Annotated in this window: 53 protein-coding genes, 1 tRNA gene and 3 pseudogenes (1 of these 57 only partly in view); 33 read left to right on the plus strand and 24 right to left on the minus strand. The window is 56.7% G+C overall.

The annotated features are described in order from the left end of the window. From xdhA to ACR0DO_RS04585, 9 genes are all read left to right on the plus strand, one after another. Nucleotides 1-212: the final stretch of a xanthine dehydrogenase small subunit gene (gene xdhA, locus ACR0DO_RS04545; RefSeq protein ID WP_480556910.1), read on the plus strand. It extends 1147 nt beyond the left edge of the window; 212 of the gene's 1359 nt are visible here — the last part of the coding sequence; its start codon lies beyond the left edge, outside the window; it ends in the stop codon at nucleotides 210-212. After that, nucleotides 209-2611 carry a xanthine dehydrogenase molybdopterin binding subunit gene (gene xdhB / locus ACR0DO_RS04550; RefSeq protein WP_480556911.1) on the plus strand — a complete coding sequence of 801 codons (2403 nt, stop codon included), beginning with the start codon at nucleotides 209-211 and terminating at the stop codon, nucleotides 2609-2611. Before xdhA ends, xdhB begins: the two co-directional genes overlap by 4 nt. Further along, nucleotides 2611-3546 (plus strand): xanthine dehydrogenase accessory protein XdhC, encoded by a 936-nt coding sequence (xdhC, locus tag ACR0DO_RS04555; protein WP_480556912.1) that lies wholly within the window; start codon nucleotides 2611-2613, stop codon nucleotides 3544-3546. Before xdhB ends, xdhC begins: the two co-directional genes overlap by 1 nt. After that, nucleotides 3543-5060 (plus strand): ABC transporter ATP-binding protein, encoded by a 1518-nt coding sequence (locus tag ACR0DO_RS04560; protein WP_480556913.1) that lies wholly within the window; start codon nucleotides 3543-3545, stop codon nucleotides 5058-5060. Before xdhC ends, ACR0DO_RS04560 begins: the two co-directional genes overlap by 4 nt. Nucleotides 5061-5123: 63 nt before the next feature. Beyond that, complete coding sequence (locus ACR0DO_RS04565; RefSeq protein ID WP_480556914.1) at nucleotides 5124-6206, plus strand: ABC transporter permease; 1083 nt, start codon at nucleotides 5124-5126, stop codon at nucleotides 6204-6206. Further along, the gene (locus ACR0DO_RS04570) at nucleotides 6207-7127 is read left to right on the plus strand and encodes an ABC transporter permease (RefSeq protein WP_170325991.1); all 921 of its coding nucleotides are present in this window, start codon (nucleotides 6207-6209) and stop codon (nucleotides 7125-7127) included. A gap of 31 nt (nucleotides 7128-7158) precedes the next feature. Continuing rightward, nucleotides 7159-8232 (plus strand): BMP family ABC transporter substrate-binding protein, encoded by a 1074-nt coding sequence (locus tag ACR0DO_RS04575; RefSeq protein ID WP_480556915.1) that lies wholly within the window; start codon nucleotides 7159-7161, stop codon nucleotides 8230-8232. Between the two features lie 176 nt (nucleotides 8233-8408). Further along, nucleotides 8409-8552, plus strand: coding sequence for a hypothetical protein (locus ACR0DO_RS04580; protein ID WP_170440660.1), 144 nt, complete (start codon nucleotides 8409-8411; stop codon nucleotides 8550-8552). A gap of 47 nt (nucleotides 8553-8599) precedes the next feature. Then, the gene (locus tag ACR0DO_RS04585; RefSeq protein WP_480556916.1) at nucleotides 8600-9262 is read left to right on the plus strand and encodes a helix-turn-helix domain-containing protein; all 663 of its coding nucleotides are present in this window, start codon (nucleotides 8600-8602) and stop codon (nucleotides 9260-9262) included. 260 nt (nucleotides 9263-9522) lie between these two features. On the opposite strand, the gene ACR0DO_RS04590 is transcribed toward ACR0DO_RS04585, so the two are convergent. Continuing rightward, nucleotides 9523-10755, minus strand: a complete 1233-nt coding sequence (locus ACR0DO_RS04590) for an HlyD family secretion protein (RefSeq protein ID WP_480556917.1) — start codon at nucleotides 10753-10755, stop codon at nucleotides 9523-9525. 3 nt (nucleotides 10756-10758) lie between these two features. Then, nucleotides 10759-11163, minus strand: a complete 405-nt coding sequence (locus ACR0DO_RS04595) for a hypothetical protein (RefSeq protein WP_480556918.1) — start codon at nucleotides 11161-11163, stop codon at nucleotides 10759-10761. A gap of 118 nt (nucleotides 11164-11281) precedes the next feature. Between ACR0DO_RS04595 and ACR0DO_RS04600 the strand changes: the two genes are divergently transcribed. The 3 genes from ACR0DO_RS04600 (at nucleotide 11282) to ACR0DO_RS04610 (ending at nucleotide 13410) form a co-directional block, all read left to right on the plus strand. After that, nucleotides 11282-12355: an NAD(P)/FAD-dependent oxidoreductase gene (locus ACR0DO_RS04600; RefSeq protein ID WP_480556919.1), complete on the plus strand. Its 1074-nt coding sequence runs from the start codon at nucleotides 11282-11284 to the stop codon at nucleotides 12353-12355. Continuing rightward, nucleotides 12352-13005 carry a DUF938 domain-containing protein gene (locus tag ACR0DO_RS04605; protein WP_480556920.1) on the plus strand — a complete coding sequence of 218 codons (654 nt, stop codon included), beginning with the start codon at nucleotides 12352-12354 and terminating at the stop codon, nucleotides 13003-13005. Before ACR0DO_RS04600 ends, ACR0DO_RS04605 begins: the two co-directional genes overlap by 4 nt. A 69-nt stretch (nucleotides 13006-13074) precedes the next feature. After that, nucleotides 13075-13410 (plus strand): carboxymuconolactone decarboxylase family protein, encoded by a 336-nt coding sequence (locus tag ACR0DO_RS04610; protein ID WP_170440650.1) that lies wholly within the window; start codon nucleotides 13075-13077, stop codon nucleotides 13408-13410. Nucleotides 13411-13455: 45 nt separating this feature from the next. Here the strand turns inward: ACR0DO_RS04610 and ACR0DO_RS04615 are convergent, their stop codons facing one another. From ACR0DO_RS04615 to ACR0DO_RS04635, 5 genes are all read right to left on the minus strand, one after another. Beyond that, on the minus strand, nucleotides 13456-15963 hold the full coding sequence (locus ACR0DO_RS04615) for a GcvT family protein (RefSeq protein ID WP_170674684.1): 2508 nt from the start codon (nucleotides 15961-15963) through the stop codon (nucleotides 13456-13458). Between the two features lie 137 nt (nucleotides 15964-16100). Next, nucleotides 16101-17417, minus strand: coding sequence for a hypothetical protein (locus ACR0DO_RS04620; RefSeq protein ID WP_480556921.1), 1317 nt, complete (start codon nucleotides 17415-17417; stop codon nucleotides 16101-16103). A 94-nt stretch (nucleotides 17418-17511) separates the two neighbouring features. Then, the gene (locus ACR0DO_RS04625; RefSeq protein ID WP_480556922.1) at nucleotides 17512-18924 is read right to left on the minus strand and encodes an FAD-binding oxidoreductase; all 1413 of its coding nucleotides are present in this window, start codon (nucleotides 18922-18924) and stop codon (nucleotides 17512-17514) included. A gap of 12 nt (nucleotides 18925-18936) precedes the next feature. Continuing rightward, nucleotides 18937-20730, minus strand: coding sequence for a gamma-glutamyltransferase (ggt, locus tag ACR0DO_RS04630; protein WP_480556923.1), 1794 nt, complete (start codon nucleotides 20728-20730; stop codon nucleotides 18937-18939). A 46-nt stretch (nucleotides 20731-20776) separates the two neighbouring features. Continuing rightward, nucleotides 20777-21763, minus strand: coding sequence for a 2-hydroxyacid dehydrogenase (locus ACR0DO_RS04635; RefSeq protein WP_170440640.1), 987 nt, complete (start codon nucleotides 21761-21763; stop codon nucleotides 20777-20779). A gap of 170 nt (nucleotides 21764-21933) precedes the next feature. On the opposite strand from ACR0DO_RS04635, the gene ACR0DO_RS04640 reads away from it, so the two are divergent. Then, a complete protein-coding gene (locus ACR0DO_RS04640; RefSeq protein ID WP_480556974.1) occupies nucleotides 21934-22422 on the plus strand; it encodes an SH3 domain-containing protein in 489 nt (162 codons plus the stop codon). 38 nt (nucleotides 22423-22460) lie between these two features. On the opposite strand, the gene ACR0DO_RS04645 is transcribed toward ACR0DO_RS04640, so the two are convergent. After that, nucleotides 22461-22964, minus strand: coding sequence for a ferritin (locus ACR0DO_RS04645; protein WP_480556924.1), 504 nt, complete (start codon nucleotides 22962-22964; stop codon nucleotides 22461-22463). Between the two features lie 419 nt (nucleotides 22965-23383). On the opposite strand from ACR0DO_RS04645, the gene ACR0DO_RS04650 reads away from it, so the two are divergent. Beyond that, nucleotides 23384-23458 (plus strand) — tRNA-Gln (locus tag ACR0DO_RS04650). A gap of 290 nt (nucleotides 23459-23748) precedes the next feature. On the opposite strand, the gene ACR0DO_RS04655 is transcribed toward ACR0DO_RS04650, so the two are convergent. Further along, nucleotides 23749-23964, minus strand: a complete 216-nt coding sequence (locus ACR0DO_RS04655; protein WP_480556925.1) for a hypothetical protein — start codon at nucleotides 23962-23964, stop codon at nucleotides 23749-23751. 48 nt (nucleotides 23965-24012) lie between these two features. After that, nucleotides 24013-24249 carry a DUF3489 domain-containing protein gene (locus ACR0DO_RS04660; protein ID WP_480556926.1) on the minus strand — a complete coding sequence of 79 codons (237 nt, stop codon included), beginning with the start codon at nucleotides 24247-24249 and terminating at the stop codon, nucleotides 24013-24015. Between the two features lie 522 nt (nucleotides 24250-24771). On the opposite strand from ACR0DO_RS04660, the pseudogene ACR0DO_RS04665 reads away from it, so the two are divergent. Continuing rightward, nucleotides 24772-24954, plus strand: a pseudogene (locus tag ACR0DO_RS04665) (very short patch repair endonuclease); the annotation flags it as partial. Continuing rightward, entirely contained in the window at nucleotides 24955-25083 is a 129-nt protein-coding gene (locus ACR0DO_RS04670; RefSeq protein WP_480556977.1) for a hypothetical protein, read from the plus strand. It begins immediately after the preceding pseudogene. Between the two features lie 104 nt (nucleotides 25084-25187). Here the strand turns inward: ACR0DO_RS04670 and ACR0DO_RS04675 are convergent, their stop codons facing one another. From ACR0DO_RS04675 to ACR0DO_RS04695, 5 genes are all read right to left on the minus strand, one after another. After that, nucleotides 25188-25586: a DUF5681 domain-containing protein gene (locus ACR0DO_RS04675; protein WP_480556927.1), complete on the minus strand. Its 399-nt coding sequence runs from the start codon at nucleotides 25584-25586 to the stop codon at nucleotides 25188-25190. Continuing rightward, a complete protein-coding gene (locus ACR0DO_RS04680) occupies nucleotides 25579-25962 on the minus strand; it encodes a DUF5681 domain-containing protein (RefSeq protein WP_480556928.1) in 384 nt (127 codons plus the stop codon). The genes ACR0DO_RS04675 and ACR0DO_RS04680 overlap by 8 nt, the downstream gene beginning before the upstream one ends. Then, nucleotides 25959-27317 (minus strand): site-specific DNA-methyltransferase, encoded by a 1359-nt coding sequence (locus tag ACR0DO_RS04685; RefSeq protein WP_480556929.1) that lies wholly within the window; start codon nucleotides 27315-27317, stop codon nucleotides 25959-25961. The genes ACR0DO_RS04680 and ACR0DO_RS04685 overlap by 4 nt, the downstream gene beginning before the upstream one ends. Before the next feature lie 180 nt (nucleotides 27318-27497). Further along, nucleotides 27498-27968, minus strand: coding sequence for a ParB N-terminal domain-containing protein (locus ACR0DO_RS04690; protein WP_480556930.1), 471 nt, complete (start codon nucleotides 27966-27968; stop codon nucleotides 27498-27500). A gap of 386 nt (nucleotides 27969-28354) precedes the next feature. After that, nucleotides 28355-28573, minus strand: a complete 219-nt coding sequence (locus ACR0DO_RS04695; protein ID WP_480556931.1) for a helix-turn-helix domain-containing protein — start codon at nucleotides 28571-28573, stop codon at nucleotides 28355-28357. A gap of 105 nt (nucleotides 28574-28678) precedes the next feature. Here ACR0DO_RS04695 and ACR0DO_RS04700 point away from each other — a divergent pair, with 105 nt between their 5' ends. Further along, nucleotides 28679-29419 (plus strand): hypothetical protein, encoded by a 741-nt coding sequence (locus tag ACR0DO_RS04700; RefSeq protein ID WP_480556932.1) that lies wholly within the window; start codon nucleotides 28679-28681, stop codon nucleotides 29417-29419. A 403-nt stretch (nucleotides 29420-29822) separates the two neighbouring features. On the opposite strand, the gene ACR0DO_RS04705 is transcribed toward ACR0DO_RS04700, so the two are convergent. Beyond that, a protein-coding gene (locus ACR0DO_RS04705; protein ID WP_480556933.1) for an IS3 family transposase occupies nucleotides 29823-30949 on the minus strand; the annotation gives its coding sequence in 2 pieces (ribosomal slippage) (nucleotides 29823-30688 and nucleotides 30688-30949; 1128 coding nt in all). A 483-nt stretch (nucleotides 30950-31432) separates the two neighbouring features. Between ACR0DO_RS04705 and dctP the strand changes: the two genes are divergently transcribed. From dctP to ACR0DO_RS04725, 4 genes are all read left to right on the plus strand, one after another. Beyond that, entirely contained in the window at nucleotides 31433-32443 is a 1011-nt protein-coding gene (gene dctP / locus ACR0DO_RS04710; RefSeq protein ID WP_480556934.1) for a TRAP transporter substrate-binding protein DctP, read from the plus strand. A gap of 7 nt (nucleotides 32444-32450) precedes the next feature. Then, the gene (locus ACR0DO_RS04715) at nucleotides 32451-32969 is read left to right on the plus strand and encodes a TRAP transporter small permease (RefSeq protein WP_480556935.1); all 519 of its coding nucleotides are present in this window, start codon (nucleotides 32451-32453) and stop codon (nucleotides 32967-32969) included. A gap of 23 nt (nucleotides 32970-32992) precedes the next feature. After that, nucleotides 32993-34285, plus strand: coding sequence for a TRAP transporter large permease (locus tag ACR0DO_RS04720; protein WP_480556936.1), 1293 nt, complete (start codon nucleotides 32993-32995; stop codon nucleotides 34283-34285). A 127-nt stretch (nucleotides 34286-34412) separates the two neighbouring features. Beyond that, nucleotides 34413-35170 (plus strand): IS5 family transposase gene (locus ACR0DO_RS04725; protein ID WP_480556937.1). Its coding sequence is split into 2 segments (ribosomal slippage): nucleotides 34413-34749 and nucleotides 34749-35170, totalling 759 coding nucleotides; the frame shifts between segments, so codons are not numbered across the junction. 160 nt (nucleotides 35171-35330) lie between these two features. Here ACR0DO_RS04725 and ACR0DO_RS04730 read toward each other — a convergent pair. The 3 genes and pseudogenes from ACR0DO_RS04730 to ACR0DO_RS04740 all read right to left on the minus strand — a co-directional run bounded on the left by ACR0DO_RS04730 (nucleotide 35331) and on the right by ACR0DO_RS04740 (nucleotide 40321). Then, entirely contained in the window at nucleotides 35331-37373 is a 2043-nt protein-coding gene (locus ACR0DO_RS04730; RefSeq protein ID WP_480556938.1) for a dockerin type I domain-containing protein, read from the minus strand. Nucleotides 37374-37589: 216 nt separating this feature from the next. Beyond that, nucleotides 37590-37850: pseudogene (locus ACR0DO_RS04735) on the minus strand (transposase); the annotation flags it as partial. Nucleotides 37851-37942: 92 nt separating this feature from the next. Then, a complete protein-coding gene (locus tag ACR0DO_RS04740; protein ID WP_480556939.1) occupies nucleotides 37943-40321 on the minus strand; it encodes a calcium-binding protein in 2379 nt (792 codons plus the stop codon). Nucleotides 40322-40808: 487 nt separating this feature from the next. Between ACR0DO_RS04740 and ACR0DO_RS04745 the strand changes: the two genes are divergently transcribed. Next, nucleotides 40809-40913 (plus strand): transposase, encoded by a 105-nt coding sequence (locus ACR0DO_RS04745; RefSeq protein WP_480556940.1) that lies wholly within the window; start codon nucleotides 40809-40811, stop codon nucleotides 40911-40913. A gap of 81 nt (nucleotides 40914-40994) precedes the next feature. Then, a pseudogene (locus tag ACR0DO_RS04750) lies at nucleotides 40995-41309 on the plus strand (transposase); the annotation flags it as partial. Between the two features lie 124 nt (nucleotides 41310-41433). Here ACR0DO_RS04750 and ACR0DO_RS04755 read toward each other — a convergent pair. Both ACR0DO_RS04755 and ACR0DO_RS04760 read right to left on the minus strand, forming a co-directional pair. After that, complete coding sequence (locus ACR0DO_RS04755; protein WP_480556941.1) at nucleotides 41434-41883, minus strand: DUF2799 domain-containing protein; 450 nt, start codon at nucleotides 41881-41883, stop codon at nucleotides 41434-41436. 98 nt (nucleotides 41884-41981) lie between these two features. Next, on the minus strand, nucleotides 41982-42875 hold the full coding sequence (locus ACR0DO_RS04760) for a lipid A-modifier LpxR family protein (RefSeq protein ID WP_480556942.1): 894 nt from the start codon (nucleotides 42873-42875) through the stop codon (nucleotides 41982-41984). A 284-nt stretch (nucleotides 42876-43159) separates the two neighbouring features. Here ACR0DO_RS04760 and ACR0DO_RS04765 point away from each other — a divergent pair, with 284 nt between their 5' ends. Further along, complete coding sequence (locus ACR0DO_RS04765) at nucleotides 43160-43624, plus strand: hypothetical protein (RefSeq protein WP_480556943.1); 465 nt, start codon at nucleotides 43160-43162, stop codon at nucleotides 43622-43624. Nucleotides 43625-43767: 143 nt separating this feature from the next. On the opposite strand, the gene ACR0DO_RS04770 is transcribed toward ACR0DO_RS04765, so the two are convergent. Beyond that, nucleotides 43768-43998: a hypothetical protein gene (locus tag ACR0DO_RS04770; RefSeq protein ID WP_480556944.1), complete on the minus strand. Its 231-nt coding sequence runs from the start codon at nucleotides 43996-43998 to the stop codon at nucleotides 43768-43770. A gap of 587 nt (nucleotides 43999-44585) precedes the next feature. Between ACR0DO_RS04770 and ACR0DO_RS04775 the strand changes: the two genes are divergently transcribed. Together ACR0DO_RS04775 and ACR0DO_RS04780 are read left to right on the plus strand one after the other, a co-directional pair. Further along, nucleotides 44586-45230 (plus strand): acyl-homoserine-lactone synthase, encoded by a 645-nt coding sequence (locus ACR0DO_RS04775; RefSeq protein ID WP_480556945.1) that lies wholly within the window; start codon nucleotides 44586-44588, stop codon nucleotides 45228-45230. A gap of 536 nt (nucleotides 45231-45766) precedes the next feature. Continuing rightward, nucleotides 45767-45967 (plus strand): hypothetical protein, encoded by a 201-nt coding sequence (locus ACR0DO_RS04780; RefSeq protein ID WP_480556946.1) that lies wholly within the window; start codon nucleotides 45767-45769, stop codon nucleotides 45965-45967. A gap of 1616 nt (nucleotides 45968-47583) precedes the next feature. On the opposite strand, the gene ACR0DO_RS04785 is transcribed toward ACR0DO_RS04780, so the two are convergent. Next, nucleotides 47584-49098, minus strand: coding sequence for a M81 family metallopeptidase (locus tag ACR0DO_RS04785; protein WP_480556947.1), 1515 nt, complete (start codon nucleotides 49096-49098; stop codon nucleotides 47584-47586). A 47-nt stretch (nucleotides 49099-49145) separates the two neighbouring features. Then, nucleotides 49146-49844 (minus strand): GntR family transcriptional regulator, encoded by a 699-nt coding sequence (locus tag ACR0DO_RS04790; protein WP_170440578.1) that lies wholly within the window; start codon nucleotides 49842-49844, stop codon nucleotides 49146-49148. A gap of 146 nt (nucleotides 49845-49990) precedes the next feature. Here ACR0DO_RS04790 and ACR0DO_RS04795 point away from each other — a divergent pair, with 146 nt between their 5' ends. From ACR0DO_RS04795 to ACR0DO_RS04825, 7 genes are all read left to right on the plus strand, one after another. Next, on the plus strand, nucleotides 49991-50656 hold the full coding sequence (locus ACR0DO_RS04795) for an RraA family protein (RefSeq protein ID WP_480556948.1): 666 nt from the start codon (nucleotides 49991-49993) through the stop codon (nucleotides 50654-50656). Further along, on the plus strand, nucleotides 50653-51480 hold the full coding sequence (locus tag ACR0DO_RS04800) for a creatininase family protein (RefSeq protein ID WP_170674652.1): 828 nt from the start codon (nucleotides 50653-50655) through the stop codon (nucleotides 51478-51480). The genes ACR0DO_RS04795 and ACR0DO_RS04800 overlap by 4 nt, the downstream gene beginning before the upstream one ends. Then, nucleotides 51456-52439, plus strand: coding sequence for a tripartite tricarboxylate transporter substrate binding protein (locus ACR0DO_RS04805; RefSeq protein WP_170440571.1), 984 nt, complete (start codon nucleotides 51456-51458; stop codon nucleotides 52437-52439). Before ACR0DO_RS04800 ends, ACR0DO_RS04805 begins: the two co-directional genes overlap by 25 nt. 64 nt (nucleotides 52440-52503) lie before the next feature. Continuing rightward, entirely contained in the window at nucleotides 52504-53031 is a 528-nt protein-coding gene (locus ACR0DO_RS04810; RefSeq protein ID WP_170440569.1) for a hypothetical protein, read from the plus strand. 34 nt (nucleotides 53032-53065) lie between these two features. Next, entirely contained in the window at nucleotides 53066-54592 is a 1527-nt protein-coding gene (locus ACR0DO_RS04815) for a tripartite tricarboxylate transporter permease (RefSeq protein WP_480556949.1), read from the plus strand. A 76-nt stretch (nucleotides 54593-54668) separates the two neighbouring features. Next, entirely contained in the window at nucleotides 54669-55850 is a 1182-nt protein-coding gene (locus tag ACR0DO_RS04820) for a M20 aminoacylase family protein (protein WP_480556950.1), read from the plus strand. Nucleotide 55851: 1 nt separating this feature from the next. Beyond that, the coding region (locus ACR0DO_RS04825; RefSeq protein WP_480556952.1) for an MmgE/PrpD family protein at nucleotides 55852-56852 on the plus strand (1001 nt) is incomplete at its 3' end.

Here is a 56852-nt window from a genome sequence, read left to right on the forward strand (position 1 = left end):
GGGCATCCCATGTCGAGGCCGCACTGATCGACAAACCGTGGACGCGCGAAACCATTAACGCCGCGCTGCCCGCCTTTGCCAACGACTATTCACCACTCACGGACATGCGCGCCTCGGCCACCTATCGTCTGGAAACCGCCAAGGCGATGCTTGAGCGGTACTTCCTCGAGGATCAGGGCGAACTGACCAATGTGCTGGAGGTGTCGGCATGAGCGTGACCAAACCCCTCCCCCATGACGCGGCACCGCTGCATGTGTCCGGCTCGGCGCGATACGTGGATGACATTCCGACGCCAAAGGGTTCTCTGCATTTGGCATTTGGCCTGAGCCCGATTGCCAAAGGCAAGATCACCGCGATGGACCTGTCGACCGTGAAAGCTGCCGACGGGGTCGCGATGGTGATGACGGCGGATGACCTGCCGTTTGCCAACGACGTCTCACCCTCGATCCATGACGAACCGCTGCTCTCCGACGGAACAGTTCACTATATCGGCCAGCCGGTGTTTATGGTCGTCGCCACCAGCCATTTGGCCGCCCGCAAAGCCGCGCGGCTTGGTAAGATCGACTATGCCGAAGAAACTCCGATCCTGACGGTCGAAGACGCTCTGGCCGCTGACAGCCGGTTCGAGGACGGCCCGCGCATCTATGCCAAGGGTGACGCCGACGCGGCCATTGCGGGCGCGGCCCACGTGGTTGAAGGCTCCTTTGAACTCGGCGGGCAAGAGCATTTCTATCTGGAAGGTCAGGCTGCGCTGGCCGTGCCGAATGAAGGCGCGGATATGCTGGTGCATAGCTCGACCCAGCACCCGACCGAGATTCAGCACAAGGTGGCGGACGCTTTGGGCGTTCCGATGCATGCTGTCCGGGTCGAAACACGCCGGATGGGCGGCGGTTTTGGTGGTAAGGAAAGTCAGGGTAACGCTTTGGCCGTTGCCTGTGCAGTGGCCGCGCGGGCAACAGGCAAAGCCTGCAAGATGCGCTATGACCGGGACGATGACATGATCATCACCGGCAAGCGCCATGCGTTCCGCATCTCGTACAAGGCCGGATTTGATGAGCATGGCCATATTCAAGGCGTCTCGTTCCTGCACCACGCCATCTGCGGTTGGGCGCAGGACCTGTCCCTACCCGTAGCCGACCGCGCGATGCTGCATTCGGACAACGCTTATCTGCTGCCCAATGCGCGGATCGAGAGCCACCGGCTGAAGACGAACACCCAATCCGCCACCGCCTATCGTGGGTTCGGAGGCCCGCAGGGCATGGTCGGGATCGAACGGGTGATGGATCACGCAGCCTACGAATTGGGACTGGACCCGGCCGAGCTGCGCAGACGGAACTACTATGAACCCGCGCACAAGGTGGCGGAGGTAGAACCGACAGAGAAACCACTGAGTCACCCCGACCCGCATGAGGACCTGACCAGCCGAGGCGCGGTTGAAACCGGAAGCGCACCAGTGCGCCCTCTGCCCGCTGGCGGCAACACCACGCCCTATGGCATGGAGGTCAGCGATTTCGAGCTGCATGGCATGACCGAAGCGCTGCTGAAATCCAGCGACTATGCCGTGCGCAAAGCCGCAATCAAGAAATGGAACGCCGAGAACAGCGTGATCAAGAAGGGCATCGCCTTCTCTCCGGTCAAGTTCGGGATTTCCTTCACGCTGACCCACCTCAACCAGGCGGGTGCGCTGGTACATGTGTATCAGGACGGCTCGGTCCACCTGAACCATGGCGGCACCGAGATGGGACAGGGGCTGTTCCAGAAGGTCGCGCAGGTGGCTGCGTCCCGCTTTGGCATTCCGCTGGAAATGGTCAAGATCACCGCCACGGATACCGCCAAAGTGCCGAACACCTCGGCCACGGCAGCGTCTTCGGGCAGTGACCTCAACGGGATGGCCGTGAAAGCGGCCTGCGATACGATCCGCGACCGGATGGCCGAATATCTGGCCGAGCGGCATCAGGCCGATCCGTCGACAGTCACCTTCTCTGACAGCCAGGTTTCGGTTGGCGAGGAACGCTACACCTTCGCCGAAGCCGCCGCGCTGGCCTATCAGGGACGCATAAGTCTGTCGGCAACCGGCTTCTATAAAACGCCAAAAATTGAATGGGACCGGATCGCTGGACGTGGACGCCCATTCTTCTACTTCGCCTACGGAGCCTCGATCACCGAGGTTGCCGTGGACACTCTGACCGGTGAAAACCGCATCCTACGCACCGATATCCTGCATGACGCAGGCGCCTCGCTGAACCCGGCGCTGGACATCGGGCAGGTCGAAGGCGGCTATGTGCAGGGCGCCGGCTGGCTGACAACCGAGGAACTGGTCTGGGACGGCAAGGGCAACCTACGCACCCACGCGCCCTCGACATACAAGATCCCGGCCTGTTCGGACCGGCCCGACATCTTCAACGTCGCGCTCTGGGATGGTGAGAACCGCGAGGACACGATCTATCGCTCGAAGGCTGTGGGTGAGCCGCCGTTCATGCTGGGCATCTCGGCTTGGTTGGCGCTGTCGAATGCGGTGGCCGCCTGTGGCGACAGCTATCCGGCGCTGGATGCACCCGCCACAGCCGAAGAGATCTGGCGCGGCGTCCAACGGGTAAAAGGAGGAACCTGATGGGATTTGATCGAGAGGCTTTGAGGGAGGCGGTCAAAACCCACGGGAAAGTCACCCGGGTGGTCATCGCTGCGATCAAGGGGTCATCCCCGCGAGAAGTCGGTGCTGCAATGCTGGTTTGGGAGAACGGGCAAAGCGGAACCATCGGTGGTGGCACACTGGAGTTTCAAGCGGCTGTGGCCGCGCGGGCGCAGACGATGCAAGCCCGCCTGACACATCACGCGCTTGGCCCCGACATGGGCCAATGCTGCGGCGGTGCGGTGTCACTGCTGAGCGAGGTCTTTGACCATAAAGCGGTTGAAGCGCTCGACGACACGGTCATCGCGCGATCCGCATCCGAAGGCGACATGCCTCTGTCGGTCAAACGCCTGCTGGCGGCCGCGCGCGGACAGGGCGTCGCGCCCGAACCGCAACTGGTCGACGGCTGGATGGTTGAGCCGGTACACAAGCCAACACGGAACCTGTGGATCTGGGGCGCAGGCCATGTGGGCCGCGCGCTGGTGGATGTTCTGTCCCCCCTGCCCGATCTGGCGATCACATGGGTCGATACCGGCCCCGAACGGTTTCCGGATTCAATTCCGGCCGGAGTGGCGGTGGTTCCGGCCACCAAACCTGCGGAACTGGTGCGCCACGCACCACCCGATGCCGAGCATCTTGTGCTGACTTATTCACACAATCTGGATTTAGAGCTGTGCAACCGGCTGCTTTTGCATGATTTCCGCTTTGCGGGCCTGATCGGCTCGGCTACGAAATGGGCGCGATTCCGGTCGCGGCTGGCGGCCCTTGGGCATTCGCCCGAACGGATCAGCCGGATCACTTGCCCGATTGGGGACCCCGGCCTGGGCAAGCACCCGCAGATGATCGCCGTTGGCGTCGCCGCGCAGCTCTTGCGCCCGGCCCGACAGAACGAGTTGAAGAAGGACCTGAGCGCGTGACCACTCCACTCTTAAGCCTGCAAGGGCTGACCAAGGCCTATCCCGGCGTCGTGGCCAATGATCAGGTGTCCTTTGACATCGGTGAGGGCGAAGTTCACGCCTTGCTGGGCGAAAACGGCGCGGGTAAATCCACGCTGGTCAAAATGATCTACGGGTTGGTGAAACCCGACAGCGGCACAATGTTACTGCGGGGCCAGCCCTTTGCGCCACCTGAACCCCGCGCGGCGCGGGCCGACGGGATCGCAATGGTGTTCCAGCACTTTTCGCTGTTCGATGCATTGAACGTGGCCGAAAACATCGCGCTGGGGATGGAGAACCCGCCGCCGATGGGTGATCTGGCCTCGCGCATCCGCGAAGTGTCCGAGACCTACGGCCTGCCGCTGGACCCCTACCGCACCGTTGGCGACCTGTCCGCAGGCGAACGCCAGCGGGTCGAAATCATCCGCTGTCTGCTGCAAGACCCGAAGCTGCTGATCATGGACGAGCCGACCTCGGTTCTGACCCCTCAAGAGGTCGATATCCTGTTTGAAACGCTGAACAAGCTGCGGTCCGAGGGCACTTCGATCCTGTATATCTCGCACAAACTGGAAGAAATCCGGACCCTGTGCGACCACGCCACGATCCTGCGTCTGGGCAAGAATGTCGGCGAATGTGTCCCCTCTGAAACCTCGGCCCGCGACATGGCCGAGATGATGGTTGGATCGACCCTGCAGACACCCGAACGGTCGGGCCGCGAATTTGGCGATGTCGCGCTGGATGTCAGCGGGCTGTCGGTACCCTCGCCGTCGGAATTCGGCACGGCGTTGCGCAATGTCCACATGACGGTCCGCAAGGGCGAGGTTCTGGGCATCGGTGGCGTCGCCGGGAACGGGCAGGATGAATTGCTGGGCGTGCTGTCGGGCGAAATCCTGACAACCGCCGATGCGATCAAGTTCAACGGCCAGAAGATCGGCAAGCTCGGCCCCACCGCCCGGCGAAAGCTGGGTGTACTGACCGCTCCCGAGGAACGGCTGGGCCATGCGGCGGCTCCGGATATGAGCCTGACCGAAAACGCCCTGCTGACCGGATCGGTTCGAGAGGGGTTGGAAAGCAACGGGTTCCTCAAATGGGCCGAGACCAAAAGCTTTGCCGAAAAGATCATCAGCGCCTTCGACGTGCGCACGCCGGGGCCGGAGAACGCAGCGCGTTCGCTGTCGGGCGGAAACCTGCAGAAATTCGTGATCGGTCGCGAAGTTCTGCAGAACCCCGACGTGCTTGTGGTCAACCAGCCGACATGGGGTGTGGATGCAGCGGCGGCGGCCTCGATCCGGCAGGCCATTCTGGATCTGGCCGCAAAAGGTACGGCGGTGATCTGCATCAGCCAGGACCTCGACGAGCTGATGGAAATCTCGGACAGCTTCGCGGCCCTGAACGAAGGCCGCCTGAGCGCCCCGCGCCCGACCACGGGCCTGACGGTCGATGAGATCGGCCTGATGATGGGTGGGGCGCATGGCATGGAGGTGGCGCATGTATGAACGGTCGCGTCGCCTTCGGCGAGAGTATTTAAAAAAAGATGAAGATGGGTGGGGGATGAGCAGATGATTGTGTTGGAGAAACGGCCGCAGCCGTCCAAGGCGTGGTCTTATGCCACCCCTCTGGTCGCGGTGCTGGCGACGATGGTGTGCGGCGGCATTCTGTTCGCCATTCTGGGCAAGAACCCGGTTGAGGCCATCGGAACCATTTTCTGGGAGCCCCTTTTCGGTGAGTTCGCCTTTTACTACCGCCCGCAATTGCTGGTGAAAGGCGCGCCGTTGGTGTTGATTGCCATCGGCCTGTCGCTGGGCTTTCGGGCCGGTATCTGGAATATCGGGGCTGAGGGTCAGTACATCATGGGCGCCATCTTTGGCGCGGGGGCCGGTCTGGCTTTCTACCCTCTGGATGCGTGGTACATCTTTCCGATCATGGTGATTGCCGGAGCCTTTGGCGGCTGGCTGTGGGCGATGATCCCGGCCTTTCTGAAAGTGCGGTTCGGCACCAACGAAATCCTCGTGTCGCTGATGCTGGTCTATGTGGCCGAGCAGATGCTGGCCTCAGTCTCGTTGGGTTTGCTGAAAAACCCCGAGGGGTTCGGCTTTCCTGGCTCGCGCAACCTGCAATCCTATGACAGCGCGCATAACGCCGAGTTGATCACTGGATCGGGGATGCACTGGGGCGTGGTGACGGCATTGATCGCTGTGATCTTTGCCTATGTCCTGCTGAACCGTCACATGCTGGGCTTCCACATCCGACTAACGGGTGAAGCGCCAAGAGCTGCGAAATTCGCAGGTGTGAACCCTGCCCGTCTGATCCTGTTCTGTCTGGGTCTGTCCGGCGCATTGGCAGGTCTGGCGGGGATGTTCGAGGTCTCGGGGCCTTCGGGCGTGGTCAGCATCGACTTTAACGTCGGCTACGGCTTTACCGCGATCATCGTGGCCTTTCTGGGCCGCCTGCATCCGGTGGGCATCCTGCTCGCCGGCGGCCTGATGGCGCTGACCTATATCGGCGGTGAAATCGCCCAGTCTCAGCTGGGTCTGCCCGCCGCGGCCATTCAGGTGTTCCAGGGAATGCTGCTGTTCTTCCTTCTGGCCTTCGATCTTCTGACAAACTACCGCATCCGTGCGGCCCGTAGCGAGGTAGCGTAAATGGACCTTGGTGAAATCAATCCCGTCCTTCTGGTCGCCTCGCTGATGGTGGCCGCAACCCCCCTGCTGCTGGCCGCGATCGGAGAGTTGGTCGTCGAGAAAGCAGGTGTTCTGAACCTCGGCGTCGAGGGTATGATGATCGTCGGCGCAATCAGCGGCTTTGCGATCTCGGTCGAGACGGGCTCGCCCTGGCTGGGCTTTGTCGCGGCGGCCATAGGCGGCGCGGTACTATCGTTGTTGTTCGTGCTGCTGACGCAGTTTGCACTGGCCAATCAGGTCGCAAGTGGCCTTGCCCTGACCCTGTTCGGGCTCGGTTTCAGCGCGCTGATGGGTCAAAGCTATGTGGGCGTCAAGCCACCCGACATGGGTGAAATCCACATCCCCGTGATCAGCGATATCCCGGTGATTGGCCCGATCCTGTTCCAGCATGATCCGATCCTCTATGTCGGTATTGCTCTGACGGCCGCAGTCTGGGCCACACTGAAATACACCCGCGTCGGCCTGATCCTGCGCGCGGTGGGGGAAAACCACGATGCGGCGCATGCGCTTGGCTACAAGGTCATCAAGATCCGCATCATGGCGATCCTGTTCGGTGGAGCCTGCGCGGGCCTTGGTGGGGCTTACATCAGCCTGATCCGCGTGCCGCAATGGACCGAGGGCATGACCGCAGGTGTCGGCTGGATCGCGCTGGCTCTGGTGGTGTTTGCCAGCTGGAAGCCGTGGCGCGCGTTGCTGGGTGCCTATTTGTTCGGCGGAATCACGGTGTTGCAGCTGAATTTGCAGGCGGCGGGCGTTGCCATTCCCGTCGAGTATCTGGCAATGTCGCCCTATATCATCACGATCCTTGTGCTTGTGATCCTTTCGGCCGACAAGAGCAGCGCACCTGCCGCACTGGGCCGGACCTTCCATGCCTCGCACTAGGGGCCAACTGAACCAACTTGGGGAGTAACACATGAAATTCACTACACTTCTGACAAGTGCCGCCTTGGCGCTGGGTCTGGCCTCGGGGGCCATGGCCGAAGACAAGACCAAGGTCGGTTTCGTCTATGTCGGCCCGGTGGGCGACGGCGGCTGGACCTATGAACACAACAAGGGCCGTCTGGCAGTTGAAGAGCACTTTGGCGACAAGGTCGAAACCGTGTTCGTTGAATCGGTGCCGGAGGGCCCGGATGCCGAGCGTGTGATGACCCAGATGGCGCTGGAAGGGGCCGATCTGATCTTCACCACTTCGTTCGGCTATGGCCCGGCGACGCTGAACGTCGCCAAAAAATTTCCGAACATCAAGTTCGAACACGCGACTGGCATCAATACCGCCGACAACGTCTCGATCTATTCCGCTCGCTTCTACGAAGGCCGCGCTGTGCAGGGTCACATCGCCGGTAAAATGACCGAGTCAAACATCGTCGGTTATATCGGTTCTTTCCCAATTCCCGAAGTGGTCCGCGGCATCAACTCGGCCTATATCCACGCCAAGAAGGTGAACCCGGATGTCGAGTTCAAGATCGTCTGGGTCTACACTTGGTTCGATCCGGCGAAAGAGGCTGACGCCGCCACCGTTCTGATCGAACAGGGCGCGGACGTGATCCTGCAGCACACCGACTCGACCGCACCTCAGGCGGCTGCGCAAGAGGCAGGCAACGTGATCACCTTCGGCCAGGCCTCGGACATGAGCGAATACGCTCCGTTCCCGCGCGTGTCGTCGATCATCGACAACTGGGCGCCCTATTACATCGCACGCACCCAGGCCGTCATGGATGGGTCGTGGGCGACCGTGAACACCTGGGACGGCATCCGCGAAGGTATGGTTGAGATCGGTGAGATTTCCGACGCCGTACCGGCCGACGTGAAAGAAGAAGCCCTGGCGATGAAAGCCGCCATGGCCGCGGGTGAATACCACCCCTTCTCCGGTCCGCTGAAAAAGCAGGACGGCAGCGACTGGCTGGCCGAGGGCGAAACCGCTGATGACGGTACGCTGGCGGGCATGAACTTCTATGTCGAAGGGCTGGAAGGCGAAATTCCGCAGTAAGCTTAGATCACGCGATCACTGGAAAAGGCCCGCTTCACGCGGGCCTTTTTTAAGTTCTTCAGATCCGAGAAAAACACAAATATTCTGATTATTCCCGAGTATTCCAACGGGGGAGATTATTACGGCCGGACAGAGAGGCTACGACTGAATCGTGTTACAAAATAAAGGAGCACGACATGAAAAAGCCCAATCACAACGCCGACATAAAAAACCCCAACAAAGGCTCGCCCGGACAGAACAAAGCCCATGCGAATGCCCAAGGGCATCGCGGCGGGCAGCTGAACCCAAACCGCAAAACGACCAGCGCCAAGAAGTCATGACATACAGCCGGGCGCTTTCGAGCGCCCGGCCTATTTAAGGATAAGAAATGAGCGCCAAAAGAAGCACCGAATTCTATGGTGACACTGAAAAACTGATCCAAATTGCATCGAAACACGGGATGCGGCAGACGACTATTGCCTCGCTGTGTAACGTGAGCCAATCCACTGTCAGCAAGTGGAAAAGCGGGGAACTTCCTGCAAAACGCAAGGATATTGCGCCTTTGCTGAAGAAATTCGGTGAGCACCTACGGCGCACACCATTCAAACTCTATCAGACTACGGCCACGCAAGAAGAACCTAGAAAGTTCGTCCGCGTCGAGGGCAAGTTGATCCTGCGAGAGAAGTTCCGGGGCGTTCATAAGGAAAATGTAACGCCCACGCTCCGGGTATCGATCCATCGTCAGGGCGCTGATCAGTTTGCCTTTGTAATCGAGTCGACCATAGCCACTTACCCGGAACGCAACAAAACCACGGGCCCTATGCCCCTGATCACAGATCGGCTGGCTGCATGGTTTCTGGACGGCACCATTGATCAGGCCGTGTGGGTTGCGGATATGGATAAGCTACGAAACTTGGCACTGCGCCTAGCAAGCGGTGATAATGCCAAACTCTTCCCGTCTCTCGGACAATTACCATATCTCGTGGCCGAGGCACTGCTTAACCACGGGTACAAACTGGATGACCTTGTGGAGTTCAAACTCGCAGAGTAATCTGCACCTCCACAACCAAACCGCCCGAAGGGGCAAATTCTGGCAGCGCCTGAGACACAGGCCCTGTGTCAGGTTTGTGAGCTTTTTGCACGCCGCGTGATCCGGCCTTTTGCCGCCGCGCCGCGCACGAACCGTTAAGGTCCGAACGAGACGACCCGAGCCCGAGCCTAACACGCGACGGCAGGCTCCTCTCTAAGGGGTATGGGGTGGGTCGCCACCAAGCCGCAGGGTGACCTGCCGCTTGGTGGCTGTTTTCAACATCAGTGCCCGGTCAGAACCAGCGTGTTCACCGGCATCAGGATCAGGCGCAGGCGCAGGCCTGCGGCGTGGACCACACCGATCGTGTCGATCACGTGCAGGGCGGCAGATTGCCAAAAGCCCAGATTCTCGTGCTCCAGCCGTTCGTGATTGTCGGTATAGACATTGGCCAGACAATTGCTGCCCGGCGGGATGTCATCGGCCATGCCTTTATAGAGCGGCTCCATATACACCAGGATCGAACCCGGAGTGGTGTTGTTCTGCACATCCCGCAGTTCATCCGTGGGGCGGATTTGCCCGGATGGGATCACGTCCTGAACCTCGACCACCACCATCGGGATCACTGTAAAGGGCTTGGTCATGCACCCCAGTTCGCCGATCATACCGGGTTTGATAACCTGTGCTGACATCTGATTGAAGGCCGCCTGAAACCGGTTGTGGCCCGAACTTGACGGGACCAGAATACCAGCCGGGCGCAAAAGCGGGCTGACATAATCGCCAACCTGCAGGCCGAATTGCTCGACCCGGCCCGTCACTCCGGCGCTGATCACGGTCTTGTCCAGTTCGGTCAACGCGGCATCCAGCTGTGCGTTGGCGCTGGCCAGTTGGGCGGGGATCAGTTCCTCGATCTGTTGCACGACGGCTGCACGCTGCGACTCGGCAGCCCTCAGTTGCGCCTCACGTTCGGCCACCAGGTTCTCCAACCGATCAATCTCGGCCAGTCTTACAGCACTGGAGCCTTCGTCGCGCAGCGTGGTGTTGCGCTCAAGGTCCTCAAGCGACTGATCCAGCCCGGCGCGGGCACCGGCAATGCCGGCTTCGGCCTCGGCCAGATCGGTTTCCGCCACTTTCAACGAGGCCTGAACCTGCGCGATCTGGGCATGGGCGGCCTCAACCATGGCGGTCTGGGTGAAATCCTCGATCCGGAAGATCGGCTGGCCCGCCACGACCTGCTGGTTGTTGGAGACATACACCTCGGACACGCGGCCACCCAGCTGCGGCAGGATCGTCACCGTGCGGAAATAGGATGCCGCTGTCTTACTGGCCGGGTGGAAATAAAACAGCGTGGTAATCACCGTCAGCGCCAGAATGGCACAGGTGGTCAGGCCCCAGCGCAGCTCATACCACATGGTAAACAGCGTGATTTCATGACCGATCCGTTTGCCCTGAACAAACCGGCGGAACAGATAGTCGGGCAGCACCGTTATCAGCGCGCACATCAATGTCTCAAGCATGTCTTACTGCTCCTGCTGCGCGGCGGTTTCCGAGGGCTGGACCGGCGCCTGTTCGGGCGGGTCCTGTTTGCCCAAAGATCGGATCGCGTCGGCGATGGCCCTCAGCGGGGCGGCAACGTCGGGGAACTGGAACCCGGCCACCAGAACTGCGGCAACCCAGAACAGACCGTTATGGGTGAATAGCGCCAACAGGGCCAGTATGCCGACCAATTGGAACTGTGGGTGGTTGGATTCATGCGCGATCTTTTCGGGGATCGAGTGCAGGGTGAAATATCCCACGCCAATCAGAATGATGACGACAACGGTAAAAATGAACATGAACGTCAAAAGAAAATCACTGCCGTCCGCCTGGGTCACGTAGGACGGAATATGCCCCGTGGCCATCGGGTGTAGGTCTGCGGTACTCACCCTGCCCTCCTGTTTCTGCTTGGTTCTTGTTTGGATGGGTTGATGCGTAAATTCAAGCCTGCTTTAAGTTTTCAGACGTTTTCATGCACTGAACACGGCACGTGACCAAAGGGGACACATGATTGATTTTCTGATCATCGGCGGCGGCATTGCCGGCCTCAGCACCGGGGCGCGGCTGTCTCAGCACGGGAAAGTCACCGTGCTCGAGGCCGAGGAGGCCCTGGGCTATCATGCCTCGGGCCGTTCGGCCGCATTGTTCGAAGAAAGCTATGGGCCGTCGTCGGTTGTAGCACTGAACAAGGCCAGCGCCGAATTCATGCGCACCGGAAACGGTGGTTATCTGACGCCGCGCGGGTTGATGCTGGTTGGTGGAAAGGGTCAGGCCTCGGGGTTCGAACGGGACATGGTGGATCTGAACATGCAGGTCATCACCACGGGGGACGCGCGGGCTCGGGTACCGATCCTGAACCCTGATACGTTGGGCTTCGCCGCCGTCAGTACTGCGGCCTTCGACATCGACACGGACAGGTTGCTGCAAGATTTCGCCCGCATCATTCGCGGTAATGGTGGTGAGGTTCTGACCAAAGCCAAGGTCACCGCCATTCGCAAAGCCCGTCACTGGATAATCGAGGCCGGTGGCACCTACGAGGCCGATACCCTGATCAATGCTGCGGGCGCCTGGGTGGACGAGGTCGCAGCAATGGCCGGAATTGCCCCGATCGGGATCATTCCGAAACGCAGGTCGATGGCACGCCTGCCTGCGCCGGGCGGGCATGACGTGAAAGACTGGCCCATGATGCTGGGCGTGGGTGAGGCGTGGTATGCCAAACCCGATGCGGGCAAGCTGCTGGTTTCTCCGTCCGAGGCCGATCCGGTGCCGCCACATGATGCCTATGCCGACGATATGGTTCTGGCCGAAGGTCTGGCCCGGTACGAAGAGATGGTCACCGAGCCCGTCACGCGGGTTGAAACCAACTGGGCGGGGTTGCGCAGCTTTGCGCCCGATGGAACCCTTGTGCTGGGGCCGGAACCGGCTGACCCGTCGTTCATATGGGTGGCCGGTCAGGGCGGGTACGGGTTCCAAACCTCTCCGGCCGCGTCGCAGTTGGTTGCGGACCGCGTGATCGGTGCTGCGCCGGACCTGGATGCGGAAACGATTGCGGCCCTCAGCCCGGAAAGGTTACGCAGATGACCAAACGCCCTTTACCGTCCAATGCCAGTGTCGCCACTGAAGGGCAGGACGGGCGGCTGATTGCCCCCGCCGCAACCCGCAACGCCGAGGCGCTGTGTGACCTGCTGACGCAATGGGCCCCAACGACCGGACAGGCGCTGGAGATCGCCAGCGGCACAGGCCAGCATGTCAGCGCCTTTGCCCAAGCCTTGCCCGACCTGCATTGGCAACCGACCGAGGTTGAACCCGATCGGCGTGCCAGCATCGACGCTTATGCCACCGATCTGCCCAACGTCGCTGACGCCGTCGCACTGGATGCAACAACGCAAGGGTGGCATGAAGCGTTCGCCGATCAGAACCTGATCGTTCTGATCAATCTGGTGCATCTGATCAGTTGGCAGGAAACGCAAGTACTGATTGCCGAAACCGCACAGGCACTGGCCCCCGGGGGAAGGTTCATCCTCTACGGGCCGTTCAAACGCTCAGGCCAACTGACCAGCGACGGCGACCAGAGGTTCCATAGCGCGCTGGTCCAGCAAGACCCCGAGATTGGATATAAGGACGACAAGGACATTGTCGGTTGGATGGCAGGGCAGAACCTGATTGTCCTCGATATTGTCGAGATGCCTGCGAACAATCTGGCCTTTGTCGCGGAAAAGACCGTCACCTGATCAAGATCAAGGCCCGGTTTGACGCATCAAAACATATTCCGTTTGCCTGATATTAAATGGAATGATGACATGAGCTGGCAGGACAAGATCAAAGACACACGCAATGGTCTGCGCAACCTCAACGGCGCGATACCCGATGCCACCCGCGCATTCGGTGCGCTCAGCGCTGCGGTCAAACAAGGCGGAACACTGGATTACAAGACCAAAGAGTACATCGCCTTGGGCATGTCCATTGCGATCCGGTGCGAACCCTGCATCACGCTTCACACCGAAGCGCTGGTCAAAGCGGGCGCAACGCGAGAGGAGTTTTCCGATGTGTTGGCCATGGCCGTACAGATGGGCGGCGGGCCATCGATGATGTACGCCGCCAAGGCGCTGGAATGCTACGATGAACTGAGCGCCTGATCCCGAAAGCAAAAGGCCCCGGGCTTAGCCGGGGCCTTTGTGTGTTCAGCCGTCCTTGCGGATGGTTTCGTTCTTCGGATCGTAGGGGCTGTCGCAGGTGACGACCGCATCCCATAGCTTGTCCTGAATTTTGACTTGCAGCTTGGTGCCTTCGACCGCCATCTCGGGCTTTACGTAGCCCATGCCGATGGATTTCTCGAACGCCACCGAGTAGCCGCCCGAAGTCAGACGACCCACACGCTCACCTTCCGGCGTATACAGCGCCTCGCGGCCCCACGGATCGGCATCGTCCGGCCCGTCGATCAGCAGAGTGCAGCACTTCACGCGCACACCGGTCTCTTCCAGCTTGGCCTTGCCGTAGAAGTCTTTCGACAGATCGACAAAGCGCGGCAGGTCAGCTTCCAGCGGGGTCGCGTCGCGGCCCAGTTCGGTGCCGAAGGCGCGATAGGATTTCTCCTGACGCAGCCAGTTCTGGGCACGTGCACCGACCAGCTTCATACCGTGCTTCTCACCGGCTTTTTCCAGCAGGTCGAACAGGTAGTTCTGCATCTCGATCGGATGGTGCAGTTCCCAGCCCAGCTCGCCGGTATAGGCCACACGGATCGCGTTCACGGGGCACATGCCCAGTTCGATCTGGCGGGCCGACAGCCACGGGAAGCGCTTGTTGGACAGAGCAGTTTCCGGATCGGCGTCTTTAATGACCTCTTTCAGAACGTCACGCGACTTGGGTCCGGCGATGGCGAAGACGCCCCACTGAGTGGTCACGTCCTGGATCTCGATGTAGCCGAACTCCTCCATCTTGTCCTCGGCCGCCTTGCGCAGATAGTCGGCGTCGTACTCGGTCCAGGCACCGGCAGAGACGATGTAGTAGTTGTTCTCGCCATTGCGGACGATGGTGTATTCGGTGCGAGTGGTGCCGTTCGATGTCAGCGCGTAGGTCAGGTTGATACGACCGACCTTGGGCAGCTTGTTGCAGGTGAACCAATCCAGGAATTGGGTCGCACCGGGGCCTTTGACGACGTGCTTGGTGAAGGCCGACGCGTCGATCAGGCCAACGCCTTCGCGGATCGCTTTGGCTTCTTCGACGGCATATTGCCACCAGTTGCCACGGCGGAAGGAACGGCTTTCCTCGTCGAAGTTTTCAGGCGCATCGACGGGGCCAAAGTAGTTGGGGCGTTCCCAACCGTTTACCCAACCGAACTGGGCGCCACGCGCTTTCTGGCGGTCATAGGCCGGAACGGTCCGCAGCGGACGGCAAGCCGCGCGCTCTTCATCCGGGTGGTGCAGGATGTAGACGTGCTCATAGCACTCTTCGTTCTTGCGGGCCGCGAACTCGGTGGTCATCCAGTTGCTGCTGTAGCGTTTGGGGTCCAGCGAGGCCATGTCGATCTCGGCTTCGCCATCGACCATCATCTGCGCCAGATAATAGCCGGTGCCGCCTGCTGCGGTGATGCCGAAGCTGAAGCCTTCGGCCAGCCACATGTTGCGCAGACCCGGAGCAGGGCCAACCAGCGGGTTGCCATCGGGGGTGTAGCAGATCGGGCCGTTGAAATCGTCTTTCAGGCCGGACTCGGCACAGGACGGAACACGCTCGGCCATCGCCATATACTGTTCAGCGATCCGGTCCAGATCCAGCGGGAACAGGTCGGCACGGAAGCTGTCCGGTACGCCATGCTCGAACTGCGCGGGTGCGCCGTGTTCATAGATACCCAGAATCCAGCCGCCGCGTTCCTCACGCGCATAGGATTCGTTGTCGGCGTCACGCACAACGGGGTGTTCGGGGTTACCAGCTTCGCGCCATTTGACCAGCTCGGGGTCTTTATCCATGACGATGAAGGTATGCTCAACCGGGATCGCGGGCATTTTGATGCCCAGCATCTTGGCCGTACGCTGCGCGTGGTTGCCCGATGCGGTCACGACATGCTCGGCAGTGATCACCACCTGCTCATCTGACGGAATGAGGTTGCCGCCCTTTTCGACCATCTTGGTGCAGGTGACTTCCCAGTGAGTGCCGTTCCAGTGGAAGGCGTCGGCCTGCATCTTGCGGACGATGTCCACACCGCGTTGACGCGCACCCTTGGCCATCGCCTGGGTTACGTCGGCAGGGTTAATGTAGCCGTCTTCGGTGTGGTAGATCGCACCTTTCAGGTCCGAGGTCTCGATCAGCGGCCAGCGTTCCTTGATCTGATCAGGTGTCAGCCATTCATAAGCAACGTCACAGGTCTCGGCTGTGGACGCATACAGCATGTATTCGTCCATGCGTTCCTGCGTCTGCGCCATGCGCAGGTTGCCGACCACGGCGAAACCCGCGTTCAGGCCGGTTTCTTCCTCGAGCGTCTTGTAGAAATCGACCGAGTATTTGTGGATATGGGTCGTCGCATAGGACATGTTGAACAGCGGCAGCAGGCCCGCTGCGTGCCAGGTGGATCCGGACGTCAGCTCGTCCCGTTCGATCAACATCACATCGTCCCAGCCCGCTTTGGCCAGGTGATAGGCAATCGAGGTCCCGACGGCGCCGCCGCCAACGACCAGTGCTTTGACTTGGGTTTTCATAACCGGACGTCTCTCCTTGGAATCTGTTGGAACCATATGGCGCATTTGCAGGGCCAAACGCGACATTCATCCGACCAGTGAGAGAAGGAAAACGACCCCGCCGCTGCATATGAGCGGCGGAATCTGTCTATCTGAGCTTATTGCCCGGTGACTGAACACCGCTTGATGCTGCCGACCTTGGCACAGCCGCCACCCAACCCGCCCTTGTGCACACGCACCGGCTGGCTGGCCTTTGTGCGCGTTGCCGTGGCCTCTTTGGGTTCCGATTCCCCGAACGCCGGCAGCTTGTCTTTCAGGCGGCTGAAAAAGCCGGGCGCCTCTTGTTCGGCGGCGGCGTCCTTTGCTGCGGTATCCACTTCAGCGGCAATATCCGTTGCTGCGGTGTCCTGTTCAGCCGGGCCATCCAACGCGGCGTGACGTTCACCCGAATCCAGCAGCAATTTCTGCGCCCGCCCATAACCGATCTGCAGGACATCCTGATTTTCGAAGACCTCTCCGCCGGTGATGTCCATCAGACCTTCGCTGTTGAAACCCGACGCTGTCATCGTGTTCACCATAACCGCAGCAAAATCCAGATTCTCGAGCTTTTTGCTGGCTGTCTTCTCCTGAACCATCTTCATTTTGGAATACAGGCGGTCCATTTTCGTGGCGACCTCAGGCTGCCGGTCCATCGGCACCGAAAACCCCTGCCCCACTACAGGCGAAGGGAAGGTCAGCAAAGCATTCAGCGCCGCATAGTCAACCGCGCCCAAAAGCTCGCGGATCGAGGCATCGCTGGCATTGGTGTGCAACCGGATCACGACCTCTTCGTCAATTCCGATCCGCCCCGTGATCTTGCGATACGCAAGCGCCTCAGTCGGAGAGGTCATGTCCTGAGTAACTTCGATGAACGCGACACCACCGATAACGGCGAACCCTTTCTTGATCACGGCATGTGCCATGAAATTCTGCTGCCGGGACAGCGCGATTCCCGCCAATGTGTTGCGCACCGATTCCGGTTTCAGGCTGATGTCGAACCACGCGATTTCTTCACCTTGAACATAGACCGCACCTGTCTCGCTGAGCTTGCGCAGAATGCCATCTTTGCCCCCGCTGGACAGGCTCATCAGTTCCGCCGTGTTTGAAATGGAACTGATCAGCGGCGTCATACCATAGCTTGAGATCGCGGTCGCAACGGCCTTGTTATCCGCATCGGTCAGTTCGTATCGTGACCATCTTTTGGTGGATGCCGGTAGATGAGGTTTTGCACCCGCTTTCCACAGCTTCTTGCGTTCCCGCTCGGCCTCTTTGGCGTCACGTTCGACCTGTTGCTGCGCAAAGCGGTGCTTGATCGTGTCCACATAGCCATTGGCAGACAAGGTGCCTTCGTGCTTTTTGTCCTGTTGATAGTAATCCAGGCCAACGATGACCAAGACTATGATCATCACAAACCCAAAGATCCGCAAACCGTCCATCTGAATATCCGAAATCAATCGCTGCTCGTTTTCGCGAAAGATAAACCCAAATTGGGGCGGTCTTATGACTGCGACGCCGGAATTTCGGCGCGGATCAAAACTCTGCGGATGGTAGAATTTTACCCGGATTCATGATGTTATCCGGATCCAGTGCCGCCTTGATCGCCCCCATATAGGTGACCGCCGGGCCCAGTTCCTTGATCAGATAGGGCCGCTTGCCCTGCCCGATTCCGTGTTCACCGGTACAGGTCCCCTCCATCGAGATCGCCAGATCGTTCAGCCAGCCTACAAAGCCATCAGCTTTGGCCACCTCGTCCGCGTTCTCCATGTCGATCAGCAGCAGAGTGTGAAAGTTCCCATCGCCCACATGCCCGACAATCGGGGCCAGAAGGCCAAGGTCCTGCGCTTTGGCACGCGTCGCCGCGACGCATTCCGCAAGGCGCGAGATCGGGACGCAAACATCGGTGGAAATACCGCGCGCGCCGGGGCGCAGTTGCAGGCTGGCCCAATACATGTCGTGCCGGGCCTGCCACAGCTTGTTGCGCTCTTCGGTGGTTGAGGTCGCGGCGAAATCCGCGCCACCGAATTCCGCGGCGATCTGACCAAAGGTTTCAGCCTGCTCGACCGCACCAGCCTCGGACCCGTGGAATTCCAGCAGCAACAGCGGCGTTTCCGGCAGGTCCAGCCCGGAATAGGCGTTGGCGGCCCTGACCGACAATTCATCCAGCAGCTCGATCCGCGCGACCGGCACGCCATATTGGATCGTCATCATCACCGCCTGACAGGCAGCATCGACCGTTGGAAAGGAACACCGGGCCGAGGTGATTGCCTCGGGGATGCCCTGCAGGCGCAGTGTCAGTTCCGTGATGATACCCAACGTGCCCTCGGCCCCGATCAGCAACCGGGTCAGGTCGTACCCGGCCGAGGATTTCTTGGCCCGGTGTCCGGTGCGGATGATCTGCCCGTCCGGCATCACCGCTTCCAGACTGAGGATATTGTCCTTCATCGTGCCATAGCGCACCGCATTGGTGCCCGAGGCCCGCGTCGCCGCCATCCCGCCCAGCGAGGCATTGGCGCCCGGATCGATAGGAAAAAACAGACCCTGATCGCGCAGGTGGGTGTTCAGGTCTTCGCGCGTGACACCCGGCTGCACGACGCAATCCAGATCGCCCGCGTGGACAGCCAGAACCTTGTTCATCTGGGTCAGATCCACCGAGATACCACCAGCCGGGGCGTTTACATGCCCTTCCAGCGAGGTGCCGGTCCCGAAGGGGATCACAGGCACCTTGTGCCGGGCGCAGGTTTTAACGATCTCGGACACTTCTGCGGTCGAATGCGGGAACACCACCGCATCCGGCGACTGGTTTTCGATCCATGTGGTCGTGTGGCCGTGTTGCTCGCGGATCGCCTGACCGGTTTGCAGGCGATCGCCGAACTTCTGCTTCAGAATGCCGACAGCTGTTTCAATCCCGGCCTCGTTTCGGGGCAACGTCACTGCCTGCACCATGAAGAACCTCTCTTATTCGCCCAGCGCGATGCCTTCGCGGCGCGGGTCTGCGCCACCGATCAGAACATCCCCGATTTCAATCGCGTGCAGGCCCGAGGTCAGATTGCGCGGATTGACCTCGAACCCCAAGCCGATCAGCGCATCGGCATACCCCTCGGCGGCTGTACCCTGCTCCACATCATAGGTGCCAAAACGGTTGACCAGATGCGGCAAAGACAGCGCCTGTTGCACATCCATGTCCCAATCGGCCCAGGCGATAATCGACTTGGCCACGTAACCGATGATCCGGCTGCCGCCCGGAGAACCAATCGCCAGCACCGGTGCGCCGTCCTGCATCACGATGGTGGGGCTCATGGACGAGCGCGGACGCTTGCCCGGCTCCAACCGGTTGGCAATCGGCACACCATCGCTGTGGGTTTTGAACGAGAAATCGGTCAGTTCGTTGTTCAACAGGAAGCCATTGGTCATAAGCCGCGAACCGAACCCGTTCTCGATGGTCGTCGTCATCGACAACACGTTGCCATACTGATCGACAATCGAGATATGCGAGGTCGAGGGCAGTTCCAGCGACACGTCATCCGCCCAGTTCGACGCGTGGTCGAATTCGGGGTTGCCGGGCGCGACTTCGATCAACGCCCCCTCGCCGCTCAGCAGTTGCCCGCGTTCATTGAGGTAATCGGGGTCCACCAGACCTTGCGTCGGCATCGGGACAAAATCGTGATCGGCCATGTATCGACCGCGATCCGCAAAGGCCAAACGCGAAGCATCGCCGACCAGACGCCATGTATGCACGTCCTCGGGCCCCATCGTGGCCAGATCATACCCTTCGAGCATCCCCAGGATCTGCCCGACCGTCAGCGCCCCGGACGAAGGCGGTCCCATGCCGCAGACCTCATAGGCGCGATAGGCGGTGCAGACTGGCTCGCGCTCGATCACCTGATACAGTGCCAGATCGATGCCGGACAGCACCCCCGGATTGCCCGGCGCATTGCGGACGGTGTTGACGATTCCTGCCGCGATTTCACCACCGTAGAACCCGGCCGACCCTTCGCTGGCCAGAACCCGCAGCGTTTCGGCATATTCCGGGTTCATCAGCCGCTGCCCCTGCTGCAAAGGCTCTCCACCCGGCAGGAAATACTCAGCTGTCACGGGGAACCGCGACAGACGTTCAGCATCGGCTTCGACCAATGTGGCCAAGCGCGGCGAAACCAGAAACCCCTCGTCCGCCAGCGTGATGCCATCCTCAAACAGGCTGGGCCACGGGCTGCGGCCCCAACGCCGGTGCGCCTCGGCCAGCAAAGCGGGCGTTCCGGGCGTGCCGACCGAAAGACCGCCGACCACGGCATCGTAGAATTTCAGCGGCTCACCATTTTCATCGTGAAACAACCGGTGGTTCGCCTCAAGCGGAGCCGTCTCGCGCCCGTCCAGCGTGGTCAGCTTGCCGGTTGCGGCATCGTACCAGACCAGAAACGCGCCGCCGCCAAGGCCCGAGGATTGCGGCTCGACCAGCCCCAGCACGACCTGCACGGCGACCATTGCATCAGCCGCGGACCCTCCGGCCCGCAACACCTTGGCCCCGGCCTCGACGGCCAGAGGGTTCGCGGCAGCAACCATCCAGTTCTGTGAAGTAACCGGCTGACCGGCCATCTTGGCCTCAAGCGAGGCGATAATCTCGTCCGTAAGACCCTGAACCTGGCCGTCCGAGGCCCCCTCGGGGGCTACCGCATCCGCAGTTTCCTGCGCGAACGCCGCGCCACCCAGCGTCAACGCCGCGAAAAACAATCCCGAAATCAGATTTCGTTTCATCGTATCCTCCTGAAAATTCGTCTGTCGTCCCTGCGGCGCTAACGCGTCACAACATGGATGGCACAACCTGATCCGGCGGGCGGTGTCCGTCTTCGAAGGTCTTGATATTGATGATGACCTTCTCGCCCATCTCAATCCGCCCTTCCAGCGTGGCCGATCCCATATGAGGCAGCAATACGACGTTCGGCAATTGCCGCAGGCGCGGGTTCACATGTGTGCCGTGCTCGTACACATCCAGCCCCGCCCCGGCGATATCGCCCGAGCGGATTTGACGGGTCAGCGCGTTTTCATCGATCACCTCACCCCGCGACGTGTTCACGATAACGGCGGAAGGCTTCAACAGCTTCAGACGCCGCGCATTCATCAGGTGGAAGGTCGACGGCGTAGAGGGGCAGTGGACCGAGATGACATCCATCCGCGCCACCATCTGGTCGAGGCTTTCCCAATAGGTCGCCTCAAGCTCCTGTTCGATCTCGGGGCGCAACCGTCGGCGGTTGTGGTAATGCACCTGCATCCCGAAAGCCGAGGCACGGCGGGCCACAGCCTGACCGATCCGTCCCATGCCCAGAATACCAAGACGGCGCCCGCCGATCCGGCCACCCAGCAACGCGGTCGGGGCCCAGCCCGTCCAATCGCCTTTTTGCATGACCGACAGCCCCTCGGGAATCCGGCGAGTGACCGAGAGGATCAGCGCCATGGTCATGTCCGCAGTATCGTCGGTCAGCACGCCGGGCGTGTTCGACACAAGAATGCCCCGTTGCCGGGCCGTGGCCACATCGATATTGTCGACCCCCGCCCCATAATTGGCGATCAGCCGCAGCTTTTCCCCGGCCTGCCCCAACAACCCGCCATCAATGGCGTCGGTCACGGTGGGCACAAGGACATCCGCGCTTTGCACCGCTGCGACCAATTCTTCTCGTGTCATGGGCGTGTCATCGTCGCGCAACTGTACATCGAACAACTCGCTCAGCCTGGTTTCAACCGCCTCGGGCAACCGTCGCGTAACGACAACACTCAGACGTTCTCTTGGCACCTTCGTCCTCCCACCGCTTTGCAAACCTTCGCGCGCCATGGCATCGTGGCGCAGGATAAGGCGGGGCACAAGAACCCCATCGCATTGAGACGACCTTTTTTCGAAACCCGATCAACAGGCACAAGAGCAGACAGTCAGTGAGTGGTTTTCTACCAGTAAAACGCCGCCTTCTGGTGGTCACGTCCGCAATTCTGGTTGCACTGGGCACTCTGAGCGCCAGCGCACAGGACAAGCGTGGCCCTGTAACCAACCTGCCCCTGCCGCGATATGTTTCGATGAAAGCCGCCGAGGGCAACGTGCGCCGTGGACCCTCGCTGACTCATCGAATCGACTGGGTGTTCAAACGGCGCGGAATGCCGCTGCAGATCACGGCCGAATACGGCAACTGGCGCAGGGTTCAGGATCGCGACGGTGCCGGTGGTTGGGTTCACTACGCCTTGCTGTCCGGTGCCCGCACGGTGCTGATCGAATCCGAATTGCTGACCGTCTACACCAGCCCCGACCCCAATTCTCAGATCAGCGCGAAATTCGAATCCGGGGTGGTTGCGCGTCTTGGTAATTGCAGCCTGGACTGGTGCCACATCTCGGCTGGCGGTTATCGCGGCTGGGCGCAAAAATCGAACCTCTGGGGCGTCGACCCCGCCGAGATTCGCGAATAGCGGGGCGTTCCTGCCGCCCCGCGTGAAACGTGCAGCTGCTACGCGCTTTCGGCGGTACGTGTGCCCATTTCCTTATCCAGCAACAACAGGTTCCAACGATCCCCGTTGGCCGCTTTGGTCTGGTCGAGAATTTTTCCGAACAGGTCTTCTTCCTCGTTCTGCTCTGCCAGGAACCAGTTGAGCATGTTCTGAGTGCTGTATTCCTTGACCTCATGCGCCATCTCGAACAACGCATTGATCTGGCCGGTCACGGTTTCCTCGTTCGCCAGCGCGTATTCCAGCGCCTCAACCGGCGAGGCATAATCCGTTTTGGGTTTGGCGATCCCGTCGATTTCGATTCTCCCACCACGTTGGGCCAGAAAATCGAAGATGCGCATGGCATGTGTGCCCTCTTCTGCCGAATGGCCGCGAAACCATTGTGCAAATCCGGGCAGGTCCTCGGATTCGAAATACGCCGCCATAGCGAGGTAGGTATAGGATGCGTGAAGTTCGTTGTTGATCTGACGATTCAACGCTTCTGCGACCTTCGAGTTCAACTTCATCTTCATCTCCTGTGTCACGGTGTTCCGGGGCAATCATACAGCTATGTTTCCCAATGTTCTGGCGCAACCATTGCCTTTGGGATTTTTTTGATATTTTTCAGCATTTTGCCGGGAAAATTTGCAAGTGAAAAGCACTTGCAGCATCAAGGGTATTCCGCGATCCGATGCAGTCAGCGGCCAAACATCTTGCAGCCATAAAGAACACGCGGTTGGCACAGCGCCCTTCGTGGCCTGGAACCGGCCCAGCCGCGACCGCCCTTCCCCACGGAACGCTTCATCGTTCTATTGACTGGCAGGCGTAAATTCCAAGCCTCGCACCAACGGGAACAAGGGCAAAATAAATTTTACTCCAAGCCCAAGTTTTTCACTCAAAACCTCTTGAACCCGCCGATCAACAATCGTAGATAGCCGCTCACCGATGGGGTGTAGCCAAGTGGTAAGGCAGCGGTTTTTGGTACCGTGTATCGTAGGTTCGAATCCTACCACCCCAGCCAGCACAGCTAACATATTGTTATCGCTGGATAATTTCGGAATTTCGCCCGGAATTTCCGACTGGTTTTGAGGTTTATCGGCACTCCAGAATCCAGTGGCGGCGCAATTCTTGGGGTTTCTGCGAAAAGTCTGGAATCGCCATTTCCGCGGTAGCAGTTTGACTGTGAACGATGGCAGGTGCATCTCCAATGATGCGGCTTTGATGTACGGAGCCGGGGTGACCCGGCCGAGGGTTGGCCGGATCATCTTCATGTTTTTGGAAACGTGAAAGTATTAGCCCGTGGGCAAGTGTTCAAAGGGCAGCAAACTGTTCGCGCTGTTCTGCCCAGAGCGGCGAGAAGGCATGACGTTTTAGCCATTCGGAATTCAGGCCAATCGGCTGCCTGCCCTCAAGAACCGAACTAATGATATCCGGTGCCAGGAACGCCAGTTCGATCAGATGCTGAATACGGCGTTTTGAGACACCTTCAGCCTCAGAAATCTCGCCGAAGGTTTTTCCTGATCGCACAAGATCGAAGTACCGGTGGGCCCGGGCGATGTTGCGAAGCAGGGTTCATCAGGTTGCATCCGCCGGTTTTGCGATGATGCGGTATCGTGACGGCTGCCCGCCGCCTGATTTCTCGGTGGATATCTCAAATCCGGCCTTGCGCAAGCCGCTTAGCGCGGCGCGGGTTGTATGAGGTAGCCAGCCAAACTTTTGGCAGATACCCGGGACATCAGCGCCGTTCTTTCGGCTGAGCATCCGGATCAACTGAGTTTTCTTTGTAGCGGGTTTTAATCGCGTTGTTGGCATCTCTTCTCCTGTTCAGATCCGCAGGTCAGAATTGATCCTGCTACTGACCAGAGCCCGCTGGCCCGGGCGGAGAAGGCGTCTCTCTCTTTAATTGCGTCGCATAGATAGTACCGCTCCATTTGAAGCCGAAGTCCAGTGGAAAGCAGGGATAACGCACGTTCAGCTGTGGCAAATGGAGTGTTTAGTGGTCATTTAGACTCCACAAAGGTGCACCGGCACCTGTCGATTTTATCCCCGCACGCCTTTTGCTTAGCAACCGGCGTCTCAGGCAGATCGTTCACATGAGGAGTTCGATAACACCTTTTCACTGAACACTAAAAGGAAAACCAAATGGCAAAAGGTCATAACCAAAACAACAAAGGAGTTGCTGCTGTCAGTGTTCTTTCAGTGTGCCCCCAACTGAGCTGGCCAGACGGAGGCAAAGAGCCGGAATTGAGCGCCAATTTCGGCGCGCGCTCTGACCTCGGTTCCGAGGTTTCGGCATCTCTGGTGCACGAGCTCGCATCGCTTTAGTGTTCTGCCATGCCGCCCAGTATTCCACTGACCCGATCGGAAACGATGTCCCGGATTCGTTCGAAAAACACGAAACCGGAATTGTCGATCCGTTCGGCTTTGCATGCGAGGAGGTATCGGTTCCGGCCTCATCGACGGGATTTGCCTGGGACACCAGACCTTGTGCTGCCCAAGCATAGGGCGGTGATTGAGGTGAGGGGCCAGCACCCGCAGATAGGTGCGGAAGAGGCCGACGATCTGATACGGTCCATTCAGGCCCTGCTGAGCCACGCTGACGCCCGCATACAGGCCATTGAGCGACTGGCTGGCCAGTATCGCTGATACCCAGTCGTCCCCTGGGACTATGTTCGACAGGGGCGACAGGTATAACACCGCCGCCCCTGATCCAGGCCGTGTCTGGACGTTAAAATCAGTAGCGTAACTTTTCAGCTGGTATCAGCAGATGCGCGCCGTGCACCACTGACATCAACACCCATTTTTTCCAGCCTTGCGAGTATCTCTTCGCGGCGCTGTTTGTCCTGGTTTTCTCTAGCATCCATTTCTGGCTGCACCTCCAGCATTATGTTGATCGCTTTGATCAGAGACGGCACATGACTTTTGAGACCTTTTTTACAGAGCGCCAGGTAGGCAGCTTCATATCCGTCCAGCGACACAATCCGGCCGTCAGGCGTGCGGGCTGCAACAGGCTCCGACAGGATCGCTGCAGCGTCTTTAACCAGATCGGAACGGGTCTTCGGCCGACCTTTCGGGTTGCCGGACTGACCTTTCTTCCACTGGCCGGATTTTGGAGGTTTGCCATAGCCGATATCGTAAGTGTCAGTCATTTCCACCTCCATCGTCGATGACATTGACACCCATCTTCCGGAGCGCGTTCAGAATCCGCTGCTTTTTCTCCTTCGGATCAAACTCAGCAGCCTGAGCAGCACCGGCCTCTTCCAGGATACGCCGCTGCAGGTCCATGGCACGCCGGTCACCGGACAGAGCCAGCTCCCGCAATTTGCGGATCAGGGCTTCACTGATGGGCATCTGTTTCTCTGCACCCTTCGGCCTGACTTTGCGCTTCAACACTTTTTGCGTCAGAGACAGAATATCATCCTGTTTTTTGGGCCGGCCTTTTGGATTTCCGGATTTTCCCATTTTGAAACGGCTGTGTTCAGGCGGGCGCATATAGCCCACCTGAGTTTTGGTCTGATCACTCATTCTGCAGCCTCCGTCGCCGGAGCCATAGCCCCTACAGCGCGATGAGCGGCCATCTCAGCATATGTCTCACCAGTGGAGGCCAGAACAGCTTGCAGCCCTGTCTGCGCCATAAATCGACGGCAGATAACATCACAATAGATCGGGTCGAGCTCCACCAGGCGGGCTCTGCGGCCACAACGCTCCGCAGCTATCAGGGTCGTGCCGGATCCGCCAAAGCCATCCAGCACGATATCACCGCGCCGAGTGACATCTCTGATCGCATCCGCCACCAGCGCCACTGGCTTAACCGTCGGGTGCAGTTCCAGATCTTTCTGATTTCCACCAAAGCTGTTCACTCCGGGATAATCCCAGACATTCGTCCGGTATCTGCCTTTCTCACCAAGGCCAAAAGTATTGAGATGGGGAGCGGAACCGACTTTCCAGACATAGATAAGCTCATGTCTCGACCGGTAAAACGTACCCATGCCGCCATTGGTCTTGGCCCAGACAATCAGGTTTTTCAGCTCTGAATAGGTTTTGGAACCGGCTGACTGCAGCTCCGGCATGTGGCGCCAATCCATGCAGACAAAGTGAATGGCACCGTCGACGCTGACACCCGCCATGGCGCCGAGCGACGCTTCCAGGAAGGCTGTAAAGGCACTGGCATCCATCTCACCGGCAGCCATAGCAAACTCACGGTGTTTCACGGCACCAGAGCCGCAGACATGGCCATCTATTTTGACGTTGTAGGGTGGATCGGTAAACACAGCGCGCGCACGATCATCGCCCATCAGCCGTGCATATGTCTCGGGATCACGTGCATCGCCACAGATCAGCCTGTGCGTGCCAAGAATCCAGACATCACCGGGCTTCGTGACTGCTTGCTCTACAGCAGGTTCCGGCACCTCATCAGCCGGGTCTGCTGTTTCTTCATCATCGTCATCCAGCAGCAGATCCAGTTCGGCTGTTTCAAAGCCGGTGATTTCCAGATCGAAATCCAGCTCCAGCTCTTCCAGCGCCTGGAATTCGATTTTCAGGATATCACGATCCCAGCCGGCCAGCTCAGCCAGCCTGTTGTCAGCAATGACATAGGCACGTCGCTCTGCGTCCGACAAATGCGCCAGTTCAACTGTCGGCACCTCAGCGGTGCCAAGTCGCTTAGCTGCAGCGACGCGACCATGGCCGGCAATGATGCCGCCATTTTCGTCGATCAATACAGGATTGGTAAAGCCAAACTGTCGGATCGACGCTGCGATCTGATCAATCTGCTTGTCACTGTGTGTCCGGGCATTGCCGGCATAGGGGATCAGATCATCCGTTTTACGATAGACGATCTTCAGCCGGGTTTCTTCCGGCAGAGATTTAATGTCAGCCATTATGGGGCCTTTCAAATATGCGCAGCCGGCTCGCCCTGACAGAGATCAGGTCTCCGTTCGGAGAACCGGTCTGCGCTGTTTCAGGAAGAGGCCGGATCAACAGATCCCTGCGAAGGGCCGGAATCTCCCGGCACAAGATCGGCAGGCCCCCACCGATCACTTCGCTTCTTTTAGTTCATTCTATGCAGACAATGAATTTGCAGCGTTTTCGCCGCCATGAGCATCGGAATGCAAAAGGGCCTCCACCCTCATTTCATGTCGGTATGACAGCAGATCCTGCAAATCAATCTGCAGCATATTGCGTGACCAACCGGCAAAATCGCTGAACTGTTCCATGATTTTGAGGTAGTGCTCGATATCATCTTCTGACAACTCGCCTAACCGCAAGGCTGGGATTTCGTAAATGTTAAGCAACTGTGCGGCTCTGACACGACCCTGGCCAGCGACAATCTCGTAATAGCCATCTATAATGATCGGCTGTGCACCAACGTAATCGCAGATTGTCTGCTCGAAGCGCTCGATCTCCTCGTCAGTGTGATGCGACGCATAATCTGCAACATAGCAGAGCTGGTACGGATCGCACCAGATGGTCTTGGCGAGAGTTTCATCTCGCAGGTTGGGAATATCACTTCCCTCGGTTTTAATGGGCATGGATTTATCTCCCTACGCACCATAGGCCGCCGGACCATCCGGCGACTTCGAAATCTCGTGCGGTGATAGTCACCGCTTAACTCCGTTGATGCGTAAGCAGCCTCATAGTCGCTTACGGAATTGCCGGGTCTGAGCCCGACATCCGGCTGGTTCAGCAAACCAGCCAGCTTCCGTTGATAGGCAAGGACACCCGGTGGATGCGTCTTGCTAAACACCAGAAAGGAAAGTTCGGTGGGAATTTCAAGAAATTTTTTTGGTAGAGATGCCAGAATTATAAATGGCTTATACAAAAAATGACATTCAGGCCGGTTTTGCCGTGATTTCGCACCGGGCAAACGGTTCACTCGGGGCCCTACTGCGGCCTCTCAACCCTGACGTGATTCGGCTCAGTCCAGTAGCTCGCCGCATGGTACGCCCAGCGCAACAGCTATCTTGTCCACCACTTCTATCGTGGGATTTCTGGCGCCGCGTTCGAGATCACTGATGTAGGTTCTGTGGATGCTGGACTGATGCGCAAGCTCTTCCTGCGACCAGTCTTTCGACCGGCGCAGACGGCGCATGTTTCCACTGAGACGGTCACGAACATCCATGACCCCCAAAGGCACGGGATGTCGCCGATCCGTCTACAGACGATCAGTGACATTTTCTGTTGACTTCCATCTTGCAGCAAGCATTTCTCGATATCACTGATCGACGACAACGGAATTGATATGCTAATTTCAGAGACAACCGCGGGAAGACTTGACGCGACCATTGATAAACAGGCAAAGCAACTCGCTGATTACATCATCAAAACCGGGCTGAAGCCGCTGCCCCTGCCCGGGGAGTTCTTCTACGCCTCCCTGCCCCTTTGTGTAATCGATGCGGTGTTTTCGATTGGCGTCACATACACCTCCACCGCAAACACGGTGGCCCGGTTTTGCGAACGCGAGGGCTGGACAAAGTCGCTGGCGCCGGATGCACCTCGCTCAACCGGCGAGCACACCATCAGTGAGTTTCTGGCGCTGTTTGATGGCCTGACGCCGGACCAGATGGCTGATGACCTCTTCGGTAACCGACAGCGCACATCCACCTGCTCCGGAATTCTGAAAGCAGAAGCGGTTCGTCAGTTTGCTGCAGCGTTAAAAGAATGCGGGATCGAAGATTTCGGGGACATGACCGATACCCGGCTAACAACGGTCGAAAAGCAGGTCCTCTACATTCCGGGTCAGGGCAGCGGAATCTCATTCGACTATTTTCGGATGCTCGCTGGCGACGACAACCTGATTAAACCAGACCGGATGGTTCAGCGCTACATTGCTAAGGCAACAAACATGAGACCCGATCGAGTTACGCCGGAGTCTGTCAGATCAGTATTGCAGAATGCGATTACCCAACTGGCTGAGCGCGGTTTCGCTTGGTCTCCTCGGCAACTGGATTATGCGATCTGGACCTGGGAAAGAACGCGTTGACGCGACTGGCCCTGCTCGTCAGCCAACAATCCTCGAAACAGCGCCTAATATTTGGCTTCAGCGGCCACAAGTCAGTCGGCCATTATGCACTGCACCGACCGCCTTCATTGGAGCAAGAGGGCTTGGAAAAGTTGGGACGAGTCCCTCTAAGCTGCTGTTCGATCCAAATGCAGCAAAAGGCGGCTCCGAGCCCTTACCGGAATCTACCCCATATAACGCGCTGTGGGAACAAGCGTACATAGGCCGATACCAGCGCCTTCATTTTGTCCCACGGTACGACAGAGTTTTTCGGTGTGACTGTGGGAGAAAACTGGTGTTCTATCGCGCAATAATGGAGCAAATCATGAACGCCAAAAAAACGAAAAAACCTGAGCAGCCTCATCTGACTGGTCCAATTTGATTGTTAGTGCATCATCGGCCTGTAATCCATCGGGATGATTGTTTCGGGCGCTGGAGGGCGATAGCCCAGTGCACTGTGGGGGTGTTTTGTATTGTAGTGTCTCCTCCATTGTTCGATCAGAATTTGAGCTTCGCGCAGGCTGTAGAAGATCTCACCGTTGAGCAGCTCATCCCGCATCCGTCCATTGAAGCTTTCACAGTATCCGTTCTCCCAAGGGCTGCCAGGTTCGATGTAAGCCGTCTTGGCGCCAACGGCGGCGATCCAGTCTCGGACAGCCTGGGCGACAAATTCCGGTCCATTGTCAGAACGTATGAAACTCGGCGCGCCGCGAAGTATGAACAGATCAGTCAGGGCATCGATCACATCGACCGCGTTCAGCTTGCGCTTCACTCTAATCGCCAGGCACTCCCGGCTGTGCTCATCAAGGATGTTCAGCGTCCGGAAGGCTTTGCCATCGTCGGTTCGACAATGAACGAAGTCATACGACCACACGTGGTTGCGGTGATCCGGTCGAAGCCGGACACATGATCCATCATTCAGCCAGAGCCGTCCTTTCTTCGGTTGTTTCACTGGCACTTTCAGCCCCTCTCGTCGCCAAAGCCGTTCAACCCGCCCATCGCTGACAGACCAGCCAGCCTCTCTCAGCAGTGCAGCGATCCTGCGATACCCATATCGGCCGTATTGACGGGTCAGCTCAATCATGTCGGCCACCAGCCGGTCTTCGTCTGCGCGACCTCTTGGGATGCGCCGTTGCGTGGACCGGTGTTGTCCAAGCACGCGGCAGGCGCGTCGCTCAGATACTTTGAGCTGGCTGCGGACATGATCAATGCAGGCACGACAACGAGCGGGGCTCAGTAGTTTCCCTTTGTGGCTTCCGTTAGGATCAGTTTGTCCAACGTCAGGTCAGACACCGCGCGCCGCAATCGCTCGTTCTCTTTCTGAAGCCGTTTCAGTTCCTTCAACTGATCTATACCCATTCCGCCGTACTTCTTTCTCCAGCCGTAATAGGTTTGTTCAACAACGCAGATCTGCCTGATCGCATCAAGACGGGGCATGCCTTGCCCCATCAGCACTTCAACCTGCCGTAACTTCGACACAATCTCTTCGGGCTTTGGTCTCTTGTTTGCCATTCGTGGTCCTCCGTTTCCTAAGCATAACGGTGGACCAGTTCAGTCGGGGAGGCTCAGCTGGAACCAGCCCCCTGAAACGAAGCCACCTGTGAAAGGAACCCAAGCATTGTTAGATTTTCAGGCCCGCAATTAGTGTTGACAGTTTCCATGACGATATGCCCCGTCGTTTGGTCAAAAAATGGCCGAACCGAAAAGGTTGTGGCGGATCCATGGTGTCAGATTCTGAGATAAAAAGTCATCTCATCTGTCCATCAACGGCGAATGGTCCCGGCACTGCAATGATGTTTCAGCTTAATGAGATCGAGATGCAGGCATGACTTGAAACCGCACCCGCTCTTTCTATGCTTGCAACCGGCAGAGCCGGTACAACGCCTATCTACCTCAAACCAGAGATCAAATTCGCTCTGATCGCCTTAATCGCAAGATTGATATTCAAAGCGCTTCGCAACGAGTCAAACGTTCATCACTTCAGGAGGGACCAATATGAAGAGAATTTTCCAGACCGCCGCCCTGAGCGCGGCCGCTTTTGTTTCGGGAATCGCCTCAAGCAGCGCCGAGGAATGGCGTTTCAACAATTTCCTGCCAGAAACCCGGCCCGAAACAGCCGAACTGGAACGTTTTGTTGAAGACGTAAATGCGACACTGGGCGGTGAGAGTGAATTGAAGCTCTATAGCGGCGGATCATTGGGCCTGCCAAATACGGACACTCTGCGGTTCCTGCCCAAGGGCGCAGTCGAGATGAGCCTGATCTGGGCGAATTACCTGGGGCGCGATGCCCCGGCGCTCAGCTCTGTTGTTGTTCAGGGTACAATTGGCTCGATTGAAGAATTCGAGAAGGCAATTCCGACCGTTCGTGAAATCTACGAAGAAGAGTTTGCCGACTGGGGCGTGACCTCGGTGGGGTATGTCCCGATCCCGATGCTATCTGTTTCGGTCTTCTGCCGGGATGAACCTGTTCGCACCATCGACGCGCTAAAATCCAAGAAGCTGCGCGTCTGGGCGCGTGATCAGGTTGAAACCTTCACTCGTCTTGGCGTCGCCGCGCAGATCATCCCGCAGGAAGAAATGTATGTGGCCCTTAAAACCGGCGTGGTGGATTGTGCGCTCTACCCGGCGCTTTATGCACATACGGTTTCATTGCAGGAGGTCGCCAAATACGCGTCCTTCCTGTACCCGATGGCGTCCGGCCCTTATGTCATTGGCGTCGCCACCGATAAGTGGGACGCAACGGACGATGCCACCAAAGCGGCGATTGCCACCGCGGCAGATGCCTTGTGGGAGCGCACCAACCAATATGAGGATGATTTTGAGCGCGAACTGGCCGCGCGCGACAAGCTGGGCGAAGAGGGCGTGATCTGGGGCGAAGACTTCTCGCAGGAAGACCGCGACCTGTTTGTGTCCAACGTGACCGAAATCTGGGCAGAACTGGCGGATGAGGCCGGCGGCAATGCGCCTGAATATCGCCAGCGGGTTCTGACCGCATTGGGCCGCTGATCCTCGGATGGCGCACAGCGCGAAACACTTGATCGCGCGGGGGCTGGACCGTCTGGCCCTTGCGTGCGCTGCTGCGGCGGCGTTGGGGATGATTGCCATCGTCGGCCTCATCGTGACCAGCGTTCTGATGCGAAAATTCGCCAATACGCCGCTGCACATTACCGAAGAAGTCGTGGGACTTTTGCTGAGCGTCTCGTTGTTTCTCGGCCTGCCCATGGTGACGTTACGGGCCAAGCACGTGCGCGTCTCGCTGCTGGCGGACATACTGAAAGGTAAAGCGCATGTAGTCCTGCAGATCGCCGCCCTGCTGGTCGGCATCGTGTTCTTCTTATGGCTGATCGTCGAGACCATCCCTTGGTTCGAGTTTGCCTTCAAACGCAACCTCAAGACCGAGACCACCCGGATTTTGCTCTATCCGTGGATGGCACTGATGCCGCTCTCACTCACACTAACCATGTCCATCTTTGTGGCGCGCCTGGTCGGCATTCTGGACCGGGTCGACGACGCCGAAGCTGACATCGAATGAATCCCCATCAAAGAGGCCCCTGAATGTCGTTCTGGCTTACGTTGACAGGCGCGCTGGTCGCCACCGCCGGGACAGGCGTGGCGCTTGGGGCCGCGCTTGGCCTGACCGGGCTTCTGATCCTGCACTTTTTCTCGAACGGGGCCACGTCGCTGGCGGTGGATGCGATCTGGAGTGTCTTTAATTCCTTCACCCTCAGCGCTGTTCCGATGTTCATCCTTCTGGGCGAAGTGCTGCTGCGTAGCGGGATCAGCGAAAAGGCCTATTCCGCCTTCTCGCCGCTGTTTCGCCGCATACCGGGCGGGTTGCTGCACACCAACATCGCGGTTTGCACCCTGTTTGGCGCGGTCAGCGGCTCCAGCCTGTCGACGGCGGCGGCGGTGGGCTCGGTAGCTTACCCCGAGATGTCCAAACGCGGCTATGACAAGGATACAATCGTCGGCAGTCTGGCAGGTGGCGGCACACTGGGTCTGCTGATCCCGCCCAGCCTGTCCTTCCTGATTTACGGCGCACTCACGGAGACCTCGATCGGTCGCCTGTTTGCCGCCGGGATCATCCCCGGATTTCTGGTGGGTCTGATGTTCATGGCCTATCTGTTTGTAAAAAGCGCCAGCAACCCGGCCATAGCTCCCCGCGATGAAACCCCGCTCCCCTTGCGGGAAACTCTGGCGGGCTTCAAGCAAATATGGCCTCTGCTGGCCCTGATCATTGCGGTCATCGGCAGCATCGTCGGAGGGTTGGCTACACCCACTGAGGCCGCAGGCGTTGGCGTGGTTCTGGCCGTGATCATCTCGTCTATCTGGGGCGACCTCACCTGGAGAAAGCTGGTAGAGGCCGTATATCAGTCCGTCCTGCTGTTCGCCTCGGTCGGATTTCTGGTACTGGGTGCAACCATTCTGGCGAAATCGACCAGCATTCTGGGCGTGCCGCAACAGATCCTCGAGGTCGTGGCCGAAAGCGGGATGGGCACCTACAGCGTGTTGCTGATCGTGGTGCTGATCTATCTGGTGCTGGGCTGCTTCTTTGATGGCCTGTCCCTGATGATCATGACATTGCCGGTAGTGTTCCCGCTGCTAACCGGTCTGGGCTTTGATCCGATCTGGATTGGGGTCATTATCACCATCGTCATTGAGATCGGACAGGTCACACCTCCGGTCGGGCTGAACCTGTCAGTCCTGACCGCACTAACCAATAATGAGGTCAGCCTGGGCCGCGTGGCAGTTGCAACAGTTCCCTACTGGCTTATCCATCTGTTTGCCATCCTGATCCTGACGCTTTTCCCGGCACTGGCCCTGTTTCTGCCTGACCTGTTGTTCTGACAGAAGGGCTTCAACCGAGCGCACATATGATCGCTTTGCTCGCCCTCTGCGCATCCTGACTAGGGTCAGGATCCATTGATTTCCGGCTGGTGGCATGATTCACGGCTCGAAAAAATGAGCGGTAAACATGTCTGATCTTTTCTGGTTGAGCGACGCGCAGATGGCGCGCCTTGAGCCCTTCTTCCCCAAGTCCCATGGCAAGCCCCGCGTTGATGATCGACGGGTGCTGAGCGGCATTATCTTCATCAACCGCAACGGCTTACGTTGGCGCGACGCGCCCAAGGAATACGGGCCGCACAAGACGCTCTACAACCGGTGGAAGCGGTGGAGCGACAAAGGGATCTTCGCTTCGATGATGGTCGGTCTGGCCGCCAATCACGGTGAGGAAAAGACTGCGATGATCGACGCGACCTACCTCAAAGCGCACCGCACAGCATCCAGCTTGGGCGTCAAAAAAGGGGGCGAGGCCGCCTGATCGGCAGGACGAAGGGCGGTATGAACACCAAACTGCACGCCATCTGCGACAGCCAAGGCCGACCGCTCAACCTGTTTGTCACCGCCGGGCAGGTCAGTGACTACATTGGAGCGCGGGCATTGCTGAGCAGTATTCCGGATGTTGACTGGTTGCTCGGGGATCGCGGCTATGACGCGGATTGGTTCCGAGGAGCCTTGCAAGACAAGGGAATACGCGCCTGCATCCCTGGCCGGAAGCAACGAAAAAAGCCCGTCCGGTACGACAAGCGGCGCTACAAACGACGCAACCGCATCGAGATCATGTTCGGTAGGCTGAAAGATTGGCGACGCGTCGTAACCCGATACGACAGATGCCCAAAGGTCTTCCTGTCCGCCATCGCTCTCGCAGCTTTGGTCATCTATTGGCTATGAGTCCTGAGCCTAGACGAATGACCTCTGGGCTGGTCTTGAAATACTTGAAGGGCGATCATTTATGCATGGAACAAGGCTACAAAAGCCCCCTGCCCGCCTCAACCCAAGTTCTTCTGACAAGACCGCAGAAACAACGATGGGCAATGGAACACTCACCTAATTATAACTGCTCTACATTTCCCAGAAGGATAGAAGTTGTTTCAACTGAAAAATCCCCATTCAACGCAACTACTGAAATTTTAGGATCATAGTGCGTTGCGTCGGCGGTTACCTCCGAAATATCGGTTTTGGAATCTAAGAAGACCCACTCCGCATCACTTTCTACCGGCAACCCCACTGAGACGCGCAGAATATCCAATGCATCCAAAGCGTTAACTGACCCGTCCTTATTGATATCTGCCGCAATGTAGTTTTCTGGCTGAGCGGTTCCCCAAGTTGGCTCTAAGCCGACCGACATGCGTAGCACTTGTAGGGCGTCAAGTGCGTTGATTTCTTGGCTTCCAGTAGAGTAGGACTTTATGATTTTTATATGGCCTTGTTCCGAACCAACCGGTAGTTGCAGGTCAAAATAACCCTGACTATCAGCTTGCACGACAATGGGCGCACTTCCGTCTTGAATGAAATGAACTTCTGCATCCCGGATGCCTGGATTGTCTTCAGCGGTGCTGACCGTTACCGCTCCAGTTATTCCAGAAGAGCTCACTGTATCAGAAGAATTCTCGTTGGGGCCATTCGGCAATCGAACAGCTGCATCAAAAAAATCCCCAAGAACGTCAGATTGTGAAAGCGACCCGCCGTCTGCGCTTTGGAGAACTATCGTTTGACCAAGAAAGTCAATTTGGGCTCCGTCTTCCGTAGATGTGAAATCCAACTGGCTTGGAAAACGTAGCTGCCCGAAATCAGACAAATCTAACCTGTCGACCCCCACTTCAAAATCAGAGACAATGATAGTTCTACTGCCGTTTTGAACCACAAAAATGTCGGCCCCCTCACCGCCCGCCATGACCGTAGTCCCACTTCCAGCGACCAGCACATCATCCCCGCCCCCGGCGAGAAGTGTTGAACCACCCATACCAAGAAGTATGTCATCGCCGTTTGTCCCTGATTGAATACTGTCGCCTTCGATGACACTTCCCAAGTTGTCCAACGACACAGAGAATTGCGATACACCATCTTGTTGCTGATCGGCCGCAAACACTTGCAATTCATTGCCGACCTGAGCGACCGAGAGAGTATCGACACCTACCAACCCATTTTCAGCAGTGCCTTCCACTGTTTCCAAATGCACCAATTGACCACTCGGAACCAGCGCAAACAGGCTTATTCCGTCATCCTCACCCCCTGCGAAAACAAAAACTTGATCACCAACACTAGTCACGGCGATATCTTGAATAGAATTGAATTTCGTGCCGGAACTGTCGAGCACATGATCTGTAGGCAAAAGACTTCCATCGGAGCCCAATTCCATCACTGAAATGGAGTTGCTGCCCGATCCCGCCACAAGCACCCAAAAACTACCATACGCCTGAATTACTTCCATTGAAGTCGGAGTGTTCAGCGCCAAATGCGAAGTCGCATCGGAATTGTCTACTTGGGTCAGTTCTCCTGTTTCGGTGTCGGCTTGGAATGTGACCACTGAGTGCGTTGATGAATCCGCCGTTACAACCACCGTATTGGAGGCAGTTTCGACTGTATCCAAAAACGCCGGCCGTCCGATTTCAACGTCCACTTCCGTAAAGGTGCCGGTAGGTCCGACTTGGTACGCAGTAATTCGGCTTCCACCGTCTGTCGCTGCGACGATAAACTCGGTGTCATTAGAAGAGTAGCTAGCCAACAACGTGGTTCCACCGCCTTCTGACGGCAATTGAAACTGCTGCGTCTCACCGATCATTCCAGTCGGCTCTAAACTATATCCAAAAATTGACCCCGATGAGCTGATATCCAGAACAAGTAAGTCTTCACTACCCAAGTTCGCGAATTCTATTGTCAGGCCGCCATCTGGCGAAATACTTGAATCAAACACTTGGGAATCGAAGAAGGTGGGAACATCACCGTTATTCAGTTGCCAAACCACCAATCCACCGCCAGGACCGGAAGTGCTGTAAAGGTAAGTTCCCGCTCCAAACTCAATTGAGACCAAATCGCAAATTCCGTGATCAAAATTCACGAATCCAGTCGTCAATGTCCTTTCATATTCAATCATTAAAAGCCCCCCTAACCACACCGAAGCTGCAAATAAGATAGCGCGCAATAATTAACAGCCAGACAATGTAGCTGCAAAAGCTGGGGATTTAGAGTGTCATTTTTCTTAGATTTTTAGAGTTTATCTGGAATCGCTAACAACGCTCTACATCTGCGAACCAAAGCTAAATCCCGAACAGGAAACGACAGAGGAATTGAGCGGCCTCAGGCCTCAGCGTTTTCGGCGAATAACGTCCTGACGCATTTCCAGATCCAACTTCAGGTCCGCAACGACCTTCTACAGCAGGGTATTCTCGCCCTTAAGTGCCTTCAGTCGGCGCATTGCATCACACAGCGAACCTGCGTACTTCTTCTTACAATTTATATGCGCTGCCGGACTGATCCCTGCCTTGCGACAGATATCCGCGACCAGCGTGCCTTGTTCGCCTTACTTCAAGATGAACGCCCATTGCGCCGCCGTGAACTTCGATGCTTTCATGCGATTCCGCTCCTTTTCCAGCCAGGAAAACTTAGCGGAAAACTCCAGCTTCAAACGATGCAGTTTTCAGGGAGCAGAGCAATTGATCTTGTTCAAATGAACTGAAAATCATCAGAAACAAGAACGTCCGGTGACACTCCCAGGATTGCTATAGGAACATCATCCAGCTCGACGAGAGTGCTGTTGCCGTGTTCAGTTAGTGTTAAGTCCTCGTAACTCGCGCCCATGACTTCGATCCGAACAACATCCACGCCCTGCTCGAAGTCGTAGGCACTATCAAGGCCTTCGCCCGGTCGAAAAACAAAAACGTCTGCCCCTTCGCCACCGATAAGCAAATCATCACCCAGGCCTCCGTCGAGCATATCGTCACCAGCGCCGCCTTCCAAAATGTCATTGCCCTCCCCGCCCGCGACGGTGTCGTCCCCCACCCCTCCGAACAGCACATCATCATCCGCGCCCCCATTGATGTGATCGTTACCTTGACCGCCCATTATTACATCCCGGCCAACACCACCATCTAACCAATCGTCATCCGCGCCTCCATCAACGTAGTCGTCACCATTCTCTCCAAGAATTTCGTCTTCACCTACGCCGCCAAACAACCGGTCATTACCTTCACCGCCGTAAATTTCATCTGCCCCTTGACCTCCATTTACAATATCATTGCCAGCTCCACCCAATAGTGTGTCGCCAATGGTATCGCTGACTCCCCCAACGAGAATATCATTACCATCACCTCCCGAAACGTAGTCAGTTCCTCCGCCGCCGTCGATGTAGTCATTTCCATCATCCCCCTGAATTTCCTCGTGGGAATCCGATCCCGTTATTGCGTCACTATTCTCGGAACCAACTACTTGGTCATATGGGGTTATAGTGATCTCCACGACTTCATAAGGATCCAATTCAAGATCCACATCGCCCGCATCATCAAATGTGAATTGCTCGACTTCCACCGTAACGTCGGTCTCTCCAGCAAAGTAATAGTGGTCAAGACTGGTCGCCGTTTCGGGGGTGTATCCGGGCTTTAAAAGAATGGTGGACGGCGGCGGAAGATAGGTTCGATAAGTTCCTTCTTCATAAGAAGAAATTTTCCTGGGGCTGATCACCCCCAATGCAAACAAGTTTTGGAATTTCGCTTCCAAGGCTAGCTTTTCGGCTTCATCGATAACTCGGAGCTTATTGCGAGAATTAGGAACCAGCCTACCATTCTCGTCGTATTCGGCCCGGTCACTCATACCGTCAGCACTACCATCGAGAATTCCAATTTTTCGAACGGATACGATGTGTTTTCCTTCGACCAGTTCGTTCAGGTCCAAGTCAACTGACACCCCAAACTCTTCCGTTCTGTTAGACACGTAGAGAACGGTTTTCCCACCCCCGGTAAAGGCATTGATTTCAATTGGGCGGTGATTGTCAGGCAGCCCTCCCAATTCTAGCAGAGAGAGCCCGACACCATCCTCGTCAACCAAGCTCTCCCTCATCCAGGAAAATACCTGACCAGCAGGTGAAGGATGAACCCGGTTATCCTTTGTAATGCCACCAGCAAATGAATTATAGTTTCTATTCAGAACCGACCAGATTTCCGCTGCGTCCACCCCGGATTCCAGCATGGTCTCGAACATCTCAAGGATTACAGACGCCGCCTTCAGACCTTGCTGAGTAATATTGGCATTTTGAACATTCCATTCGGTAACGTGATAATCCAATTCTTGTTCAAAATACTTGTACCACATATCCGGCCGTGACCCGATTTCCCGGTTTTCGTAGTAACCGTCGGAAAAGGTATTATCCGCTCCGTAGGTTTCATAGAAATAGTAGTGGGAAACTACTCCGTCGACCGCTTCACTCGCGACCGTTGACTGAAATCCATCCGACAAATCTTTGTTGGCATCGAAATGCTCAATGATCTCTTTGTTCTTTTGGTCCATCGTGCTATCCGGCCCAACGTGCCACGGTGGCGCTGTTTGCACCAGGATCTTGGGATCATAATCGGATGTCGGGTTTTCGGCACTGTATGCCTCGTAAGCACTAGCGAGATACTGCGTCGCCTGTGCTGCATCTCTGCCATACTCGGATGCTTGTTGAAAACTCCAATACTCGTTGCCGATTTCTATTGTCGTCAAAAGATGCCCGTTTGGACCCAGTTGGTCATATACCGCTTTGACAAATTCCGTCATTTCAGACTGATTTGCCAATTTCTCCCCAACCGGAATGCTCAAAGTGAAGGTCGTCCCTCTATCGGCGACCCAATCTAAAAACTCAGTCAAATTATCGTTTAACTGACCGTCAACCAGATTTGTAATGTCTTCCTTTTGGGCGCTGCCTGAAGGATAGCGCAAATGTGTAACACCCAGCATATCGAAGGCTTCGCCGATATTCGGGAACATACCTCGAAAATTGGCACCAAAATGATCCTCGCTGACCGTTTCTGAAACTGCGCCCGGAGTTAATTCATAGCTGTAATTGACCATCTCACCCTCACAACACTACCCAGCCCCAGTTAGAATTTCTGAAGCCACCTTGCGAGAGTGAACCTAGTTTTTCAAAGAATCAGTTCAGAAAACTTACCTGTTAATCTTGGATAATAGTTTACTATTTTTAGTAAGTTTTTCTTCAGTGTTTTACTGACTGCAACTCTTGAGTATTAATTGCTTTCGAGAATATTTTGCGCCGCAGCACCAGTCTCCTAAAAAATTGGGGATGCATTCAGTGTACCTACTCGGCCTTACCCCAAACAGTAGCAAGCCCGCTTAAGTCATAGACTGTTCGCCGGAATTTCCAGATGACTATGCCGGATACCGAAGTACCGCGCGCAGTCTACGGCGAGTAGGGTCAGGATGCACCAGTTTTCACGGCGCTGCGTGATTCACGGCTTGAATAATGGTGTGGTGACATGGGCAATCTTTATTGACTGAACGACGCACAGATGGCCATGCTCTCCCTTTTTTTGGGCCAGACATGTCACAGTTCAAGACCAGGCTTGACTTCGCTTCTTGGTTGGCTCTTGTGCCCAAGCAATACTCGTCTGAAAGTAAAGAGCGCTTGGGGCGCATAAGCAAGTAAGGCCAAGCAGATACAGAAGTTCGCACTCGATCACATACCTTCAGAGTCAATACTGCTGGCACTTGGGGCGGCAAACGCAGAAGCGATTATCTCGGCGCAAGAGCGTTGCTTAGCAGTCTGCCAAACGTCATATGGCTGCTAGGGGATCGCGGCTACGATGCTGACTGGTTCAGAGACGCGTTAAAAGGCAAAGGGAGACGCGCCCGCACCCCCGGCCGCAAGCAACGCAAGATACCTGTCAAGTTTGACAAGCGACGATACGAGGGGCGAAACCACATCGAAATCATGTTTGGCAGGCTAAAGGACTGGAGGCGCATGAAAACACGCTATGATCTATGCCCCAAGATCTTCCTACCCGCCATCGCTCTCGCGGCAACCGTCATCTACTGCTTATGAACCCTGACCCTATTTCGAGGAAAGTTATCTGCTGTTTAGACCACTCAGTAATTTGGCAATTAAGCCTCCTTGGGCAATACGCAGTTGTCAGTGACAAAGGTGGCGACACTGCTCCCCTTGCCCGCTACTCAAGTAGATTTGCAAATCCATCCTGAACGGCCTTACGTATCTCGGCGGTATCTTCACACGCGCCGGTCGCGACTGCGCCTCGACGAGCCAGCTGATAAATATTCTCCGGTGTGCAATACGACCGTGTGCCCTCACGGTAAGCATCAAAATACGCATTCTTGTCAGGTTTTTTTGACCTGCGCGCACAAAGCTGCTCGTATACATTGAAATAGCTCGCCTCTACTCCCAGTCTGCCGTCAGACAATCCAACCTGAGACCAGTCTACTTTTCCGACACAGGCTTCCGGAGGAAATATTTTTGAGAATAGGCCGCTGGGCTTATCGCTGGCTGAAGCCGTGCCTCCAACGCAGGCAGCCACTGCCACATAGGCGCCATATAATAAAGGCTTCTTCAACTGCTTGCCAAAAGAGCCAGATCGCTTGCCGTTCACAGCCTGTTCCATCATTACTGTCGTCCTGTTGATAAAGAGTGTTGCGTTCATGAGTTTCGCGGGATCGGGATGAGAATAAGAAACGCTACCTAACGTTTCCTTAAGGACCAATTTCAGAAAGGGAATTCGAGAGATAAAACACCAATCGTTTGGCTTTCGACCTGTGACTCAAATTCTTTGCTGAGATAAGTAAATCCAAAGAAAGTTGAAACTTTGCGAATCCGAACCTGAACTCCTGCCCGCGCCCTAATACGTGAATTGGTCATTTCGACATTTGACCAATCCGGAAAGAATTCGCTATGAATGACATACGTGTAGTCGGCCCCCAACAGAAACGACATATCGTTCATCCTATGCACCCGCTCCGGAGAAGAAGGCTGAAGGAACCCAGAAACTGGGTCACGAACGTAACGTTGGGCATTGGCATAACCATCAATAAGCAGGTCGACTCCGACGCGTCCGAAAGTTTCGTATCCGGCCTGAGCCCCGACAAATGGCCTAACGGAAAAACTATCTGACAATGTGTAAGCTCTGGCGATTTCGGCCGACACCATGCTTGTTACCCTATCGCCCACATGCTCATGCGGCATATCCTCAGGCAAGTAACCAGCAATTCCTGTCAGGTCGTGAAAACCCTGTTGAAAGTCAGCTATGTTCGTCTGCTCGCCCGTAAAAAGCACTTCGACACCAGCGCTGTATTGCAGATCCCCGTAGCTGTCGTTGGCGAAAATCCCGAACCCCAGCATCCCAACGTAAGGTCGGTCGCCATTTGTCGGTTGATCTCTTGCCCCCCACGGAGAAATAATTTCCGCACGGGCGCGGAGGTCATGAGCGATTCCGCCTGTATTATCACCCTCAAAGCCAAAGAAAATTGTATAACTCGCGGATCGCCAGCGATCCCTGCCATCCCCAAAGAAATCGTTCGTAAAAAAGCTTGAATTAATGGATTCCGCCGAAGCCGAGGGAACCGTGAAAATCGTGCACAATGCCAGAAAACTCGCCTTCATACCTTCCGCCTCGTTGCAGCAAAGATTCGAAACTACAACCCAAGTAACGTTAGCGAGCGTTAAAATTATCCTAAAATGGTATGTTTACGTTTTGACCATGACCTTAAGCAGAAACCTTTCCAATGGCCAACCTTGCGCGCCACGTGAAATATTTTTTAAGCAAAAAGGTATGTTAATTTGTCGTTATTTTTTTGAGTTCATAAGTTGGTTGCGTTGAACGAAAGGTCGTGTAATTGTTTTGCCCTACAACAACCCCCTTTGATATCAAAGATATCGCTCCGGTGTTGTCAAAACCCCTTAAGGAGATCGAGACTGCTTGGAAAATTCTGCAACCGCACTTTGGCGCTCAATTGAACTTTGGTTGCCACAGGGTTGTGGTAGCGCCGAATTTCTTCGACGTCATCGCAATGAGCGTACTTATTGAAATTCTCAAGACACCTCAAACTGTTGAGAAATTGACGATAACTTCGATGGAAATCGCAGAGGATGTAGCAATCTTTCTGGACCAATCCGAATTCGAAAATCCTTTCGATCAGCAACAAAGAATCTTAGTTCTCTCTCATTTAGTTTCCTTGTTTAACAAGGGCGCCTTTCAAAATGGTGTCCAGCTTAGCTTTAACGAATTCTGGGCAGTTGCAGTAAGTATATTGGATGTATTCAAAAAAATTCAACTAACACTTGAAAGCAGCGCTTCCTCCGAATTCCATTCTAAGAAAGGAGCGCTACCGCAAATCCCCCAAACCGCTTGACACCGTGTGCGGATTGATTTTCCTACTTGCGATCAAATTATGTCGGCAAGGTTATCGGACCATGGAGCACTTAAAGAACACTAAAATTTGGGAGATACTAATGCACTCCCCCCAAAAAAATATTAGATTTGCCATTAACCATATTAGTCAAGCATTAAGGAGGCTTCAGTTCTAGTAATTACACTCTCTAGTTTTTTTGTATTCTCCTGCATCAAGGCACAAACAGCTTTTTTTTCTTCTTCAGTTAAACCAGATTCATCGCAGAATACAGATAGAGCCGTGCGCAGTCCACTTAAGACATTAAAAAGGTTGTCTCGCTTTGCGTCATCGACCATCTCCGATACCGCTGCGACGAACCAATGGTTAGTTTTCATGAAACACCTCAAGTTTTTTACAACTACAAGGTGTTTTGGTTAACGCTCGGTTAAATCTGACGGCTTCTCGGATGTTTTTCTACCATTCCACGTCATCGTGTACTCGGGATGCTCCAATACGTATGTATTAACAACTTGCCTGATCGCTTCGGCAGTGAGAAACATCCCCTCCGCCTCCAGCCTCAACTCTATGTCAGTGGCGCGATGCAAAAAACTTTCATCCATCACTAAAATCCCCATTGCCACAACTGTGTCCAATTTGAATCGATTCCATTAACAAATGGTAAATTGTCCAAGTTTTCGCGACCATTCCTATGTACTTCGGGATCAATAAGCACAATATATACGATTGCGCTCGCTCAAACTGGCTTATGCTACAGCTTTGTTTCCAAAACGTGCTCAACGCGGTCGTCGCGTTCCTCTTGAACGACCCACTGGCGTGGGCGTTAGTAACTTAGCATCGTTCGTGAGGCTCTTTCCAGTCATCAGAAGTAAACAAGACCCTACCTGTCTCACAGGTTACTGACGAACTTTTAACCACGATCCAGCACCACTTGTTTCCGTCACAGAATCAGGAGGTGAGTTTGATGCTCAGGTATGTTTATGCAGACGAGTTGCACAGGTATTCATTGCTGTCTGAGGGGATGTTCAAGGATAGAGCGGATCAATTCAAAACAAGGTTGGGTTGGGACGTTCAAGTTAATTCTCGGGGAGAAGAAAGAGACCAATACGATGAACTGAACCCGCTATACGTAATCTGGGAAGAGACTGATGGTAGCCATGGCGGATCAATGAGGGTTTTACCTACGACCGGTCCTGTAATGATAAATGATGTGTTTGGGCATCTTACCGGCGGCTCTCCGGTGTGCGACCCACGGATTTGGGAAGTAACCCGTTTCTGCCTGTCGCGCGCAGCGAGTCCACACACTGCAGGAGCCATAATGTTAGCCGGTGGAGAGTTGATGGAGAAATTCGGCCTCACTCATATCGCTGGCGTTTTCGACGCAAGAATGATCCGAATATATCGCATGATTGGGTCATCTCCGATCGTCTTAGGGTCGAAAGGACAAGGCCGTGAACAAGTCTCAGTGGGACTTTGGCCCTATTCTGCGGAAGATTGCAATCGGGTTGCGAGCAGAGCTGGTGTTTCCAGAGAACTTTCCAGGCTCTGGATTAACGCCGCATTTGGTCGTTTTGGGACCTCCACGACACCGTTTCCACGCTCGGCTTAATGAAAAATGCTCAAGTGGATCCAGTAACTAGCGCTCTGGTTCACTTGTGTAAGTACATCACATTATCCCGAATGCAGTAGATATAGATTTCGAGGATCGAATATCTGCTTGGAAAAATGGGCAATACAATCAGAAAGGCACCCACAATGCCCATGGCGGCAAGCGACCCGCCGTGGTTTAGTGGTTAGAGAAACAAGAAATCAACTAGATTACCAGGAGCAGAGAGTAGATTAACTTACACGGAAATCTATCCAAACATTGGGGAGTAGCTCAAATTGAGCAATCAAGTAGACAAGCGAAGGCCAGAAGGGTCTCCGGGCGGCCGTAGTTCACGACCGGAAAGCCGGTCAGATCGGGAAGCCGAAACCGAGCGTCCGGGTCATTCGTCGAGGTTTATTCTCCATTCGAAACCCGAGGCAGCCATAGAGCAGGTACAGGCGCAGATCGACAAGTGGTTCGAAGATAATGACCGGCTGCATGCCATGCGTGCGCAAGCGTGACCGAGAAATTCCAACCAACGCCTAGTGGACGGGGACATGATAGAGCGGAAGGTAGAAGTTACAGGGGCTGATGTGCCCGAAATTGATGGCATCACAAAACCGGACTATGAGATCAAATTTACCGTGATCTTCGGCGAAAGCTCTCTTGATGAGGTTGTCCAAGAGCGTGGCAAGGCTGAGTGGGCTAAGATGCACGGAGAGACACCAATACAGGTGTATTTTAAACAAACCCAATAGACGCGAGAGAGACCAGATTGTCCGGTTAAGAGCTTTGTTCTGGTCAAGGACTTCACGCTCAGCCCTATGAAAAAGCAGGAACTAGTTGAGTTTTCGAAGTCACCGAAGACCGATCAGCTCAACGTCGATGATCTCACAGCGGGCACCGTAAGAGTGGTATGACTACATTGGTGATCCTCTCTTGGCTGACGCGTTCATGGGTTGTGTTCGTAGCAGGACGCATTTTCTTCGCCTCGACGGAAGGTCCATGCGGTGAGTTTGAGCGCCCAATCCTATTTGGATTTGGCGCTCAATAAAATGGGATTCACATGCTCAAAGCTTTGGGATATTATATACAGCTTGGTGTAACTAAAAACAGACGCTAGGTCTGAACGACATTTCGTGAATCGCAGCAACAGCTGCACGGACGAACTACCTCGCCTCAATCGTCAACCGTTGCACCGCGTGTCAAGGCACCATACGTTGTCTCCCCCCTGAGTCGCCGAAATATGCGTCCCAGCGCCGTCCCAACGAGTACAGTGAAGCCCTATCCAATCGTTCACTGCCGAAACCCGAGAACTGGCAAGATATCGAGCACCACGCTTGGTTGCTTTTTAGGTCTGAGCTGCAAGACCCTGCGACAGAAAAGTGTGGACGGCAAACTAAGCCCTTAAAGACTGGCGGAAACGTCCGCTACCCTTTCCCTGCAGTACCGTGAGTTTTCATTGAAAAGGCACAAAAGATTCCCTGTTTAGATATCCCGGGAACTCGTCTACAAGTCACTGGTCTGTTTGCAGATTTCAGGTCTGCGGACGAAAAGTAACGCAAAATTTGAGCAAGCTCCCTGTAAAAATCCCTGTTTTCAGGGAATTTTGGGTGAGACTGGCTAGCTGCAAACTGCCTGCACAGCCATGATTTTCCCTTAGTATGTCGTCTGGCGTGAATCGGAACTTGTCCGGCTTGAAACGCAATTTTTGTCGGGTAAGAACGCAACTTTTACCAAATTTGGCGGTTATGCTGGTGGATTTAAACCAAGTTGGCTGTTTTTTAGTTTCCAAGAACTGCCATGGTGCACGAGGTCTGGAGGCTCTGGATTCGACCCCTAGTGCGGAAAGCGGGCGTTCGCTGTGCACGCGAGAGCAACTTGGACCCAGCGCAGAAGCGGACATTTAGCTTGTAGCTCGCCCCAGTAGTGACTACCCACCCGATCAGGGCGAGGGACGGTTTCCTATTTTCTTTCAACTACATTGAACCCACGTGTCTCGTGGTCAGGTAGTAGCCCGGAGATCACCGGTAAGTTCGTTCAGGATTGGATGGTAGTTGTCGGTACCAAGATGACATAGAAACAATTAGAAAACCCTCAGAGGAACTGGATATGGCGAAAGCTTCAACGCGCAACTCCGCAAGGAGTTCTTGAGTGGGGAGGTCTTCTGCAGCCTGCGTTAGGCGCAAGTCCTGATCGAACGATGGGTGAAATACTAAACCCGAAATGATCGCTTAGCGCTCAGGCCATCGTTCGCAAGGCCGGAAACCGTCGTCACGATGCATAAAAAGGGCCAGCAACATACCGACAATCAAGGTGAACTACTTTGGTGAGGCCGATCGAGTCATATCGTGTCTGTCTGCGGCTCATCGGTTCAATATGTTTCGCCTGCAGCGAACCCTTCAGCTTTGGCGGCCCACTTTACGCCGGGATCAATCGGGTGGATGGGGCGCGGTGTCTTCTTGAAGTCTATTCGGGACAACTCTGGAGATGTCAGGCCCGGACCGTCTATTTCCACAACGTGGCTAGGCGTGAAAAACTCGTCGAAACCGGCCCTGAAATGGCCGCGGGATTTGACGACGATAGTGTGGAAATCGGCGATGTTCAGCCCGAAACGCTCGACGAATGCGGGTTCACACAGTTGGCGGCGAATACTTGTGACGATGATGAGCACACCCTGGCACCTCAGAAGGGAGCATTGGCCAAGGTCTTGCCGCCCACCGGCATAGAGCCCGCGCCTGCAATTCACCGGGCCATCGGCCAGTTTCACGACCTCGACCTCCGCCGTTAGGCGACCGGATTGCACATCGGATTCGGAACGATTGAACCGGGCTTGAAATCTTGCGCCTTCGCCCTGCTCCGCTGCCTCAGCGGCGAGCTCAGGGTCAAAGAGCATTCCGACCAAAGCGTTTTCGACGCCTGCGTCGAGCATGGCCCGGAGAATGGCGAGCGTGTTGCCGCGGCCTCCACCGCCCGGGTTGTCGGCCACGTCCGCATAAATGCGAGAGGCTCCCAAATCGGACATCAGGCGGACCGCCTCGTCAACCGGGGTCAGGTTTATCCGGAACTCATGACGTGCGTCCCAAAGCGCCTGCCCGATCGCGCGCGCCGTTTCGAGAGCGATTGCAGAGTTGTCTGCCGTGACGGTGACATTTGCGCCGGCTTTCGACGAATCCCCGACGGAAAAGCCTGCACAAAGCGATACGTTCCAGATTGGGTCGACTGCCCGTGCCACCGCCTCTTTCATCAGCCGCCCATATGGCCCTCCTGTCGTGTCCTGCGTGGTCGACGGTGGAATAAAGGGCAGGCGGACCAATGCGCGTCCTGTCTTTTCTCCGTTCAGAAGCCTTTTCATCGCCCCGGCGGCGTCCTGCCCCCGTTCAAACTGATCCACATGAGGATTGGTTTGATACGCTGCGATAAAGTCTGCGCCTTCAATCATGTCCGGGCTGACATGGGCATGTAAGTCCAGCGTCACCGCCAGCGGAACACCCGGCCCGACGATCTCGCGGATCAGGGAAATCAATGTTCCATCGGGGTCTTCGTCATTGGTGGCGATGCAGGCCCCGTGCGCATCCAGATAGACGCCATCCACGTCAGCCGGAAGATGGTCTCGCACCGCTTGCAGGAGTTCGTCGAAAAACGGGCCGTCCATCATGCCGCCCGCACCCGCGAACGCGGCGAAAACCGGCACAGGGTCAAATGGCCCGAAGTCCTCCGAGAACCCTTTGATCCCCGCCGAGGCCAAGGCCGGCCTTTCCGCGAGGTCGCGGGCGAATTCTGTGCCGATGGCCAGGCGTTGGGCGGCAAAATCCGTGCGCGCGGTTATCGGCGCGGCACGGTTACTTTCCAGATGGAAATGGATCAGGGCAATCCGTGGCAGGGTCATGTTTTCGGTTTCACTTTATGTGGGGGTTGGGCAGTTCGGATCCAGAGCTAGCGACCTTCCAATGCAACAAGCAGATCGGTTCGAGATCTTGAGCGGTGCTTCTTCAATGCTTCCGCAGCTTCCTCGGCGCGGCGTTCCAGCGCGAGGCGCATGATCTGATCATGTTCTTCATCGACCACGCGCACGTAATCCGGCTCGAATATCCTCTTTGGCAGAAGAATACGGCGGTATCGCTCGGAATGCAGGCTCAGTGTCCGGATAAAGAACTGATGCCACTCGGATGTATGGGCTCCGATCAGGGCCAGATGAAATTCCCGATGGTAATATTCCCGTTCGATCAGTGAGGTTCCTTCACGCGCGCGTTCCCGTTCCAGCCTGTGAAACGCCAGAACCATACGTTCTTCCCACTCGGTATCCCCATGTTGGATCGCCTGAACGAAGGCTTGTGATTCCAACTGATCTCGCAAGTCGAGCACTTCGACCAGATCCTCGGAGGACAGATCGCGGACACTGAAGCCGGTCATGCCTTTGGTCTGAACGAATCGCTCGCCCGCAAGCCGGTTCAGGACTTCCCGGCAGGATCCGGTGCTGCCGCCATACTCGGATGTCAGCTCACGCACTTTCAGCTTTTGCCCGGGTTCAAGCTTTCCTGACCGGATGTCCTCGAGAATCGAATCATAGATCCGGTTCGTTATGGGCTCTTTGGCGGTCGAGGCCGTCGACGGGGGCAAAATATCAGTGCGCATTCCTCTTGTTTAACATGCGATCGGGCATCGGAAAATAGTCGAATTTGAAATTATTGACCGATAATCACAGTTCTGATACAAATCTTCAAATCATCGAAATAACAGAGATGTTCGAACATATGCCTGGACACTACGACATAGCCCCCATGCCTGACCAGATCGACGGCGAAATCTTGTCGATGCTGTCCGGTGTTTCGGTCGCAACGGTTGGCCATCTGACCTGGACCGGCTTTCTGGATCATCACCGCATCACGCCGCGTCAGGCGGACAAACGCATCATGGGAACAGCCATAACGCTGCGGCTGCCTACCCCGGATTCCACGCTTCTGCACTATGCGTCGGGACGAGTGCGCCCCGGTGATATCGTCGTGATCGACCGTGCCGGGGATACGCGTCTGGCCTGTCTTGGCGGCAATGTTGCCTATGGGCTGGTTCGGGCAGGCGCGGCGGGCGCTATTGTCGATGGCCCGATTTGCGACCCTGACGAAATCCGCGAACATGATCTGCCGGTGTGGTCCTACGGCGTTTCGCCCATCACCACGCGTCGGACCGGACCGGCTGGCAGCCTTAACCTGCCCGTCAACTGCGGCGGCGTTGTGGTTCATGCGGGCGATCTGATCATGGCCGACGACAGCGGAGTGATCTGCATTCCCCGCGCCGAAGCTGCCGAGCTCGCCAAAGCAGCGGCGGCAAAAGAGAACACAAGCACCCAACGTCGGGCGGACATGAAAGCCGGGGCCACCCTGGGCGCCTTGTCCGGTGCCGATGATCTGGTGGCGCAATACGCCGTGACCGTGGAGACAGCGCAATGACCGATCTTGCAGCAACCACCATTTTGAACGCGCGCGCGGCGGTTGCTGCCGACACGCCTTTTCTGATCCCGGTCGGATCGACCGAACCACACGGCTGCTATACGCCCATGGGGGATTACCGGCTGGTCGATGCGCTGGCAAAGCGTCTGGCTGAGGAAACAGGTTGCATCACCGTGCCAACGCTGCCTTTTGGCCATGCCACCTATTTTCAGAATGCGCCTGCGGGTATCGCCCTGTCGGCTGAGACATTTGCCGCAGTATTCTCGGAAATCCTGGATGGCCTCATTCGGGATGGCGTTCGGAATATCCTTGTCCTGAACGGGCATGGCGGCAATTCCGGGATCATCGCCAATCAGCTTCGTCTGGCACGCGCCAAGCACGGCATCATCATTCCGTCTGTCAATGTCTGGGGCAAGTTCGACGAGGACGTGTGGAACCACGCGCAGCCCGAGTTTGGCATTCGCGCCAAAGGCCACGGGACCGAACCGATGGGCTCGCTCAGCCGCTATCTGTTCCCCGATGACTGCCCCCAGCAGCAGGACGTGTATCGTGAGGGCAAAGGCGAAATGAACGGCATCCCTCTGGTTTCCCTGCATCAGGGCAAGTTCGAGGATCTGGATATCAACCTACCCGTTTATGCTGAAGACATCAGCGAAGACGCAAAAATCAACGGTGAAAACGTGCCGTTCAGTGCCGAGGCAGGCAAGATTTTCTTCGACGACATTCTGCTTAAGCTCACCCGCTTTGTAGGTGCTTACTTCAACCTCAAAACTGCGCATACCAATCAAGGGAGAACACCATGTACAGAACACTCAAAAGCGTAGCCGCAAGCGCGACGATCGCGCTGGCCGCTATGGCCGGAGCGGCAACGGCCGCCGACGACTTCCCGAACGGGCCGGTCACAATCGTTGTGGGTGCGAAACCCGGCGGCGGACTTGACACGCTGTCCCGCATTTTCGCTCCGGCTTTGACCGAAGCGCTGGATAACCAGCCCATCGTTGTGGCGAACCGTCCGGGCGCAGGCCAGCTGATTGGTCTGAAATTCACCAAACCTTCGAAGCCGGATGGCCAGACCATCGTGATGATCTCGGGCTCGGCCATGATTGCAACCATGGTCAAGGAAACCGGCGTTGACGTTCTGAACGATTTCAAACCGGTGGCGCATGTCGCCGTGGCGAACCTGGCTGTTGTTGCGCCCAAGGCGCGGAACCTGAACTCGGTCGCCGATCTGAAACAGGCCATTCTGGACGCGGATGCGGCGGGCGAGCAGCTCCGCTGGGCCCATACCGGCAAGGGGTCGATCACCGATGTCGCCATGACCAGCTGGCTGCTGGCCAACGATCTGCAGGACAAGGTGCAGGACGTACCGTTTGCAGGCGGTGCCCCGGCCCGTGCCGCAATCATTGGCGATCAGGTGGCCTTCGGCGTGGTTGGCACGCACCACTATCTGGCCAACCTCGACACCATGAGCGCCATCGGTGTCATGGCTGAAGAACGTGATGGTCTGGCCCCCGACATGCTGTCCTTCGCCGAACAGAACACCGAGTTCGTTGCGATGCCCGCGCCCTACCTTGTGCTGGCACCGAAGGACACGCCGGACGAGGTGATCGAGGAACTGACGGCTGCGTTCAAATTCGCCATCGAAGACCCGGCGACGCAGGAAAAAGTCAAGAACGCGAACCTGAATGTCGTGTTCATGGACGGTCCGCAAACTCATGAGCACATGAAAACGCTCATGGACGCATGGCGCCCGACGACCGACGCGGTCGCAGGCTCGCTCTAAGAGCGTCTTGGTCAAGGCCGGAGGCAGTACGCTGCCTTCGGTCAACGGAAATAGGGAGGGAAAGATGCCTAAGTGGCTTGACGGCGAGATCCTGTTCGGACTCTTCATGATCGTTGTTTTTCTGGCAGGCGCGTATGATCTGCTGTCGGTTGGTGGTTTGGCTGGCATTGCACAAGACAGCGGAGTTGCCTTCGCTTTGGCCATCATCGTGTTGTCGGTCATCTTGCTGGCCGTGGTCGTCCTGTCGCCCGCTGCGCGCGCCAGTCTCGAAGAGCGCGAGGACCCGGATGCCTATCTGCCCTTCATGACACGGCGCGGTATCCTGATTGCGCTGGTGGGCTGTGCCTACCCGATCATTTTCTGGGCCGCCGAATACATCATCGCCACGACCGTTGTGGGCTTTGTCGCGGTCAGCCTGTTTACCGGTGAATTCGGTCGCAAGCAGGCAACGATTGCGGTGTGTTTCACCCTGTTTTCCTACCTGCTGTTCTTCTTTTTCCTGGGCATCACCGAAGGCGACGGCGCGCTGATTTCGACCGGGTTGAACGACAAGGTGCCCACATGGCGCCGAGACTTCTTTGCCGCGTTCTGAACGCATCCGAAGACCGATCAAAAGGAACTAGAATATGTCTCCATTCCTGGAAGGTATGTCAGCGTTCATCACCAGCCCCAGCGCGGTGATTGTCGCCATCATCGGCTCGGTTGCGGGTATTCTCGTCGGTGCCGTCCCCGGGCTCAGCGGTACAACCGCAGTTGCTCTGCTTTTGCCCTTTTCGTTCTATCTGGACCCGCTGATCGCGTTGATCCTGATGTATACGATCTCTAAATCATCGGATTTCGGCGGCTCGATCCCCGGAATTCTGTTCAACACTCCCGGGACCCCTTCCGCGGCTGCGACCATGATCGAAGGTCATCCGCTGGCGCGGAAGGGCTACCCGGTAAAAGCGCTGCGCGCTGCCACGGCGGCGTCGGCAACGGGCGACTTCTTCTCGGAATGTCTGCTGATCTTTGGCGCGGCCTATCTTGCAGTTTACGCCGTGAAAATCGGCCCGCCCGAGCTGGTGACGATCTATATTCTGGCCTTTGTGGTGATCTCGTCGATCATCGGTGAATCGATGATCAAAGGCATCATCAGCACCTTGTTCGGCATCACTCTGGCCTTGGTCGGGTTCGACCCCATCTCGGGCAACTTGCGTATGACCTTTGACCAGTTGCCGCTGATGGATGGCTTACCACTGGTGCCAGCACTGATCGGCATCTTTGTGGTTGGTGAAGTGTTCCACCGTTTCGACGTCAAAGACTTTGGCGCGACCTCGCACAAGGATCAAGAGAACCAGAAAAACGAAGTCAGCAAACCCGACGACACTTTCGGCCTTGCGGATTATCTGCGGGTTCTGCCGACGATCATACGATCCATGTTCATCGGAGCCTCGGTCGGCATGTTCCCCGGCATCGGAGCCTCGGTCGCGTCGTTCCTGTCCTTCGGAGAGGCCAGACGGCAGGCCAAGCCCGATGACGAATGGGGTGATGGCGAGGTCAAAGGCGTTGCAGCGTCAGAGGCCGCCAACAACGCCACCTCGGGCGCGAACCTGATCCCGCTGCTGACCCTTGGTATTCCCGGATCGACGCAGGCGGCACTGCTGGCCGGTGCGATGCTGATCCATGGCATCACCGTCGGGCCGCAGGTCTTTACCGAAGACGCCAACCTGATCTATGCGCTGTTTAGTGCCGGTCTGTTCTGTATCGTCGCCTACTTCGTCGTGGGCTTCTGGTTCAGCCCCATGATCGGACGGATCATTCTGGCAGTGCCTGCGCGGATCACCTATTCGCTGATCCTGATGATCTCCGTCTCGTCGGCTTATGTGCTGCACTCGTCGTTGTTCGACGTGTGGATCATGGTTCTGTTCGGCGTCCTTGGCTATCTGTTCCGGCGCTATCACTACAACATCCCGGCCTTCATGATTGCCCTGCTTCTGGGTGGCGGCATGGAGCGCGCGGTGCGTCAGACCCAGCTACTTGCCAATGACGGCCTCTGGATCATCTTTCAGCGCCCGATTTCGCTGACGATCCTGATCCTGACGGTGATCATGATCATCATGCGGATCAGAAAAGCCCGGATGAACAAGGCGCTTGCCGCCATTCAGGACGACTGATCCCAAACACTGCATCTGCCCTCTGCTTTTGAACACAAGCAGAGGGTGGAGCCTTTTCAAAGCTTGAGGTTTTCTTATGGCCATTCCTGCCGAAATTGCCGCCTTTGCCAGCGAAATGACCGGTTGGCGCCGACATCTCCATGCCCACCCCGAGCTGGGGTACAAGGAATTCGAGACCTCGGATTTCGTCGCCCGGCACCTGACAGAATGGGGCATCCCGTTTGAACGCCTGACCGAGACCGGGATTGTCGCCACCCTGCGCGCAGGTGACGGCAACCGTGCCGTGGCCTTGCGCGCGGACATGGACGCGCTGCCGATGGAAGATCAGGGAGACGTGCCTTGGGCCTCGACCGTGCCGGGTGTCATGCATGGCTGCGGCCATGACGGGCATACGGCGACGCTGCTGGGCGCGATGAAATACCTGTCGCAGACGCGCCGGTTCTCGGGCACGGTTCACGCGATCTTTCAACCCGCCGAGGAAGGGCTGGCCGGGGCCAAAAGCCTGCTTGATGCCGGACTGTTCGAGAAGTTCCCCGCAGACATGGTGTTCGGCCAGCACAACGACCCATTATTGCCCGAAGGGGTGATGAGCGTGGTCAAAGGCCCGACTATGGCCGCGTCCGACCGGTTTTCGATCAAGGTCACAGGCAAGGGCGGACACGCCGCGCGCCCGCATCACACCGTCGACCCTCTGATCGCCGGGGCGCAAGTTGCTTTGTCTCTGCAGACCATCCTTTCGCGCCGGATCGATCCACTGGAAAACGGCGTGATCTCGGTGACGCAGTTTCACGCGGGCACAACAGGCAATGTGATCCCCGAAGTGGCCGAACTGCAAGGCACCGCCCGCAGCCTGACCCCCGAGGTTCAGGACGATTTCGAAAGGCTGATTTCCGAGGTCGCCCAAAATGCAGCGGCAACGATGGGGGCCGAGGTCGCCGTCGATTACCGGCGCGGTTATCCGCCCGTGATCAACGCGGACGCGCCGACTGATTTTGGCATGGATGCTGCGATTGCTGTTGTTGGCGGCGACAACGTGATGATGAAGCGCCCACCCGCGATGGGCGGCGAGGACTTTGCCTTCTTGGCGCAGGCGCGCCCCGGTTGCTTTGCCCGGATCGGCACCACCAAACCCGGAGAGCAGCCAGTGCCGCTGCACAACCCGCGTTACGACTTCAACGATGATGTCCTGCCTGTTGGCGCGGCCTGGTTTGCCGAGGTCGTCGAAAAAGTGCTGGCGCCGACCAGCATGCCCAACTGACATGGGCACCGTTCTTGAGCGCATCGCGGATTGGTGCATCGTATATCAATCGACTGAGCGTCAGCGCGCGCTTGCAGCCGACGCAATCACGGATACGGTTGCATGTATGTATCTGGGGCGCGACGATCCGGCGACGCTCAGCGTGCGACAGGCCTATTTGTCGGGGGCGACTCAGGATGGCCCCGCACGGCTCATTGGCGGCGGTCAGTCAGACGCTGCAATTGCCGCAGCGATCAACGGTACGGCAGCCCACGCGCTGGATTTCGACGATAATTTCCGCCCCGCGCTCAGCCACGCCTCGGCTGTTTCGGTCCCGGCTTTGCTGGCACTCAGTGATGAGCTGAACGCATCCGGCGCGCAGGTCGTCGAGGCCTATCTGGTCGCGTTGCAGGTCCAAGGCCTGATTGGCGCGGGTGTGGTGCCCTCTCACTACACCGCTGGCTGGCACAGCACGTCGACAATCGGCACCATCGGTACGGCGGCGGGTGTCGCGCATCTGATGGGGTTCGATCGCGCGCGGATTGTGCACGCAATGTCGCTGGCCGTCAGCTTCGCCTCGGGCAGCAAGGCCCAGTTCGGTGCGCCCGTTAAACCGTTCCACGCGGGAATGGGCGCAAAAAATGCCATAGAAGCCGCCCGCCTCGCGCGGGCAGGTCTTTCCGGACACGGCGACATCATTGAGCGCGGGCAGGGTTTTCTTGAGCTTTTCGGTGGCAAAGAGCCACGCGGATATGCCGATCTCAACATAACCCCCGACATGCCCCACTATATCGAAACCGCTGGTGTCATGCCAAAGCGGTTCGCCTGTTGCGGTTCAAGCCATATGGCCATCGACATGGCGCTGGATCTGCGGGACGAAGGGGTTATCAACCCCGGGAACATCGCAGACATCTCGGTCAAGGTGCGGATCGCGAACTATCGGAACATGCCGTTCACGCATCCCAAAAACGAAATGGAAGCCCGGTTCTCCATGTCCTATTGCATTGCGCGCGCGGTGCGGGC

This window comes from Ruegeria sp. AM9 (assembly GCF_056540565.1).

Bases quoted from the DNA above. Each gene is read 5' to 3' on its own strand.
- ACR0DO_RS04740 (WP_480556939.1), bottom strand. From the start codon at position 40,321: ATGGTCAATTACAGCTATGAATTAACTCCGGGCGCAGTTTCAGAAACG.
- ACR0DO_RS04690 (WP_480556930.1), bottom strand. From the start codon at position 27,968: ATGCCCATTAAAACCGAGGGAAGTGATATTCCCAACCTGCGAGATGAA.
- ACR0DO_RS04795 (WP_480556948.1), top strand. From the start codon at position 49,991: ATGCCTGACCAGATCGACGGCGAAATCTTGTCGATGCTGTCCGGTGTT.
- ACR0DO_RS04685 (WP_480556929.1), bottom strand. From the start codon at position 27,317: ATGGCTGACATTAAATCTCTGCCGGAAGAAACCCGGCTGAAGATCGTC.
- ACR0DO_RS04565 (WP_480556914.1), top strand. From the start codon at position 5,124: ATGATTGTGTTGGAGAAACGGCCGCAGCCGTCCAAGGCGTGGTCTTAT.
- ACR0DO_RS04590 (WP_480556917.1), bottom strand. From the start codon at position 10,755: ATGCTTGAGACATTGATGTGCGCGCTGATAACGGTGCTGCCCGACTAT.
- ACR0DO_RS04660 (WP_480556926.1), bottom strand. From the start codon at position 24,249: ATGCCAACAACGCGATTAAAACCCGCTACAAAGAAAACTCAGTTGATC.
- ACR0DO_RS04570 (WP_170325991.1), top strand. From the start codon at position 6,207: ATGGACCTTGGTGAAATCAATCCCGTCCTTCTGGTCGCCTCGCTGATG.
- ACR0DO_RS04615 (WP_170674684.1), bottom strand. From the start codon at position 15,963: ATGAAAACCCAAGTCAAAGCACTGGTCGTTGGCGGCGGCGCCGTCGGG.
- ACR0DO_RS04715 (WP_480556935.1), top strand. From the start codon at position 32,451: ATGGCGCACAGCGCGAAACACTTGATCGCGCGGGGGCTGGACCGTCTG.
- ACR0DO_RS04775 (WP_480556945.1), top strand. From the start codon at position 44,586: ATGCTCAGGTATGTTTATGCAGACGAGTTGCACAGGTATTCATTGCTG.
- ACR0DO_RS04700 (WP_480556932.1), top strand. From the start codon at position 28,679: ATGCTAATTTCAGAGACAACCGCGGGAAGACTTGACGCGACCATTGAT.
- ACR0DO_RS04745 (WP_480556940.1), top strand. From the start codon at position 40,809: ATGTCACAGTTCAAGACCAGGCTTGACTTCGCTTCTTGGTTGGCTCTT.
- xdhB (WP_480556911.1), top strand. From the start codon at position 209: ATGAGCGTGACCAAACCCCTCCCCCATGACGCGGCACCGCTGCATGTG.
- ACR0DO_RS04805 (WP_170440571.1), top strand. From the start codon at position 51,456: ATGTACAGAACACTCAAAAGCGTAGCCGCAAGCGCGACGATCGCGCTG.
- dctP (WP_480556934.1), top strand. From the start codon at position 31,433: ATGAAGAGAATTTTCCAGACCGCCGCCCTGAGCGCGGCCGCTTTTGTT.
- ACR0DO_RS04575 (WP_480556915.1), top strand. From the start codon at position 7,159: ATGAAATTCACTACACTTCTGACAAGTGCCGCCTTGGCGCTGGGTCTG.
- ACR0DO_RS04675 (WP_480556927.1), bottom strand. From the start codon at position 25,586: ATGACTGACACTTACGATATCGGCTATGGCAAACCTCCAAAATCCGGC.
- ACR0DO_RS04720 (WP_480556936.1), top strand. From the start codon at position 32,993: ATGTCGTTCTGGCTTACGTTGACAGGCGCGCTGGTCGCCACCGCCGGG.
- ACR0DO_RS04625 (WP_480556922.1), bottom strand. From the start codon at position 18,924: ATGGTGCAGGCAGTGACGTTGCCCCGAAACGAGGCCGGGATTGAAACA.
- ACR0DO_RS04815 (WP_480556949.1), top strand. From the start codon at position 53,066: ATGTCTCCATTCCTGGAAGGTATGTCAGCGTTCATCACCAGCCCCAGC.
- xdhC (WP_480556912.1), top strand. From the start codon at position 2,611: ATGGGATTTGATCGAGAGGCTTTGAGGGAGGCGGTCAAAACCCACGGG.
- ACR0DO_RS04730 (WP_480556938.1), bottom strand. From the start codon at position 37,373: ATGATTGAATATGAAAGGACATTGACGACTGGATTCGTGAATTTTGAT.
- ACR0DO_RS04605 (WP_480556920.1), top strand. From the start codon at position 12,352: ATGACCAAACGCCCTTTACCGTCCAATGCCAGTGTCGCCACTGAAGGG.
- ACR0DO_RS04600 (WP_480556919.1), top strand. From the start codon at position 11,282: ATGATTGATTTTCTGATCATCGGCGGCGGCATTGCCGGCCTCAGCACC.
- ACR0DO_RS04755 (WP_480556941.1), bottom strand. From the start codon at position 41,883: ATGATGGAACAGGCTGTGAACGGCAAGCGATCTGGCTCTTTTGGCAAG.
- ACR0DO_RS04580 (WP_170440660.1), top strand. From the start codon at position 8,409: ATGAAAAAGCCCAATCACAACGCCGACATAAAAAACCCCAACAAAGGC.
- ACR0DO_RS04610 (WP_170440650.1), top strand. From the start codon at position 13,075: ATGAGCTGGCAGGACAAGATCAAAGACACACGCAATGGTCTGCGCAAC.
- ACR0DO_RS04810 (WP_170440569.1), top strand. From the start codon at position 52,504: ATGCCTAAGTGGCTTGACGGCGAGATCCTGTTCGGACTCTTCATGATC.
- ACR0DO_RS04820 (WP_480556950.1), top strand. From the start codon at position 54,669: ATGGCCATTCCTGCCGAAATTGCCGCCTTTGCCAGCGAAATGACCGGT.
- ggt (WP_480556923.1), bottom strand. From the start codon at position 20,730: ATGAAACGAAATCTGATTTCGGGATTGTTTTTCGCGGCGTTGACGCTG.
- ACR0DO_RS04680 (WP_480556928.1), bottom strand. From the start codon at position 25,962: ATGAGTGATCAGACCAAAACTCAGGTGGGCTATATGCGCCCGCCTGAA.
- ACR0DO_RS04620 (WP_480556921.1), bottom strand. From the start codon at position 17,417: ATGGACGGTTTGCGGATCTTTGGGTTTGTGATGATCATAGTCTTGGTC.
- ACR0DO_RS04780 (WP_480556946.1), top strand. From the start codon at position 45,767: ATGATAGAGCGGAAGGTAGAAGTTACAGGGGCTGATGTGCCCGAAATT.
- ACR0DO_RS04790 (WP_170440578.1), bottom strand. From the start codon at position 49,844: ATGCGCACTGATATTTTGCCCCCGTCGACGGCCTCGACCGCCAAAGAG.
- ACR0DO_RS04800 (WP_170674652.1), top strand. From the start codon at position 50,653: ATGACCGATCTTGCAGCAACCACCATTTTGAACGCGCGCGCGGCGGTT.
- ACR0DO_RS04760 (WP_480556942.1), bottom strand. From the start codon at position 42,875: ATGAAGGCGAGTTTTCTGGCATTGTGCACGATTTTCACGGTTCCCTCG.
- ACR0DO_RS04645 (WP_480556924.1), bottom strand. From the start codon at position 22,964: ATGAAGTTGAACTCGAAGGTCGCAGAAGCGTTGAATCGTCAGATCAAC.
- ACR0DO_RS04770 (WP_480556944.1), bottom strand. From the start codon at position 43,998: ATGAAAACTAACCATTGGTTCGTCGCAGCGGTATCGGAGATGGTCGAT.
- ACR0DO_RS04785 (WP_480556947.1), bottom strand. From the start codon at position 49,098: ATGACCCTGCCACGGATTGCCCTGATCCATTTCCATCTGGAAAGTAAC.
- ACR0DO_RS04585 (WP_480556916.1), top strand. From the start codon at position 8,600: ATGAGCGCCAAAAGAAGCACCGAATTCTATGGTGACACTGAAAAACTG.